The 57,671-nt window shown below is 59.6% G+C and carries 45 protein-coding genes (1 of these 45 running past the window's edge); 32 read left to right on the forward strand and 13 right to left on the reverse strand.

The window, feature by feature from the left end; all coding sequences use genetic code 11:
- Positions 1-712: 712 nt before the first annotated feature.
- The 7 genes from ygeW to BN4575_RS13280 all read left to right on the forward strand — a co-directional run bounded on the left by ygeW (position 713) and on the right by BN4575_RS13280 (position 9,602).
- Positions 713-1,900: a knotted carbamoyltransferase YgeW gene (ygeW, locus tag BN4575_RS13250; RefSeq protein WP_068978506.1), complete on the forward strand. Its 1,188-nt coding sequence runs from the start codon at positions 713-715 to the stop codon at positions 1,898-1,900.
- Between the two features lie 137 nt (positions 1,901-2,037).
- Positions 2,038-3,237: a diaminopropionate ammonia-lyase gene (gene dpaL / locus BN4575_RS13255; RefSeq protein WP_042021775.1), complete on the forward strand. Its 1,200-nt coding sequence runs from the start codon at positions 2,038-2,040 to the stop codon at positions 3,235-3,237.
- A gap of 140 nt (positions 3,238-3,377) precedes the next feature.
- Positions 3,378-4,595, forward strand: a complete 1,218-nt coding sequence (locus tag BN4575_RS13260; RefSeq protein WP_068978507.1) for a YgeY family selenium metabolism-linked hydrolase — start codon at positions 3,378-3,380, stop codon at positions 4,593-4,595.
- Positions 4,596-4,714: 119 nt separating this feature from the next.
- Positions 4,715-6,166 carry a dihydropyrimidinase gene (hydA, locus tag BN4575_RS13265; RefSeq protein ID WP_068978508.1) on the forward strand — a complete coding sequence of 484 codons (1,452 nt, stop codon included), beginning with the start codon at positions 4,715-4,717 and terminating at the stop codon, positions 6,164-6,166.
- A 107-nt stretch (positions 6,167-6,273) separates the two neighbouring features.
- The gene (gene arcC / locus BN4575_RS13270; RefSeq protein ID WP_068978509.1) at positions 6,274-7,206 is read left to right on the forward strand and encodes a carbamate kinase; all 933 of its coding nucleotides are present in this window, start codon (positions 6,274-6,276) and stop codon (positions 7,204-7,206) included.
- A 226-nt stretch (positions 7,207-7,432) separates the two neighbouring features.
- Positions 7,433-8,356, forward strand: coding sequence for a DMT family transporter (locus BN4575_RS13275; protein WP_068978510.1), 924 nt, complete (start codon positions 7,433-7,435; stop codon positions 8,354-8,356).
- Between the two features lie 160 nt (positions 8,357-8,516).
- The gene (locus BN4575_RS13280; protein ID WP_068978511.1) at positions 8,517-9,602 is read left to right on the forward strand and encodes a calcium/sodium antiporter; all 1,086 of its coding nucleotides are present in this window, start codon (positions 8,517-8,519) and stop codon (positions 9,600-9,602) included.
- 108 nt (positions 9,603-9,710) lie between these two features.
- Here the strand turns inward: BN4575_RS13280 and yqeB are convergent, their stop codons facing one another.
- A complete protein-coding gene (gene yqeB / locus BN4575_RS13285; RefSeq protein WP_068978512.1) occupies positions 9,711-11,303 on the reverse strand; it encodes a selenium-dependent molybdenum cofactor biosynthesis protein YqeB in 1,593 nt (530 codons plus the stop codon).
- A 27-nt stretch (positions 11,304-11,330) separates the two neighbouring features.
- The gene (gene yqeC, locus BN4575_RS13290) at positions 11,331-12,179 is read right to left on the reverse strand and encodes a selenium cofactor biosynthesis protein YqeC (protein ID WP_068978513.1); all 849 of its coding nucleotides are present in this window, start codon (positions 12,177-12,179) and stop codon (positions 11,331-11,333) included.
- Between the two features lies 1 nt (position 12,180).
- Between yqeC and mocA the strand changes: the two genes are divergently transcribed.
- The 11 genes from mocA (at position 12,181) to xdhC (ending at position 30,133) form a co-directional block, all read left to right on the forward strand.
- On the forward strand, positions 12,181-12,828 hold the full coding sequence (gene mocA, locus BN4575_RS13295) for a molybdenum cofactor cytidylyltransferase (RefSeq protein ID WP_083221046.1): 648 nt from the start codon (positions 12,181-12,183) through the stop codon (positions 12,826-12,828).
- Between the two features lie 320 nt (positions 12,829-13,148).
- A complete protein-coding gene (gene ygfK, locus BN4575_RS13300) occupies positions 13,149-16,259 on the forward strand; it encodes a putative selenate reductase subunit YgfK (RefSeq protein ID WP_068978515.1) in 3,111 nt (1,036 codons plus the stop codon).
- A 24-nt stretch (positions 16,260-16,283) separates the two neighbouring features.
- Positions 16,284-17,612: a putative aminohydrolase SsnA gene (gene ssnA / locus BN4575_RS13305; RefSeq protein WP_068978516.1), complete on the forward strand. Its 1,329-nt coding sequence runs from the start codon at positions 16,284-16,286 to the stop codon at positions 17,610-17,612.
- Between the two features lie 80 nt (positions 17,613-17,692).
- A complete protein-coding gene (gene ygfM / locus BN4575_RS13310; protein ID WP_068978517.1) occupies positions 17,693-18,469 on the forward strand; it encodes a molybdopterin-dependent oxidoreductase FAD-binding subunit in 777 nt (258 codons plus the stop codon).
- Positions 18,466-21,345: a molybdopterin-dependent oxidoreductase Mo/Fe-S-binding subunit gene (locus tag BN4575_RS13315; RefSeq protein WP_218060774.1), complete on the forward strand. Its 2,880-nt coding sequence runs from the start codon at positions 18,466-18,468 to the stop codon at positions 21,343-21,345. The genes ygfM and BN4575_RS13315 overlap by 4 nt, the downstream gene beginning before the upstream one ends.
- Positions 21,346-21,468: 123 nt before the next feature.
- Complete coding sequence (locus tag BN4575_RS13320; protein ID WP_068978518.1) at positions 21,469-22,998, forward strand: nucleobase:cation symporter-2 family protein; 1,530 nt, start codon at positions 21,469-21,471, stop codon at positions 22,996-22,998.
- A 52-nt stretch (positions 22,999-23,050) separates the two neighbouring features.
- Positions 23,051-24,367, forward strand: a complete 1,317-nt coding sequence (gene guaD / locus BN4575_RS13325; RefSeq protein WP_068978519.1) for a guanine deaminase — start codon at positions 23,051-23,053, stop codon at positions 24,365-24,367.
- Positions 24,368-24,766: 399 nt separating this feature from the next.
- A complete protein-coding gene (locus tag BN4575_RS13330; RefSeq protein WP_223290139.1) occupies positions 24,767-26,068 on the forward strand; it encodes an NCS2 family permease in 1,302 nt (433 codons plus the stop codon).
- A 393-nt stretch (positions 26,069-26,461) separates the two neighbouring features.
- Entirely contained in the window at positions 26,462-28,780 is a 2,319-nt protein-coding gene (xdhA, locus tag BN4575_RS13335) for a xanthine dehydrogenase molybdenum-binding subunit XdhA (RefSeq protein WP_068978520.1), read from the forward strand.
- A complete protein-coding gene (gene xdhB, locus BN4575_RS13340; RefSeq protein ID WP_068978521.1) occupies positions 28,773-29,651 on the forward strand; it encodes a xanthine dehydrogenase FAD-binding subunit XdhB in 879 nt (292 codons plus the stop codon). Before xdhA ends, xdhB begins: the two co-directional genes overlap by 8 nt.
- On the forward strand, positions 29,648-30,133 hold the full coding sequence (gene xdhC / locus BN4575_RS13345) for a xanthine dehydrogenase iron sulfur-binding subunit XdhC (RefSeq protein WP_068978522.1): 486 nt from the start codon (positions 29,648-29,650) through the stop codon (positions 30,131-30,133). The genes xdhB and xdhC overlap by 4 nt, the downstream gene beginning before the upstream one ends.
- A gap of 125 nt (positions 30,134-30,258) precedes the next feature.
- On the opposite strand, the gene BN4575_RS13350 is transcribed toward xdhC, so the two are convergent.
- On the reverse strand, positions 30,259-30,798 hold the full coding sequence (locus BN4575_RS13350; protein WP_042062616.1) for a glycine zipper 2TM domain-containing protein: 540 nt from the start codon (positions 30,796-30,798) through the stop codon (positions 30,259-30,261).
- A 503-nt stretch (positions 30,799-31,301) separates the two neighbouring features.
- Between BN4575_RS13350 and BN4575_RS13355 the strand changes: the two genes are divergently transcribed.
- Positions 31,302-31,490, forward strand: coding sequence for a hypothetical protein (locus BN4575_RS13355; protein WP_068978523.1), 189 nt, complete (start codon positions 31,302-31,304; stop codon positions 31,488-31,490).
- A 163-nt stretch (positions 31,491-31,653) separates the two neighbouring features.
- Here the strand turns inward: BN4575_RS13355 and BN4575_RS13360 are convergent, their stop codons facing one another.
- The 3 genes from BN4575_RS13360 to BN4575_RS13370 form a co-directional block, all read right to left on the reverse strand.
- On the reverse strand, positions 31,654-32,955 hold the full coding sequence (locus tag BN4575_RS13360; RefSeq protein WP_256028969.1) for a sensor domain-containing diguanylate cyclase: 1,302 nt from the start codon (positions 32,953-32,955) through the stop codon (positions 31,654-31,656).
- A gap of 234 nt (positions 32,956-33,189) precedes the next feature.
- Positions 33,190-33,393, reverse strand: a complete 204-nt coding sequence (locus BN4575_RS13365) for a hypothetical protein (RefSeq protein WP_042021824.1) — start codon at positions 33,391-33,393, stop codon at positions 33,190-33,192.
- 665 nt (positions 33,394-34,058) lie between these two features.
- Positions 34,059-35,300 (reverse strand): lipase family alpha/beta hydrolase, encoded by a 1,242-nt coding sequence (locus BN4575_RS13370; protein WP_068978525.1) that lies wholly within the window; start codon positions 35,298-35,300, stop codon positions 34,059-34,061.
- Positions 35,301-35,516: 216 nt separating this feature from the next.
- Between BN4575_RS13370 and BN4575_RS13375 the strand changes: the two genes are divergently transcribed.
- From BN4575_RS13375 to BN4575_RS13430, 12 genes are all read left to right on the forward strand, one after another.
- Positions 35,517-36,503 (forward strand): Wadjet anti-phage system protein JetD domain-containing protein, encoded by a 987-nt coding sequence (locus BN4575_RS13375; protein WP_068978526.1) that lies wholly within the window; start codon positions 35,517-35,519, stop codon positions 36,501-36,503.
- 909 nt (positions 36,504-37,412) lie between these two features.
- Positions 37,413-38,546 carry a hydrogenase 2 small subunit gene (hybO, locus tag BN4575_RS13380; protein WP_068978527.1) on the forward strand — a complete coding sequence of 378 codons (1,134 nt, stop codon included), beginning with the start codon at positions 37,413-37,415 and terminating at the stop codon, positions 38,544-38,546.
- Positions 38,547-38,548: 2 nt separating this feature from the next.
- Entirely contained in the window at positions 38,549-39,592 is a 1,044-nt protein-coding gene (gene hybA, locus BN4575_RS13385) for a hydrogenase 2 operon protein HybA (RefSeq protein WP_068978528.1), read from the forward strand.
- Positions 39,585-40,772, forward strand: coding sequence for a Ni/Fe-hydrogenase cytochrome b subunit (gene hybB, locus BN4575_RS13390; RefSeq protein WP_068978529.1), 1,188 nt, complete (start codon positions 39,585-39,587; stop codon positions 40,770-40,772). Before hybA ends, hybB begins: the two co-directional genes overlap by 8 nt.
- Positions 40,769-42,472: a hydrogenase 2 large subunit gene (gene hybC, locus BN4575_RS13395; RefSeq protein ID WP_068978530.1), complete on the forward strand. Its 1,704-nt coding sequence runs from the start codon at positions 40,769-40,771 to the stop codon at positions 42,470-42,472. The genes hybB and hybC overlap by 4 nt, the downstream gene beginning before the upstream one ends.
- Positions 42,472-43,002 (forward strand): HyaD/HybD family hydrogenase maturation endopeptidase, encoded by a 531-nt coding sequence (locus BN4575_RS13400; RefSeq protein ID WP_068978531.1) that lies wholly within the window; start codon positions 42,472-42,474, stop codon positions 43,000-43,002. The genes hybC and BN4575_RS13400 overlap by 1 nt, the downstream gene beginning before the upstream one ends.
- Positions 42,984-43,511 carry a hydrogenase-2 assembly chaperone gene (hybE, locus tag BN4575_RS13405; RefSeq protein WP_068978532.1) on the forward strand — a complete coding sequence of 176 codons (528 nt, stop codon included), beginning with the start codon at positions 42,984-42,986 and terminating at the stop codon, positions 43,509-43,511. Before BN4575_RS13400 ends, hybE begins: the two co-directional genes overlap by 19 nt.
- Positions 43,512-43,640: 129 nt before the next feature.
- Positions 43,641-45,251 carry an ABC transporter substrate-binding protein gene (locus BN4575_RS13410; protein WP_068978533.1) on the forward strand — a complete coding sequence of 537 codons (1,611 nt, stop codon included), beginning with the start codon at positions 43,641-43,643 and terminating at the stop codon, positions 45,249-45,251.
- Entirely contained in the window at positions 45,236-46,246 is a 1,011-nt protein-coding gene (locus BN4575_RS13415) for an ABC transporter permease (protein WP_068978534.1), read from the forward strand. The genes BN4575_RS13410 and BN4575_RS13415 overlap by 16 nt, the downstream gene beginning before the upstream one ends.
- The gene (locus BN4575_RS13420; RefSeq protein ID WP_068978535.1) at positions 46,236-47,051 is read left to right on the forward strand and encodes an ABC transporter permease; all 816 of its coding nucleotides are present in this window, start codon (positions 46,236-46,238) and stop codon (positions 47,049-47,051) included. Before BN4575_RS13415 ends, BN4575_RS13420 begins: the two co-directional genes overlap by 11 nt.
- On the forward strand, positions 47,045-47,833 hold the full coding sequence (locus tag BN4575_RS13425; protein WP_068978536.1) for an ATP-binding cassette domain-containing protein: 789 nt from the start codon (positions 47,045-47,047) through the stop codon (positions 47,831-47,833). Before BN4575_RS13420 ends, BN4575_RS13425 begins: the two co-directional genes overlap by 7 nt.
- Positions 47,833-48,477: an ATP-binding cassette domain-containing protein gene (locus tag BN4575_RS13430; RefSeq protein WP_068978537.1), complete on the forward strand. Its 645-nt coding sequence runs from the start codon at positions 47,833-47,835 to the stop codon at positions 48,475-48,477. Before BN4575_RS13425 ends, BN4575_RS13430 begins: the two co-directional genes overlap by 1 nt.
- A 21-nt stretch (positions 48,478-48,498) precedes the next feature.
- On the opposite strand, the gene BN4575_RS13435 is transcribed toward BN4575_RS13430, so the two are convergent.
- From BN4575_RS13435 to BN4575_RS13455, 5 genes are all read right to left on the reverse strand, one after another.
- The gene (locus BN4575_RS13435) at positions 48,499-49,329 is read right to left on the reverse strand and encodes a DUF2927 domain-containing protein (protein WP_068978538.1); all 831 of its coding nucleotides are present in this window, start codon (positions 49,327-49,329) and stop codon (positions 48,499-48,501) included.
- A gap of 26 nt (positions 49,330-49,355) precedes the next feature.
- Entirely contained in the window at positions 49,356-49,859 is a 504-nt protein-coding gene (locus BN4575_RS13440; RefSeq protein ID WP_042021847.1) for a M48 family metallopeptidase, read from the reverse strand.
- A gap of 222 nt (positions 49,860-50,081) precedes the next feature.
- The gene (locus tag BN4575_RS13445; RefSeq protein ID WP_042021848.1) at positions 50,082-51,452 is read right to left on the reverse strand and encodes an L-serine ammonia-lyase; all 1,371 of its coding nucleotides are present in this window, start codon (positions 51,450-51,452) and stop codon (positions 50,082-50,084) included.
- A 275-nt stretch (positions 51,453-51,727) separates the two neighbouring features.
- Complete coding sequence (locus BN4575_RS13450) at positions 51,728-53,113, reverse strand: L-serine ammonia-lyase (protein WP_042021850.1); 1,386 nt, start codon at positions 53,111-53,113, stop codon at positions 51,728-51,730.
- A gap of 154 nt (positions 53,114-53,267) precedes the next feature.
- Positions 53,268-53,552, reverse strand: a complete 285-nt coding sequence (locus tag BN4575_RS13455) for a pyrimidine/purine nucleoside phosphorylase (RefSeq protein ID WP_068978539.1) — start codon at positions 53,550-53,552, stop codon at positions 53,268-53,270.
- Positions 53,553-53,822: 270 nt separating this feature from the next.
- On the opposite strand from BN4575_RS13455, the gene BN4575_RS13460 reads away from it, so the two are divergent.
- The gene (locus tag BN4575_RS13460; RefSeq protein WP_083221041.1) at positions 53,823-55,064 is read left to right on the forward strand and encodes a dicarboxylate/amino acid:cation symporter; all 1,242 of its coding nucleotides are present in this window, start codon (positions 53,823-53,825) and stop codon (positions 55,062-55,064) included.
- A 1,309-nt stretch (positions 55,065-56,373) separates the two neighbouring features.
- On the opposite strand, the gene pfkA is transcribed toward BN4575_RS13460, so the two are convergent.
- Together pfkA and tpiA are read right to left on the reverse strand one after the other, a co-directional pair.
- On the reverse strand, positions 56,374-57,345 hold the full coding sequence (gene pfkA / locus BN4575_RS13465; RefSeq protein ID WP_042021853.1) for a 6-phosphofructokinase: 972 nt from the start codon (positions 57,343-57,345) through the stop codon (positions 56,374-56,376).
- A gap of 147 nt (positions 57,346-57,492) precedes the next feature.
- Positions 57,493-57,671, reverse strand: the 3' portion of a protein-coding gene (tpiA, locus tag BN4575_RS13470) for a triose-phosphate isomerase (RefSeq protein ID WP_042021855.1). It continues 577 nt past the right edge of the window; the window shows 179 of its 756 coding nt (coding positions 578-756); its start codon lies off the right edge, out of view — the gene reads right to left on this strand; it ends in the stop codon at positions 57,493-57,495.

Raw genomic sequence — 57,671 nt, forward strand, 5'->3', positions numbered from 1 at the left:
TGATGGCGTATGTGAGCGCGATAAACAAACTGAACACCCTTGGTCTGCCTGTAAGAAAGCCCCGAGTGTAGCGGTCACCTGGGGCTGGGGACGTTGTGACCTGATGGCTGATTTAGGAAACAACGCCTGGTTTCAATCAACCTGGTAGCCTGGTGTAGCTGCGGGCCTATGGCAGTGAACAACCGCTGCAACCCCCAGGCAAACACGGGGAACTGCGCTATTGCGTCATGCCTCGCCCCAACGTGATGAGTGCAGTTGCTGAAGATGAAAGGTTGCGGCAGGACGGCGTTGCCCTTGGGGCTGTCTCCCGAGGCCCGGGATATATAGCGCAGATATCCACGCACTCTGTTGAATTATCATAATGATAATGGCCAGCCAGATTATATCATTTCAACCCCTGTAGAACGGGCTGAATGATAATTCTCACCCCCATCGGGCGAGACAATTTATTTATGATTATCTGGGGGGTAATGCGTTGGTCAGATGTATCTGGCGTTTCATGGAATAAATCACTGAAATAGCTGCTGTTTTTGTGGGTGGCATCACATACTTTCGCCATTTATTAATATCTGCCTGCATTTTATTAGCTTGGCATGGTTATTGATTGCCTTACATCGACGCTAACCGATGAGCTCACCCACAACCGGGATGCTGGTGACATCGTGAGTGAAAGGGGAGCTATCCATATCTCATCCAATGATTGGGGCGAACGATGAAAGCAGTTAACGAATTAATCAAAGAGATCAGAGCACTCAAGTCCAACCTGCATGAAAAAGATTTTCTGCTGACCTGGGAGCAAACCCCTCAGGAGCTGGAGCTGGTATTGAAACTGGCCGAATCCCTCAAGACCCTGCGCGCCGAAAATATCTGCACCAAACTGTTTAATAGCGGGCTCGGTATCTCGGTTTTCCGCGATAACTCCACCCGAACCCGCTTCTCTTACGCCTCCGCCCTGAACCTGCTCGGTCTGGCCCAGCAGGATTTGGATGAGGGCAAATCCCAGATCGCCCACGGCGAGACTGTCCGTGAAACTGCCAACATGATCTCGTTTTGCGCCGATGCCATCGGGATCCGTGACGACATGTTCCTCGGTGCCGGTAACGCCTATATGCGTGAGGTGGGTGCGGCTCTGGATGAAGGGTTCGAGAAGGGGGTGCTGCCCCAGCGTCCGGCACTGGTCAACCTGCAGTGCGACATAGATCACCCGACCCAGTCGATGGCTGATCTTGCCTGGTTGCAGGAGCACTTCGGCAGCCTGGAGAGCCTCAAGGGCAAGAAGATTGCCATGACCTGGGCCTACTCCCCGAGCTACGGCAAGCCGCTCTCTGTGCCGCAGGGCATCATAGGTCTGATGACCCGTTTCGGCATGGATGTGACCCTGGCCCACCCGGAAGGGTATGACCTGATCCCGGACGTGATCGAAGTGGCCAAAGAGAATGCCAAGGCCTCCGGCGGCAGCTTTCGTCAGGTCACCTCCATGGAAGAGGCGTTCAAGGACGCCGATATCGTCTATCCCAAGTCCTGGGCCCCCTACAAGGTGATGGAGCAGCGCACCGAGCTGCTGCGTGCCAATGACCACGCTGGCCTCAAGGAGCTGGAGAAACATTGTCTAGAGCAGAACGCCAAGCACAAGGATTGGCACTGCACCGAGGAGATGATGAAGCTCACCAAGAGGGGCGAGGCGCTCTATATGCACTGCCTGCCCGCCGATATTTCCGGTGTCTCCTGCAAAGAGGGTGAAGTGACCGAAGGGGTATTCGAAAAATATCGTATCGCCACTTACAAAGAGGCGAGCTGGAAGCCCTATATTATCGCCGCCATGATCATGGCCCGTAAATTCTCCGCTCCGGCCGAAACCCTGGAAAATCTGATTAAAGAGGCGCAAAAGCGGGTTAAATAAATAACAGCAGGGCAGGGTGAATATTCATCCTGCCTAGACTGTATAACCCATTATTTCGAGTTTTCTCCCCGTGGCATCTGAATAACGGATCTCCCGGCGAGGCAGCTCTTTGTCAGGTAACGCCTAGTGAGGTAAGCATGTCCCAATTTTCTTTGAAGATGGATATTGCCGATAACCGCTTTTTTACCGCCGAGCCATCACCGCTGTTTTCCCGTGTTGAAGCACAAAAGGCTCGTGCCTTTCATAAAAAACTGGCCGGTTATGAGCCGACTCCCCTGTGCGACCTTATCGATCTGGCCGCCTATATCGGGGTGAAAAATATATTGGTCAAGGATGAGTCAAAGCGCTTTGGCCTCAATGCCTTCAAGATGCTGGGTGGCGTTTATGCCATCGCCAACCTGCTCTGTGAAAAATATGGGGTGGCTATCGAGGATTTCTCCTTTGATCTCATCAAACGCACAATCAAGGAGCCGATGACCTTCGCCACCACCACAGATGGCAACCATGGTCGCGGCGTTGCCTGGGCTGCCAAGCAGGTGGGTCAGCATGCGGTGGTCTACATGCCCAAGGGCTCCGCCCAGGAGCGGGTGGATCACATCCTCAACCTCGGTGCCGAGTGCATTGTCACCGACATGAACTATGACGACACCGTGCGCCTGACCATGAAGATGGCCGAAGAGCGCGGTTGGCACATAGTGCAGGACACCGCCTGGGAGGGCTACACCAAGATCCCGACCTGGATCATGCAGGGTTACTCCACCCTGGCCGACGAAGCGGTCGAGCAGATGCAGGATATGGGCATCAAGCAGCCCACTCACGTGCTGCTGCAGGCCGGGGTAGGGGCGCTGGCGGGCGGGGTGCTCGGTTATCTGGTTGACTGCTTCGGGGCAAAAAACCTGCACAGCATAGTGGTCGAGCCGGATCAGGCCGACTGCATCTACCGCTCCGGCGTGGCGGGGGAGATGGTCAACGTGGGGGGCGATATGCGCACCATCATGGCCGGTCTCGCCTGTGGCGAACCCAACCCCCTCGGCTGGCCACTGCTCAGAAGCTGCACCACCCAGTTCATCTCCTGTGACGACAAGGTGTCGGCGCTGGGCATGCGGGTGCTGGGCAACCCCCTTGGCAATGACCCCCGCATTATCTCCGGCGAATCCGGCTCGGTCGGCACCGGTGTGTTGGCGGCAGTACGTCACCATCCGGATCGCGCGGCGCTGATGGTGCGTCTCGGGCTGGATAGCAACTCGGTGGTGCTGATCATCAACACCGAAGGGGATACCGATGTGACCCACTACCGGGAAGTGGTGTGGGAAGGCAAGCATCCAGCCTGCGAGTAATTCCGGCTGCGAGTCACTCCCTGCAAGAGCAGAGACACGAATTAAAGAACAGATCGCGCCTCGCCAACGGGGCGCGGTAACGGGCACAGGGCGCTGCCGACGAACAGGCCGCGCACTCTCAGTTGTTATGGAGAATCACAATGAGCAAGCAAATTCCGTTTGAAATGGTGTTGGAGAAGGCCTACCAGTACAAGGCCGAGATGAGTCAGTTCCTGCGCGACATGATCGCTATCCCGAGCGAAAGCTGCGATGAAGAGCGGGTGGTACTGCGCATCAAGCAGGAGATGGAGAAGGTTGGTTTCGACAAGGTCGAGATCGACCCCATGGGCAACGTGCTGGGCTATATCGGCCACGGCCCGCACCTGATCGCCATGGATGCCCACATCGATACCGTCGGCGTCGGCAACCGCGCCAACTGGACCTTCGACCCCTATGAGGGGATGGAAGATCACGAGATCATCGGCGGCCGTGGCGCCTCCGATCAGGAAGGGGGCATGGCCTCCATGGTCTATGCGGGCAAGATCATCAAGGATTTGGGGCTGGAAGATAAATACACCCTGCTGGTGACCGGTACCGTGCAGGAGGAGGATTGCGATGGTCTGTGCTGGCAGTACATCATCGAGCAGAGCAAGATCCGCCCCGAGTTCGTGGTCAGTACCGAACCGACCGACTGCCAGATCTACCGTGGCCAGCGTGGCCGCATGGAGATCCGCGTCGAGGTGCAGGGTGTCAGTTGCCACGGCTCCGCGCCGGAGCGCGGTGACAACGCCATCTTCAAGATGGGTCCGATCCTCGGTGAGCTGCAGGAGCTGAGCCACAACCTTGGCAATGATGACTTCCTCGGCAAGGGCACCCTGACCGTCTCCGAGATCTTCTTCACTTCACCAAGCCGCTGCGCCGTGGCGGACAGCTGCGCCGTCTCCATCGACCGCCGTCTCACCTGGGGCGAGAGCTGGCAAGGTGCGCTGGACGAGATCCGCGCCCTGCCTGCGGTACAAGCCGCCGGTGCCGAAGTCTCCATGTACCAGTACGACCGTCCGGCCTACACCGGCCTGGTCTACCCGACCGAGTGCTACTTCCCGACCTGGAAGGTGGAAGAGGATCACATCACAGTCCGGACTCTCTCCAAGGCTTACACCCAGCTGTTCCGCAAAGAGCCGGTGGTGGACAAGTGGACCTTCTCGACCAACGGGGTCTCCATCATGGGTCGCCACGGTATTCCGGTCATCGGTTTTGGCCCGGGTAAAGAGCCGGAAGCCCATGCGCCGAACGAGAAGACCTGGAAAGAGCATCTGGTCAAGTGCGCCGCCATGTACGCAGTGATCCCCATGCTCTATCTGGCCGAGCTGGACAAGTAAGGGGGCTGCCGGGGGGTGACCGCTATCGCCGCCCGGCTGTTGCAAGTGTGGCAAGTGCCCCGTCTGTGTTGAGGCGGGGCCTTGGTGTTTGAAGCTATGGAAGGTTCGAGGTGGTGGGGATGAAACGGCTGATAAAAAACGGTGTGCTGGTCGATCCACAAGGGGAATATCGTCAGGATCTGCTGATCGATAACGGGGTGATCCGCGCCCGTGCTGCCGATATCCAGCCCGATGGCGAGACCGAGGTGATCGATGCCAGCGGCTGCTATGTGATGCCGGGCGGCATCGATGTCCACACCCACTTCAACATCGATGTGGGCATCGCCCGCAGTTGCGATGATTTTTTCAGCGGTACCCGTGCCGCCGCTTGTGGTGGTACGACTTCCATCATCGACCACATGGGATTTGGCCCGGCGGGATGCAATCTGCATCACCAGCTGGCCCGTTATCACGACTACGCCGCCGATCAGGCGGTGATCGACTACAGCTTTCATGGCGTGATCCAGCATGTGGATGACGCCATCCTCCACGAAATGGCCGCCATGGTGCAGGAGGAGGGGATCAGCAGCTTCAAGCTCTATCTCACCTACCAGTACAAGTTGGGGGACCATGACGTGCTGCGCGCGCTGGCTCGCCTCAAAGAGGTGGGGGCGCTCGCCACCGTCCATCCCGAGAACGATGCCGCCATCGCGGCGCGCCGTGCGGCCCTGTTGGCCGCGGGCCACCATGAGCCCTGGTATCACCCGCAAAGCCGTCCGCTGGAGTGCGAGGCGGAGGCAATCGCCCGGATGATCAATCTGGCGGGGCTGGCGGGCAATGCGCCGCTCTATATCGTCCACCTCTCCAACGGACTGGGGCTGGAGTACCTCAAGCTGGCTCGCCGTCAGGGTCAGCCGGTCTGGGTCGAGACCTGCCCGCAATATCTGCTGCTCGATGACAGCTGTTACTACCGCGAAGACGGGGTCGACTTCCTGTTGAGCCCGCCGCTGCGCGGGCGCAGCGAGCAGGACAAGCTGTGGGTCGGCGTCGCTGCTGGCGACATCGATACAGTGGCGACCGATCACTGCAACTTTTCCCACGCCCAGCGCATGACCCTCTCGGGCGGCGATTTCAGCCGCTGCCCCAACGGCTTGCCCGGGGTCGAGAACCGGATGCTGCTGCTGTTTGCCCACGGGGTGCTCGGCGGGCGCATCTCGCCGTCGCGCTTCGTGGCGCTCACCAGCGTCAATTCGGCACGCCTGTTTGGCCTCTGGCCGCGCAAGGGCAACTTGCAACCGGGCGCCGACGCCGATCTGGTGCTGATGGATCCCCGTGGCGAGACGCTTATCCGCCATGCCGCGCTGCACGACAACGGTGATTACAGTCCCTACGAGGGGATGCGCTGTCCTGGTCAGATCAGAATGACCCTCAGTCGCGGCGAGATCGTGGCCCGCGACGGCGAATTTACCGGACAACGGGGTCATGGCCGCTTTCTGGCGCGGGCACCGTTTGATCCGCAGCTGGTTGATCCGCTGCTGGGCAAAGCGGTCAGTGCGCCATCCCCTTGCGCCACGCAGTTGGCAACCGGCTAGGGCGGGGCCGTTTTTTCCCGCTGCAAGAACGGTATAAACAGCACAGCGATAGACAGAACAACCGAGCCGGTATGGCGCCGGTTTGTCCCATTATTGGAGATAACAAGATGAAACAGCGTATCGTACTGGCCCTGGGGGGCAACGCTCTGGGCAACAACCTGCCCGAGCAGATGAAGGCGGTGCAGAGTACAGCGGGCACTATCGCCGACCTGATCGCCCAGGGGCACGAAGTGGTGGTCACCCACGGCAACGGCCCGCAGGTGGGGATGATCCAGCAGGCATTCGAGGTGGCGGCCCGCTATGAGCTGAAATCCCCCCATCTGCCGATGTCGGTCTGTGTGGCCCTGAGTCAGGGTTATATCGGTTATGACCTGCAAAACGCCCTGCGCGAAGCCCTGCTGGAGCGTGGCATCCACAAGCCGGTCGCTACTCTGGTGACGCAAGTGGAGGTAGATAAAAACGATCCCGCCTTCCTCGATCCCAGCAAACCCATCGGCGGTTTCTTCAGCAAGGAGGAGGCTGAGGCGCTGATGGCGCAGGGTGAGCACCTCAAGGAGGACGCCGGTCGCGGCTATCGCCGGGTGGTGGCATCCCCCAAACCCATTAACATCATCGAAAAAGAGACAGTCACTGCCATGCTGGCCGCCGGTCAGGTGGTGATCACCGTCGGTGGGGGCGGTATTCCGGTGCTGCGGGAGGGCAACCACCTGCGCGGTGCCAGTGCGGTGATCGATAAGGATTGGGCCAGTGCCAAACTGGCGGAACTGATCGACGCCGACATGCTGATCATCCTCACTGCGGTGGAGAAAGTCGCCATCAACTTCGGCAAGCCCGATGTGCAGTGGCTCGATACCCTGAGCGTGGCTGATGCCAACAGCTTTATTGCCCAGGGGCAGTTTGCCAAGGGATCCATGTTGCCCAAGGTGGAGGCGGCGCTCTCGTTCGCCACCTCCCTGCCGGGACGCAAATCCCTGATCACCTTGCTGGAGAAAGCCGCCGAGGGGATCGCGGGCAAGACCGGCACCCTGATCAGCCAGTAACAGGCGTCTCTACGGTTGATATATGCGCAGGGGGCCTTGGCCCCCTGCTGTTTTTGGCACGAGCGCTGCCGTGGCTGAGCTCGATTTGCCCACGGGCAATTTGTCCGTAGGCTATTTGCCCGTAGATCGTGGGCAGCACGGCAGCACAGGGGTAAGATGGCCACCCCGATAAGGGATTGACCAACCAGCAGAAAAAGACGAAAGGCAGAGCAATGCGTGGTACGAAATGAGTGGAAAGATCAATATGGCGGCGCTGGTGGGGTTAATCCTGCTCACCGCCATCTGGAGTTACAGCTGGATCGTGATGAAGCAGGTGATGCTCTATGCGGGGGCCTTCGAGTTCACCGCCCTGCGCTGCCTGTGTGGTTCCCTGGTGTTATTGCTGGTGCAGGCCCTGCGCGGGCGCCGTTATCTCAAACCCACCCCGTTTCGCTATACCCTCGCCATCGCCCTGTTCCAGACCTGTGGCATGGTGGGGTTAGCCCAGTGGGCCCTGATCAGCGGCGGGGCGGGCAAGGTGGCCATTTTGAGTTACACCATGCCGTTCTGGGTAGTGATCTTCGCGGCGCTCTTTTTGGGGGAGCGGTTGCGCAAGTTGCACTATCTGGCAGTCGGGGTGGCGGCCTGCGGCCTGCTGTTGGTGATCCAGCCCTGGCTACTGCACCTTGAATCCCTCAAGAGCGCGCTGCTGGGGATTGCCTCCGGCATCTGCTGGGGGATCAGCGCCATCATCGCCAAGCGGATGTATGCCCGCCACCCCGGAGTGGATCTGATGTCCCTCACCACCTGGCAGATGATCTACGCCACTATCGTGATGACGCTGGTCGCGGCGCTGGTGCCAGAGCGGCCCATCGACTGGCAGCCCTATGTGATGGGGGCGCTGGCCTATAGCGCCATCTTCGCCACCGCCATTGCCTGGAGTCTCTGGCTGTTTGTGCTGAAAAAACTGCCGGCAGGGGTAGCCAGCCTCAGCACCCTGGCGGTGCCGGTGACTGGCGTGCTGCTCTCCTGGTGGCTGCTTGGGGAAAATCCGGGGCCGGTAGAGGGGAGCGGCATCGCCCTTATCGTGCTGGCGCTGTTGGTGATCAGCCGCAAGGGCAAGCGCTCCGTGGTGTCGGTCGCAGGGGAGACCCGTATCAAGCACGGTTGAGTGGCGACAGGCTGGCCAGTGGCACGATAAATGGCACTCAAAAGAGCCCGCGACAGGGGGCCAGCCTCTCGTTACAATGGCGCTACATAGCTGCGTTGGAACGCAGGTATATGATTCAATGTAATTATTTCAACGAACTTAACGGCAAGGATGAAACCGTATGATGACGCTGATGTGGTTGGCCATAGGCCTTGTGTGTCTGGTGGTGGGGGCTGAATATCTGGTGCGGGGCGCATCGCGCCTCGCCACCATGATGGGTATCTCCCCGCTGGTGGTGGGATTGACCATAGTCGCTTTTGGGACCAGTGCCCCTGAACTGGCGGTGAGCATTCAGTCTGGCCTTGAGGGACAGGCGGGTATCGCGGTGGGTAACGTGGTCGGCAGCAATATCTTCAACGTGCTGTTTATTCTCGGCGTCTCGGCCTTGATCGTGCCGTTGGTAGTTTCGCAGCAGCTGGTGCGTTTCGATGTGCCGTTGATGATCGCCATTTCAGTGCTGGTGCTGCTGTTTGGTTGGGATGGCCGGATCTCTTTCTTCGAAGGTGCCTTGCTGTTTGCCGGTATCGTTGCTTACACCGTCTTTCTGTTTGTGCAGAGCCGCCGTGAAACCAAGGCAGTGCAGGCCGAGTATGAGCAGGAGTTTGGCCAAAAAGAGCCGGTGACCCCGGCAAGCTTGCCCCGTAACCTGTGTTTTATCGTGGCAGGATTGGGACTGTTGATCCTGGGTTCCCGGCTGCTGGTCGGCAGCGCGGTAGAGATTGCCCACTACTTCGGGGTGAGCGATCTGGTGATTGGCCTGACCATAGTGGCAGCCGGTACCTCGTTGCCGGAAGTGGTGACCTCCATCGTCGCCGCCCTGCGCGGGGAGCGGGATATCGCTGTGGGCAACGTGGTAGGCAGCAACATTTTCAATATTCTCTGCGTACTGGGGCTCACCTCCATGGTGACGCCGGGGGGACTTGAGGTGTCGGCCACCGCCCTGCAGTTCGATATTCCGGTGATGATTGCGGTGGCGATCGCCTGCCTGCCCATCTTCTTTACCGGTTACACCATCGCCCGCTGGGAAGGGGCGCTGTTTCTGGCCTTTTACATCGGCTACACCACCTGGCTGATCCTGCACGCCACGTCCAGTCCGCTGCAAAGCCAGTTCAGTGCGGCGCTGATCGGCTTTGTGCTACCCCTGACGGCGATTACCCTGGCGGTGCTGGCGCTTCGTGCCTGGCACCTGCAGCGAACCCAGCCGTGACGCAGGTTTCCCTGAGGTAAAGGGAGCGGCATCAACCGACAGGCCGAAAAAAGCCCCACCATCACGGTGGGGCTTTTGCTTGGCGCTGAGAGTGTACGCGCAGTGTCCTTATCTACGTTTGGCCAGATGCATCATGGCTTCCAATACGGCGCCGCCGATAGCGCGGGCCTTGTCAGAGACGGTGGTGGCATCGGCGCGCTCGCCTCTGGGGTCGATATCGCCAATCTTGAAGCCGACTGGCACCTCGATGCCATCGCTGAGCTGCCCCCGCACCATGCCGGAGAGCGGCGCGATAATGGGGGTATCCCCCACGTGGGCAATCACATCCCCCTCCTGCACCAGATCCCCCAGTTTGATAATGCTCTTCATCACCCCGGGGGCGGGGGCGCGCACCACCCGGCGGGCGGAGTGCCCCTCGATCACCCCAGGAATGCCGGTATTGGGCTGGGCGGGGCCCTGATAGATGACCCGACCCAGATGATGGCCGCGGTTGGTTTCGATCACCGCATCGCAGTCGCGTCCCGCCTCAAAGCCCGGGCCAAGGGCCACAGTGATGGGGGCCATCTCCTTGTGGGTGCCAAGGTTCTGCTTGGCCAGGATGGCATCCACCAGATAGCGGGGCTTGAGCTCGGTGAGGGTGGTGCAGTCGGGGTCAACCAGTAGCGGGATAATGCCCCGATCCAGCTGCTCGAACGCCTGTTCGACGCTCTCGACCCGCTTGGCACGCACCCCCTCGACGCTGGTTTCGCCGTCAAACATCCCCTGGGCGAAGGCGACGGTGCGGCGGATCACCGTGGGTTTGTCGAGATCCAGCATCACCACTTTGAAACCCGCATTGTGCAGGCGCAGCGCGACGCCGGTAGCGATATCGCCGGAGCCGCGCATCACCACCAGCTGATCCCGCTTGAGGCGTACATCGTCCTGCATCAGCCCACCCGATTTGCCGTTTTTCACCTGCAGCAGCTCGGCGAGAATGCTGATGGCGATCTCCTCGGGGGTTTCGGCCCCTATGTTGTAGCCGATGGGGGCGTGCAGCCGCTGCAATTGCTCCTGACTCACCCCTTGCTGGTGCAGGGCCTGGGTGAAGGTCTGCACCTTGCGCTTGCTGGCGAGCAGCCCCAGATAGGCGAGGGGACGGCTGATCAGCCGATCCAGCGCCTCCTTGTCCTGATGGTTGGTGGCGATGATGACGAAGTTGGCAGGGTCGATGGCCAGCGCCTCGATCACCGCGCTGATGCTGTCGGCCTGCTTGAGATGGGTGCCAGCGGGGAAGTGATCGGGGTTGAGGCTCCCTTCAAAACAGTCGCCCACATGGATATCAAAACCCAGCGGCGCGGCGGCATGGGCCAATGCCCGGTTGACGTGACCGGCGCCGATCAGCACCAGACGGGGGCGCAGGCCGTAGACATCGATATAGACCGACATGGCGCCGCCGCAATCCGACCCCACCGCATGCTCACCGTTGCGGGCCATCCGGCCGTGGAAGATGCGCGGCTTGCGCTCAACAATGGCCGCCACCGCCTCTTCGATCACCAGCCGTTCAATCATGCCGCCGCCGATGGTGCCGAGGATCTGGCCATCGGCCATCACCAGCATCTGGGCCTGATGGCGGGGAGTGGAGCCGCGGCTCTCGATGATCTGGGCAATGGCGAATGGAGTGTTCTCCTGTTCCAGTCGAGCTGCGTGTGAAAAAAGATTCATAAGGTACCTCTTCTTATCCTTAAACCATCATGGGCGAGGCGGCTGTGCCTCATCCTGAGCGAAGTAGCCGAGTGCGTGGCGAATGGGTTGTGGCTCGCGTACTGCCCCCTGCCAGATGGCGTGGAGCTCGGGGTGCCGGGCCAGCAGGTTTATCAATGGCAGCTGCCATGACGCCTCATTTTGATAATCGCCATTGATAAACCAGATCCGGCGTGCCCTGGCCGGGGTGCCCTTGAACATCCCTTGAGGGTGGCAGAGCAGCTGGTGAAACAGCATCCAGTCGAGGGGGTCACCGGCCTCTATCCCGCACAGGGCCTGGAACTCGGCCCAGCGGTGGATCTGCTGCGGGTCCGCCTTGGCCCCCACCATGGCGCCGCCCGTCAGGGCGATCACCCAATCACTGCTCTGGGGAATGCAAGGTTCGTGCAAAGCGGGCACTTTCAATAACTTGTGATTGGCGCCATCCGCTTCGACCAGGATGAGATCGAAGCGCTGCTGCCCCTTGATGAGATCAACCTGCTGGGGCGTGGGGCCCGCCACCTTGCCGCTGGCCTGATCGATATGGCTGAACAGGGCGACCAGGGTCGGTTCATCGGGCAGTTGTTGGCAGCGGGTCAGCTGGCGGACGGGATCCGTTTCCAGGATCAATTTCCGATAGTGTGACGGGGCAGGCAGAAACATCCGGGTGGTGGTGGTAATTAGCACCCTTTTACCCTGTTTATAAAAATATTCCGCCAGCCAAAACAGGGTGCTGGTTTTTCCACCGGCCCCACAGAGGCTAATTAAGGTGGTATGGCTATCAATATTTTTGGTGAGCGGGTTTAATAGCAGTTCTATATCTGGAAATGCGACAGCAACAGCGTGTGGTAGCGACATGATGACGACCAAAATAAATATCGAAGGGAGTGGAAAACAACGTTGCCAGCAACAAGTGCAGTGTGACTGTATAATAACGGCGGCGGGTTTATCTTCCCGAATGGGTACCTGGAAAATGATGCTACCTTATTGCCAGGGGACAATGCTTGATGCAAGTCTCAAAAATGCCCTGGCCTTTTGTCAGCGGGTTATTCTGGTGGTGGGCCATCGTGGCGAGGAGCTTGAAGCGCGCTACGGAGCACGGCCGGATATTGTTGTCGTCCACAACCCCGACTATCAGCAGGGGCTGGGCAGTTCGATCCGCTGCGCCCTGGCGGCCAGTGACGCAGATTACCTCTTTATCAGCCACGGGGATCTCCCCTGTATCCCGCGCGATATCTATCAACAGCTATGGTTGGAACGGGGCCGGGAGGCGCTCTTTCCCACTTGGCAGGGGGAGGCGGGCCATCCGGTGTTGCTGCCAAAATCCCTTGCCCGCGAGCTGGCCGCCGCCCCGATGCAGCCGTCGGTACGGCGCTGGTTGCAAGGGCATTCCCACCGTCTGGTACCGGTCGACAGCCCCGCCATCCTGTTTGATGTGGATACCCCGGAGCGTTATCAGGCGCTGCTGGGCGGTGCGCTGGAAAATGAGCGTGAGCGCGCGAAATAACCCCGTTTTAAAAAGATAACGGGGAGATAAATGGCGTATCAAAGTGATATTTCTCTCGCTTTAGTTGATAGGGCGAGCTCTTTTTAAGCCGCTGGCTGAATAAATTCTTGAGTGATTGATAACTACTCGCAATACCCATAATGGTGGCATCATAAATCCCCCTCATTAATTGGAGCTGCCTCACGCTTTTACCCTAAAAAATAGGTTTGTAACTGGTGTGGCCTGATAGTTGCTCCTCTCCTTGCCAAGGGGTAAAGCCCGTGCGGGATACCCCATTTATTCATGCTGCCAATGGGCAGAACAGCTGCAAGGAGATAGCCATGGGCGATATTATGCGACCCGTTCCGTTCAAGAACCTGCTGACCCGTATTTTCGCGGAATATAAAGAGAGTCAGAGCATTTTCGGTATTCCCGCCGCGCAATTTTATCGCAAGCAGGACGAGCGCAAGATCACGGTGTTCGGTGAAACCTGCGAAACCCCCATCGGCCCGGCGGCTGGCCCCCATACCCAGCTGGCCCAGAACATCGTCACCTCCTGGCTGACCGGCGGGCGCTTTATCGAGCTCAAGACGGTGCAGATCCTGGACCGTCTCGAACTGGCAAAGCCCTGCATCGATGCCGAGGATGAGTGCTTCAACACCGAGTGGTCCACCGAGTTCACCCTGCCCAAGGCGTTCGACGAGTACCTGAAAGCCTGGTTTGCCCTCTATCTGCTGGAGGAGGTGTTTGACCCCCGTCTGGAGGGGGAGGCCAAGTCTTTCATCTTCAATATGAGCGTCGGGTACAACCTCGATGGCATCAAACAGCCGCCGATGCAGCAGTTCATCCACAGCCTGAAGGATGCAAGCACCAGTCCGAACTTTGCCGAGTACCAGCAGGTGGTGCGCGAACTGGTGGCCGACGAGCAGTTTATCGCCGAGCTGGGACTGGCTGGCCGCCGCGATCGTTTGCAACAACTGGCGGATCGCATTCCAGCCGATATGGTGCACGGCCTCACCCTCTCCACCATGCACGGCTGCCCGCCCAACGAGATCGAGGCCATCTGCCGCTACATGCTGGAAGAGAAGGGGCTCAACACCTTCGTTAAACTCAACCCGACCCTGCTGGGCTACCCGCGGGTGCGCGAGATCCTCGACACCTGCGGCTTTGATTACATTGGTCTCAGCGAAGAGTCGTTCGATCACGACCTCAAGCTGGATCAGGCCAAGGCTATGCTGGCCCGCCTGATGGCGCTGGGGGTCGAGAAGGGGCTCACCTTCGGGGTCAAGCTCACCAACACCCTCGGCACCATCAACCGTAAAGGGGCGCTGCCCGGCGATGAGATGTATATGTCCGGCCGTGCGCTGTTCCCGCTCTCCATTAACGTAGCGGCCGTACTCTCCCGCGCCTTCGATGGCAAGCTGCCCATCTCCTACTCCGGTGGCGCCAGCAAGTTCAATATCGCGGAGATCTTCGAGACCGGCATTCGCCCCATCACCATGGCCACCGACCTGCTCAAGCCGGGTGGCTACCTGCGCCAGATTGAGTGCCTCAAAGAGATCGACTCGTCGGGCAGCTGGGGCATGAGTCAGGTGGATGTGGCCAAGCTGGAGGCGCTGGCCGCCAAGGCCCTCACCATGGATTACACCCAGAAGGAGTGGAAGTCCGACGATCGTATCGAAGTGGGCGGCGGTCTGCCGCTGACCGACTGCTACGTCGCGCCGTGTGTGACCGCGTGCGCCGTGCATCAGGATATCCCCGAGTACATTCGCCTGATGGGCGAGGGTGAATACGTGGCTGCCCTTGAGCTGATTTATCAGCGCAACGCCTTGCCCGCCATCACTGGCCATATCTGTGATCACCAGTGCCAGTACAACTGTACTCGTCTGGATTACGACAGTCCGCTCAATATCCGCGAGCTGAAAAAAGTGGCGCTGGAGCGCGGCTGGGAAGGGTACAAGGCCCGCTGGCACAAACCGGCAGGCAGTGGTGACAAGCACCCGGTTGCGGTGATTGGCGCAGGCCCTGCCGGTCTCTCCGCCGGTTACTTCCTGGCCCGTGCCGGTCACCCGGTCACCGTGTTCGAGCGCGAAGCGGATGCCGGTGGCGTGGTCAAGCACATCATCCCCGAGTTCCGCATTCCGGCCGAGCTCATCCAGCATGACATCGACTTTGTCGCCGCCCACGGGGTCAAGTTCGAGTTTGGCTGCGATCCGGCGCTCACCGTCGACAAGCTGCACGCCCAGGGCTTTACCTATGTCTTCGTTGGCATCGGTGCCGACAAGAATGGCGGCATGCGTCTCGATGGGGGTCATGATCGGGTCTACAAGTCCTTCAACTTCCTGCGCAGCTTCAATCAGGGCAAACCGCTGCCGCTGGGCCGCCATGTGGCGGTGATCGGCGCTGGCAACACCGCCATGGATTGCGCCCGCGCCGCCCTCAAGGTGCCGGGAGTGAGCGATGTCACCGTGATCTACCGTCGCAGCGAAAAAGAGATGCCCGCCTATCGCGAGGAGGTTCTGGAAGCGGTGGAGGATGGGGTGCGTTTCTGCTTCCTCACCAATCCGGAGCGCTTTGACAAAGATGGCAAGCTTGTCGTGCGGATGATGGCGCTGGGGGATCCTGACGAGCAGGGGCGCCGCCGTCCGGTACCCACCGAGCAGACCGAAGTGATGCAGATGGATGCGCTGATCACCGCCATCGGCGAGCAGCCAGACTGTGAAGTATTGAAAGCCATGGGCATTCCCTTGGGCAGCGATGGCTGGCCCGAGGTGGATAGCCAGACCGGCGAGACCAGCCGTCGCAACGTCTTCCTGATTGGTGATGTGCAAAGCGGCCCGTCCTCTATCGTCGGTGCCATCGGGGGTGCCCGCCGCGCCGCGGATCTGGTGCTCTCCCGCGAACATATTGCTGACAGTCAGGCTGAGGTTTCAATCCAGCCGTCGGGCAAGGATGAGATCTACCGCCGCAAGGGGAGCATCGCCGTCACCATGGTCGACAAGAGCGAGCGGGAGGCCTTTGTGGCGCAAGAGGCGCACCGCTGCCTCGAGTGCAACTACCTCTGCAGCAAGTGCGTGGATGTCTGCCCCAACCGGGCCAACGTCGCCATTGCGGTACCGGGCTTCAAGGATCAGTTCCAGACCCTGCACCTGGATGCCTACTGCAACGAGTGCGGCAACTGCGCCCAGTTCTGCCCATGGCAGGGTAAGCCCTATCAGGACAAGGTCACCATCTTTAGCCTCTCCGAGGACTTCGACAACAGCCGCAACCCCGGTTTCTATCTGGCGGATGGCGGTGAGCTGCGGGTGCGTCAGGGTGGCGAGACCTACCGTCTCACTATCGATGCGCAGAGCCGGATCAAGGATGCCCCCGAGGCCCTTGGCGACATGTGCCGCATCATCAGCCATGTCCACGCCCATCACCACTACCTGCTGGGGGCCGTCGAGGTCTGAGCGAAAGGATAGAAGGAGCAAACCATGTTTATTCTGAAAAACGTCACCGCCGTCCAGCTGGAGCCGACCCGGGTGCTGGAAGGGGTGGATATCGCCATCGAAGGGACGCTTATCAAAGCGGTGGGGCCCAATCTGCGGGCCCTCTACCCGGAGGCCAACTATCGGGAGATGGGGGGCAAGCTGGTGATGCCGGGCATCGTCTGTGCCCATAACCACTTCTACTCCGGCCTGTCGCGGGGGATCATGGCCAATATCGCCCCCTGCCCGGATTTTATCTCCACCTTGAAAAACCTCTGGTGGCGGCTCGATCGGGCCCTCGATGAGGAGTCCCTCTACTACAGCGGCCTTATCTGCTCGCTGGAAGCGATCAAGAGCGGTTGCAGCGCGGTGATCGACCACCACGCCTCGCCCAACTTCATCAAGGGCTCCCTCAACGTGCTGCGCAAAGGGTTTATGGAGGCGGGTCTGCGCGGCATGACCTGCTTCGAGACCACGGATCGCAACGGCGGCCTCGCCGAGCTGCAGGCCGGGGTAGAGGAGAACATCCTGTTCGCCCAGCAGATCGATGCCGCCAAGGCCAAGGGGAGTGAACCTTATCTGGTGGAGGCCCATATCGGCGCCCACGCCCCCTTTACCGTGCCCGACGAGGGGCTGGCCATGCTGCGCGAAGCGGTGCAGGTGACCGGTCGTGGTCTGCATATCCATGTGGCGGAAGACCGCTACGACATGGCTCACGGCCACCACCACTATGGCAAGGAGCCCATCGCCCGGTTGGACGAGTTTGGCCTTATCGACAGCAAGAGCCTGATCGCCCACGGCATCTTCCTGAGCCCGGCCGACATCGAGCTGCTCAACAGCCGCGATGCCTTCCTGGTGCACAACGCCCGCTCCAACATGAACAACCACGTGGGCTACAACATGCATCTACCGGAGTACCGCAATCTGGCGCTCGGCACCGACGGCATCGGCTCCGACATGCTCGAAGAGCTCAAGTTCGCCTATTTCAAGCACAAGGATGCTGGCGGGGCGCTGTGGCCCGACAGCTTTGCCCGCTTCCTGTGGAACGGCAACACCTTGCTGGAGCGCAACTTCGGCGCCAAGTTTGGCCGCCTGGAGCCGGGCTACAAGGCCGACCTCACCATCTGCGACTACGACGCGCCGACCCCGCTGGCGCCGCGCAACCTCGGTGGCCATCTCGCCTTCGGCATGGGATCTGCCAGCGTCAACAGCGTGATGGTGGAGGGGCGCATGGTCTATCAGGACCGCGAGTTCCCGTTCGATGTTGCGCCTATTTATGAGCAGGCCCGCAAGGTGGCGAGCCGCCTGTGGCAACGGATGGATCAGCTGGCCTAAGGCCACCTTCCACAGTTTTAGACCGGATTGCCCGCCCTGTGGATCTCCCCGGCGGCGGGCAGCAAGAGTAAGGACGACACATGATTGAGCAATTCTTCCGACCCGAGCAACTGGGTCAGGCTTTGGAACTCAAGGCCAGCTTCGGCAACGACGCTGTCTACATGGGGGGCGGCAGCAAGCTTAACGCCGCCCCGACCCGCACCGACAAGAAGGTCGCCATCTCGCTGGACAAGTTGGGGCTTGGCCAGATTGAGCAGCAGCACGGTCAGCTCCATATCGGCGCCACCGTCACCCTGCAGACCTTGAAAGATGATCCCCGCACCCCGGCCGCCCTGTGCGAGGCGCTGGGGTTTGTCTACTCCCGCCATCTGCGCAATCAGGCCACCATCGGCGGCGAACTTGCCTGCCAGCAGCAGGACTCCCCCTTGCTGCCGGTGCTGCTGGTACTCGAAGCCGTGGTAGTGCTGGAAAACAACCTGCTGCAACCCATCGACGCCTATCTGGCGGGGCAGCGCAATGCCCTGGTGCTGGGGATTGTGTTGCCGGAGCCTGAACTGCGCTGCGCCACTCGCCGCATCAGCCGCAACGCCGATGGCTTGGCGGTGATGACCGCCGCTGTGGCCCTCGACAGCATTGGCGAGATGCGGGTAGCCGTCGCTGGCGTTACTCCGCAGCCGATGCGTCTGCGGGATCTGGAGCGCCGCGAACTGCACGGTGCCGCGCTGGAAGCCGCCGTGAGCGAGCTGATTGCGCCCCGTGAAGATCTGGCGGGCAGCATAAGTTACAAGCGGTATATCACCGGCGTGGTAGTGGCGGATCTGCTGGTGGATTGCCAGCAGCAGGAGGTGCAAGCATGATGGAACTCAACTTTACCCTGAACGGTGCCCTGCGCACCGTCATCTGCAAGGCCGGTGACAATGCCCAGCGGGTGCTGTTCAACCAGTGCCGGATGCACTCGGTGCGCAACAGTGACGACGGCTTCGGTTTTGCCGGCTCCGACGCCATTCTCTTCAATGGCAAGGTGATCAACGCCTCCCTGCTGATCGCCGCGCAGCTGGATGGATCAGAGGTGCGCACCGCCGAGTCGCTGGGCAGCTGGAACCAGCTCAGTCTGGTGCAGCAGGCGATGGTGGATGTGGGGGTGGTGCAGTCCGGCTACAACGATCCGGCCGCCGCGCTCATCGTCACTGAGCTGCTTGATCGCCATCCCGAGCCTACCCGTGATCAAATCGACGATGCCCTCTCGGGCCTCTTTCACCGCGATGGCGGTTATCAGCAGTTCTATCAGGCCATCGAGCTCGCTTGCTCACGGATGAAGGATCCCGATTACCTGTGCCAGATCGCCCCGGAGTTTCGCGACGATCTGCGCCATATCGGCAAGAGCTGCCCGAAAGTGGACGCCGCCAAGATGGTGCAGGCCAAGCCCTGCTATGTGGAGGATCGGGTTACCGAGGATGCACTGATCATCAAGATGCTGCGCAGTCCCCATCCCCATGCGGTGATCACCAAACTCGATGTGAGTCGCGCCGAAGCGCTGCCGGGCGTCGTGCATGTCATCACCCACCTCAACTGCCCGGATGTGTTTTACACCCCGGGTGGACAGAGTGCTCCCGAGCCATCACCGCTCGATCGCCGTATGTTCAGCCGCAAGGTGCGTCACGTCGGTGATCGGGTGGCCGCCGTGGTGGCCGAGAGCGAAGCGGTCGCGCTGGCGGCCCTCAAACTCATCGAGGTCGAGTATCAGGTATTGCCTGCGGTCATGAACATCGACGAGGCGATGGCCCCCAATGCACCGCTGGTGCATGACGAGCCCATCATCTACATGGCCGGTGCGCCTGCAGATCTTGAGCAGCAGAACGTCTGCTCGGTGCGTCGCGGCGACGAGCACATGATCATCAACTTCCCCATCGGCTCACGCCCGCACGAGAACCTGGCGGCCAGCGTCCATGGCCAGATTGGTGACGTAGTAACAGGCTTTGCCGAGGCGGACGAGATTGTCGAGCGTACCTACGAATCGACCCAGGCCCAGCAGTGCCCAACCGAGCCGCACATCTGCTTCACCTACATGGATGGGGATCGTCTGGTCATTCACGCCTCCACTCAGGTGCCCTGGCACGTGCGCCGTCAGGTGGCGCGCATTGTCGGCATGAAACAGCATCAGGTGCATGTGATCAAGGAGCGGGTAGGGGGCGGCTTTGGTTCCAAGCAGGATATCCTGCTGGAAGAGGTGTGCGCCTGGGCGACCAAGGTCACCGGCCGTCCGGTCACCTTCCGCTACACCCGTGAAGAGGAGTTCATCAGCAACACCTCCCGCCATGTGGCCAAGGTGAAGGTGAAAGTGGGGGCCAAAAAAGATGGCACCATCACCGCCATCGAGATGGATTTTCGCGCCAACACCGGCCCTTACGGCAACCACTCATTGACTGTGCCGAGTAACGGCCCGGCGCTCTCTTTGCCGCTCTATCCGTGCGACAACGTGCGCTTTACCGTCAACACCTACTACAGCAACATCTGTCCAACTGGCGCCTATCAGGGCTACGGCGCGCCCAAGGGTAACTTCGCGCTGACCATGGCCATTGCCGAACTGGCGGAGAAACTGGGTATCGATCAGCTCGACATGGTGGAGCACAACCGGGTGCACGAAGGGGACATCCTCAAGGTGCTGGGTGCCATCGGCGAGGGCAAGATGCCAACTTCTGTGCCCCACGCAGCCAGTTGCGCTCTTGAGCCAATCCTCAAACAGGGGCGCGAGTTGATTGCCTGGGATAGCCCGAAACCCGCCGACGGGGATTGGCGCATCGGTCGTGGCGTCGCCATCATCATGCAAAAATCGGGGATCCCTGATATCGATCAGGCCAACTGCATGGTCAAACTGGAATCGGACGGCACCTTTATCGTCCACTCCGGTGGCGCCGATATCGGTACCGGCCTCGATACCGTGGTGGCCAAGCTGACCGCCGAAGTGCTCGGTTGCCCGCTCAGCGATGTGCATGTGATCTCTGGTGACACCGATCACGCCCTGTTCGACAAGGGGGCCTACGCCTCGTCCGGTACCTGCTTCTCCGGCAACGCGGCCAAGATGGCGGCTGAAAACCTCAAGGCGAAGATCTTGTTCCACGGCGCCGCCATGCTGGGCGAACCGGTGGAGGATGTGGAGCTGGTTCACCCGGGCATAGTGCGCGGCAAGCTGGGGGAGGTCTCTCTTGCCAAGATTGCTCACAAGTCAGAGACCGGCACCGGTTTTGGCATTCTGGTGGGCACCGCCAGCTACATCACCTCGGAGCTCGCCTTCCCGTATGGGGCCAACTTCGCCGAGGTGGCGGTCAACGTCAGAACCGGCCAGATCCGCCTCGACAAGTTCTATGCCCTGCTCGACTGCGGCACCCCCATCAACCCGGAACTGGCCCTCGGCCAGATCTACGGGGCGACCATGCGGGCCATCGGCCACACCATGACCGAGGAGATCTGCTACGACAGCAAGGGCATCCCGCTCACCCGGGACCTGAAGAGCTATGGCGCGCCCAAGATTGGCGACATTCCCCGCGACTTCCGGGCCTTCCTGGTACCGAGTGACGATAAGGTCGGCCCTTACGGCGCCAAGTCCATCTCGGAGATCGGGGTGAACGGCGCCGCGCCCGCCATCGCCACCGCCATCCACGACGCCTGCGGTGTCTGGCTGCGCAAGTGGCACTTCACGCCGGAGCAGATCCTGCGCGAACTGGGCAAGCTGTAGTCACAACAGAGGCAGAGACCGGCAGGGAGAGCAAGCTCCCCCTGCCGGATCAACCCGGGTCACTGTGGGGTGTGATGCGCCGGGGTTATTGGATCGTTTTCGATACGCCGGGAGTAATGAAGGATGTCTAAGAAATCGCGCAAGGACTCTGATCTTATCTACGCCTTGGAAGATAAGCCCCCCTTTGGCCAGTCGCTGGTCGGGGCTGTGACCCATCTACTGGCCATACTGGTTCCCATGGTTGCTCCGGCCCTGATCGTCGGGGCCGCCCTTAATCTTTCCCAAGAGATCACCACCTATCTGGTCTCTATGTCGATGATCGCCTCTGGCATCGGCACCTGGTTGCAAGTTCATCGTTACGGGCCAATTGGCTCGGGCCTCCTTTCCATTCAGTCGGTCAACTTCTCGTTCGTCACCGTGATGATCTCGATCGGGACCGCCATGGGAAAGGAGGGGATCGACGAAGCCCAGATCATCTCCTCGTTGATGGGGATCTCCTTCGTCGGAGCCTTTCTGGTAATGGGGGCATCGTTCGTGCTGCCCTATCTGACCCGGGTCATCACCCCCACAGTGAGCGGTATTGTGGTGCTGATGATCGGTCTGTGTCTCATCAAGGTCGGCATCATCGATTTTGCTGGCGGGATGGCGGCCAAGAGCAGCGGTACCTTCGGTAACTATGAAAATCTCGGTGTCGGTTTACTGGTGTTGGCAGTCGTCATCGGTTTTAACTGCTGCAAGAGCCCCCTGCTGCGTATGGGGGGGATCGCCATCGGCTTGCTGGTGGGCTATCTGGTCTCCATGATGCTGGGGATGGTGGACTTTTCTGTCTTGCAGGGGTTGCCCCTGATCACCGTGCCCATGTTGTTCAAATATGGTTTCTCCTTTGATTTCGGTGCCTTTCTGGTGGCGGGCACCATCTATCTGCTGAGCGTGCTGGAAGCGGTCGGGGCGCTGACCGCTACCGCCATGGTCTCTCATCGTCCGGTGGAGGGGGAGGAGTACACTCGCCGCCTCTCCGGTGGGGTGCTGGCCGATGGTTTGGTATCGGTGATCGCCTCGGCGCTGGGTTCCCTGCCGCTCACTACCTTCTCCCAGAATAACGGGGTGATCCAGATGACCGGGGTCGCCTCCCGTCATGTGGGCAAATTTATCGCCATGATCCTGGTGATCATGGGCATCTTCCCGGTGGTGGGGCGCTTTTTTACCACCATTCCATCACCCGTCCTCGGCGGGGCCATGACGCTGATGTTCTCGATGATCGCCATCGCGGGGTGCCGGATCATCATGACCCACGGCATGGATCGGCGGGAGACCCTGATTGTCGCCACCTCGCTGGGGCTTGGGCTTGGTGTCTCCTATGACCCGAGTGTTTTCAGGGTGCTGCCCGATGCCCTCTATGTCTTGGTGGAAAACCCCATCTGCGCCGGCGGCATCACCGCCATCATCATGAACCTGGTGCTGCCCCAGAGCCGCAGGCGCAAGGCGGCTGCCAAGGATGCCGAGGCGGTGGAGGTTATCCAGCTGAGCGACAAACCGGATGTGATCTTTACCGCCCGCAGCGCGAGCCAGCCATCGGCAAGCAAGGGTGAGCCACAGGGTTCACCAGAGCACGTGCCCGGGCAAGCGGTGGCGCCACAAGTGGAACGGATCTGACGGTTAAACCGGCAAAAAACGTCAACAGAACAAGAAAAACAGGGAAACGGTTATGAAAAACGACAACTCTGTCAAAGCGGTGCGCGGCAGCTTCTTCGATATCACCCGGGTGGTGGATCAGCCCGAGGAGATTGAGGCCAATGCCCGTCTTATCGAGGATGGTCTGCTGATCATTCGCAACGGCTGCATCGACTGGTTCGGTCAGTGGGAGGAGGGCAAGGATCGCATTCCGGCCGAGGTGCGGGTGCGGGATTATCGCGGCAAGATGATAGTGCCCGGCTTTGTCGATACCCACATTCACTATCCCCAGAGCGAGATGGTAGGGGCCTATGGCGAGCAACTGCTGGAGTGGCTCAACCGCCACACCTTCCCGGCCGAGCGGCGCTACAACGATCTCGAATATGCCCGCGAGATGTCCACCTTCTTTATCAAACAGCTGCTGCGAAACGGCACCACCACGGCGCTGGTGTTCGGCACCGTTCACCCCGAGTCGGTGGATGCGCTGTTCGAGGCGGCCAGTCGCATCAATATGCGGATGATCGCGGGCAAGGTGATGATGGATCGCAATGCCCCCGATTATCTGCTCGATACCGCCGAGAGCAGCTATGTGCAGAGCAAGCAGCTTATCGAGCGCTGGCACGGCAACGGTCGACTACTCTATGCCATCACACCACGATTTGCACCCACCTCGACACCCGAGCAGCTGGCGATGGCGCGGCGACTGCGTGAAGAGTTTCCCACCACCTATCTGCACACCCATCTGTGCGAGAACAAGGACGAGATCGCCTGGGTCAAATCCCTGTTCCCGGCGCACAAGGGCTATCTCGATGTCTATCACCAGCATGGCCTTACCGGCCACAACTGCGTCTTTGCCCACTGCGTCCATCTGGAAGAGCAGGAGTGGGATTGCCTGAAGGAGACCGGCTCCACCATCGCCTTTTGCCCCACTTCCAACCTCTATCTCGGCAGTGGCCTGTTCAAGCTGCACAAGGCGTGGCGCAAGCAGATAAAGGTGGGGATGGGCACCGACATCGGCGCCGGCACCACCTTCAACATGCTGCAGACCCTCAACGAGGCCTACAAGGTGATGCAGTTGCAGGGGGAGCGGCTCTCGGCCTATCAGGCCTTCTATCTGGCCACTCTGGGCGGCGCCCATTCGCTGGGGCTGGACGAGAAGATCGGCAGCTTTGCGGTGGGCAAGGAGGCGGATTTCGTGGTGCTCGACCCGGTTGCCACCCCGCTGCAGCAGCTGCGTTATGACAACTCCACCACCCTGCGGGACAAGCTCTTTGTGTTGCTGACCCTGGGGGATGACAGATCCATCTACCGCACCTATGTGGATGGCCAACTGGTACACGAACGGGGGTAGGGGCTGGAGGGGGCTGCCGCGGCGCAGCCCCAAAGCATACGGCGGCTGGCGTACCCCACGGGGCGCCAGTTATGCCGCACGACAGGGGATCTCCCCGCAATAGAACGTGAAATGGCCCGGTTTTTTTGACCAGCAAGGCAAACGTTTGAGTCAAGGCTGCCTGCCCTGGTCTGTCTGTCGCACTCTCTGCCGCCCTCGCCTGTTTTTCACACCAGACTGGCGCTCGGCAGACCCGCAGATCCTGTCGCCATTTCGTCATGGAACATTCAGGCGCGTGTGAAGGAGTTGGGTATGACCCAAGCAAACAGCAGGACAAACAGCGTGGAACAGCTGGCCAATGATGACGCCAGCAACAGCGCACCAAAGCAACAACCGCTCACGGCTCTTGATCGCTACTTTATGATCAGCGAGCGGGGCAGCAATATCAGGCAGGAGGTACTGGCAGGCCTCACCACCTTCCTTGCCATGGTCTACTCGGTGATCGTGGTGCCGAGCATGCTCGGCAAGGCGGGCTTTCCTCCCGCTGCCGTGTTTGTCGCCACCTGTCTGGTGGCAGGTTTTGGTTCGCTCTTGATGGGGCTCTGGGCCAAGTTGCCGATGGCCATCGGCTGCGCCATCTCGCTGACCGCCTTTACCGCCTTCAGTCTGGTGCTGGGGCAGCAGATCCCCATTCCAGTGGCCCTCGGCGCCGTCTTCCTGATGGGGGTAATCTTTACCGCCATCTCGGTGACCGGGGTGCGTAGCTGGATCCTCGACAACCTGCCGATGGGGATTGCCCACGGCACCGGCATCGGGATCGGTCTCTTCTTGCTGCTCATCGCTGCCAACGGGGTGGGGCTGGTGATCAAGAACCCGCTGGAGGGGCTGCCGGTAGCGCTGGGGGCCTTTACCTCCATGCCGGTCATCATGTCCCTGATCGGTCTTGCGGTGATCTTCGGGCTGGAGAAGCTGAAAGTACCGGGGGGGATCCTGCTGGTGATCATCGCCATCTCCATCTTCGGTCTTATCTTCGATCCGGCGGTGAAGTACCAGGGGCTGTTCGCCCTGCCGAGCCTCTCGGACGAGCAGGGCAAGTCCCTCATCTTCACTCTGGATATCATGGGGGCTCTCTCGCCGCTGGTGCTGCCAAGTGTGCTGGCGCTGGTGATGACGGCGGTGTTTGATGCCACCGGCACCATCCGTGCAGTAGCGGGGCAGGCCAACCTGCTCGATAAAGATGGTCACATCATCAACAGCGGCAAGGCCCTCAGTGCCGACTCGGTCAGCAGCATCTTCTCCAGTCTGGTGGGGGCGGCGCCTGCTGCCGTCTATATCGAATCGGCGGCGGGCACGGCGGCGGGGGGCAAAACCGGCCTGACCGCGACTGTGGTCGGCGGCCTGTTCCTGCTGATGCTGTTCCTCTCGCCGCTCTCCTATCTGGTGCCGGCCTATGCCACCGCACCGGCCCTGATGTATGTGGGGCTGTTGATGCTGAGCAACGTCACCAAGCTCGACTTCGATGACTTTGTCGGGGCCATGTCCGGGCTGGTGTGCGCGGTCTTTATTGTGCTCACCTGCAATATCGTCACCGGCATCATGCTCGGCTTCAGCTCGCTGGTGATCGGCCGCATCTGCTCGAAGGAGTGGCACAAGCTTAATCTGGGCACCGTCATCATCGCCCTGGCGCTGGTGCTATTTTATGCCGGGGGCTGGGCTATTTAGGGATAACCCGCCCGCTTGGGGCCGCGCTGGCGGCCCCATTTTTTATGCTTGTTGTTTTTTTATGTCTGCGGCGCTCAGCCCGCCCACGCTGGCTATCACGTCTCGGCCGCCTGTAGTTGAGTGGTGCCATGGCTATACCATTTTGATAAATCCCCCTACCAGATTGATAGGCTCTCGCCCTCGCAGCTCCCATTCTGCCGCTTTTTTCACCGTCGATGTGTCCCGTTTGCTCAGGGGCGGGTCTGCTTTTGTCGCTGCGGGTTGGCAAAGGGGAGCTAGACGGGATCCCCTTCACACTTCTCCCTATTGTCCTGGCGCGGGTGGGAAACAGGCGCATATCTTGCTGTTTTTTATGTCGGTTCCAGATTTTTCCCTTCGAAAAAGGACTTGCATATGTCCATAGGATTACCGCTCAAGCGGGTGGATGCCGAGGCCAAGGTGACCGGCAGCGCCCGCTATACCGATGACAACATCATGCTCGGGATGCGCCACGCCAAGTACGTGCGAAGCCATATCGCCCACGGCAAGGTGCTCGCCATCGATGCGACCGAGGCGCTGGCCCTGCACGGGGTCGAAGCCGTGTTTACCCATGCAGATGTGCCCACCACCTGTTTTCGTACCGCCGGTCACGCCTGGTCCCTCGATGAGACCAAACGGGATGTCAAAGATCGGCGCCTGCTCACCGACCATGTGCGCCATTTCGGTGATGGGGTCGCCATCGTGGTGGCGCGCGATCCGCTGGTGGCTGAAAAAGCGGCCGCGCTGGTCAAGGTGACCTACGAGCCGTTGCCGGTGATGACAGATGCCGGGAGTGCGCTGGCTGAAGATGCCTATCCCATTCACCCGAGCGGCAATCTGCTGCGCCAAAGCCAACTCAGAGCCAATGAACCGGAGCAGGCCATTGCGGCGGCAGACCTGCAGTTTCAGGCACACTACCGGACCCCTGTGGTGCAGCACTGCCATCTGGAGACGGTGACCTGCTACGCCTACATGGATCAACCGGATCACATCATAGTGGTCACCAGTACCCAGATCCCCCAGATTGTGCGCAGCCGGGTGGCCAAATCCCTCGGCCTGCCATGGTCCAGCGTGCGGGTGATCAAGCCCTATATGGGGGGTGGTTTTGGCAACAAGCAGGATGTGCTGGAAGAGCCGATGGCCGCGTTTTTGAGCTACAAGCTTGGCGGCGTGCCGGTCAAGGTGACTCTGAGCCGGGAGGAGTGCTTTTTTGCCTCCCGCACCCGCCACGGCTTTGCCATCGACGGCAAGATGGGCCTCAACCGCGACGGCACCCTCAAGGGCTATCAGCTCGACGTGCTCTCCAACACCGGCGGGTATGCCTCTCACGGCCACTCCATCGCCAGCGCCGGTGGCAACAAGATCAGCTACCTCTATCCGCGCAGCGCTTTTGGTTATGACGCCACGACCTTCTACAGCAACCTGCCCACCGCCGGTGCCATGCGCGGTTACGGCGCGCCGCAGGTGATTTTTGCCCTCGAATGCATGCTGGATGACGCCTGCGTCGAGTTGGGGTTAGACCCGCTCGATGTGCGTATCGCCAACGTGGCACGGGAAGGGGATGTCAATCAGGTCAACCAGAAGACCATCTACAGCGCCGGTCTGCCCGACTGCCTGCTGCGTGGTCGCGAGATGTTTGAGTGGGATCGGCTCAAGGCCGAGTGTCTGGGGCAGGATCCCGCGAGCCGGGTGCGGCGCGGCATCGGGGTGGCCTGTTTTAGCTACGGCTCCAACACCTATCCGGTGGGGGTCGAAATTGCGGGCGCCCGCATGCTGCTCAATCAGGATGGCACCGTCAATCTGCAGATCGGCGCCACCGAGATAGGGCAGGGGTCGGATACCGTCTTTGCCCAGATGGCGGCCCAGACCCTTGGGATCCCGTTTGAGCAGATCCGGGTCATCTCGACTCAGGATACCGACATCACCGCCTACGATCCGGGCTCGTTCGCCTCGCGCCAGAGTTATGTGGCGGCCCCCGCCATCCATCAGGCGGCGCTGCAACTGCGGGCCCGCATTCTGTCGCTGGCGGCCCAGCTCTGTCATCAGGATGTGGGGTCGCTGACCCTGATAGATGGTTACGTGGTGCTGGCCGGTGCGCCGGACAAGGTGCTGATCAGCGTGGCCGAGGTGTCGGTCAATGCCTACTACCACCTCACCATCGGCGGTCAGATCACCGCCGAGGTCTCCCACAAGACCACCACCAACCCGCCCAGTTTCGGCTGTACCTTTGTCGATCTCAGCGTCGATATCGATCTCTGCAAGGTGACCATCAATCGCATCATCAACCTGCACGATGCCGGCAAGATCCTCAATCCACAGCTGGCGGAGGGACAGGTGCATGGCGGCATGGGAATGGGGATCGGCTGGTCGCTGTTCGAGGAGATGATCATCGATGCCAAAACCGGCGTGGTGCGCAACCCCAACCTGCTCGACTACAAGTTCCCCACCATGCTGGATTTGCCAGAGCTTGAGTGCGACTTCGTGCAGACCTATGAGCCCCAGTCGGTCTATGGCCACAAATCACTGGGGGAACCGCCCATCATCTCGCCGGGCCCCGCCATCCGTAACGCCATTCGCATGGCGACCGGGGTGGCCATCAACGAGCTGCCCATCACCCCCAAGACCCTGTTCCGGGAGTTTGTCGCGGCGGGTTTGATTGGCGAGGGAGCAGGGGAGGAGCAACACCATGTTTGATATTGCCCGTTACTACAAGGCGCACAGCGTGGCCGAGGCGGTCGCCCTGCGTCAGGCTGACCCCGAGGCGCGCCTCTTGGCCGGTGGCACCGATGTGATGATCCAGCTTCATCACCTCAACGCCGCCTATCGCCATATCGTTGATATTCACGACTTGCCCGAGCTTAAAGGGGTAAGCGAGTTGCCGGACGGATCGATACGTATCGGCTCCGGCACCACCTTTACCGAGATCATCGAAAACGAACTGGTGCAGCGCCGCCTGCCGATGCTGGCCGAAGCGGCCGCCACCATCGCCGGTCCGCAGATCCGCAACGTCGCCACCTATGGCGGCAACATCTGCAACGGTGCCACCAGTGCCGACTCGGCAGCGCCTACCGTCGCGCTGGAAGCCGAGCTGGAGATCGCCGGGCCAGACGGCACACGCCGCATTCCCATCGCCGGTTTTCACACCGGCCCTGGCAAGGTTGCGCTGCAACCGGCAGACATTCTGGTGGCATTCCACTTTGCCCCGGACTCACACCCCCATGTGGGCTCCCACTACTTCAAGTACGCCATGCGCGATGCCATGGATATCGCCACCATCGGCTGCGCCGCCTACTGCCAGATTGAGGATGGCCACTTCAAGAGTCTGCGGCTGGCCTATGGGGTAGCGGCCCCGACGCCGGTGCGCACGCCTCACGCGGAAGCCGCGGCCGAGGGGCAACCCCTGACCCGGGCAACCCTTGCCGCGATTGCCGAGGCGGTGGTGGCCGATGTGGCGCCGCGCTCCTCCTGGCGGGCAGAAAAGGAATTTCGCCTGCACCTTATCAAAACCCTGGCGCAGCGGGTGGTCGCCTGCGCAGTCGAACGTGCCGGAGGCAAGATCCTATGATGCAACCGCAAACCTGTCCCGCCGTAGAGATCCAGTGCGAGATCAACGGCAAACCCTACTCCTATGCGGTGTCGCCCACCATGTCGCTGCTCCACTTCCTGCGCGGGCAGGGGCTGATCAGCGTGAAAGAGGGGTGCAGTGTCGGCGAGTGTGGCGCCTGTACCGTGCGGGTGAATGGCACAGCCATCGACAGCTGCCTCTATCTGGCGGTGTGGGCCGATGGCAAATCCATTCGCACCGTGGAGGGGGAGCGCAAAGGCAATGAGCTCTCCGACGTGCAGCAGGCCTTTATCGACGAGGGGGCGGTGCAGTGCGGGTTTTGCACGCCCGGGCTGGTGATGGCGAGCGCGGCATTGCTCGACAAGACAGATCGCCGTCCGCTGACCGATGCAGAGATCCGCCGCGGCCTTTCAGGCAACCTCTGCCGCTGCACCGGCTATCAGAACGTGGTGCGGGCGGTGAAAAAGTGCTGCAAGGAGTGACAGTTCGGGGGCCGTGACCGTTAGTGATGCGCGCCGTTTTTTGAAAAAAGGAAATCAAGCCGCCCCAAAAACCACAGGCCCGCCTCGAAAGAGGCGGGCCTGCTGCTGACTGGCGCCAGGAGACATCACACTTTTGGCTGGTCGATCACCAGTTTGCCATCCTTGACCGGAATGGTGGCGCCGGGGGCTTGCTTCATGCGGATCACCCCCTCCTGACCTGCGAGGCGATAGGTCACGTCATAACCGATGGTGTTGACGCTGCTATCCTGCACGGTTTTGCAACGTTGCTCGGTGGTGGTGTAGGTATCCCCCGCCTGCATATTGCCCTGCACCTGATTGCCGGCATAACCTCCCGCGACCGCCCCGGCGGCGGTAGCCACCTTCTTGCCGCTGCCGCCGCCAAACTGGTGGCCGACCACGCCACCCAGTGCTGCGCCGACCACGGTGCCGAGGATTTTGTGCTCATCCTGCACCGGCTTGCGGTGGGTCACGGTGACGTTGCGACACTCCTGTCTGGGGGTCTTGATGGTCTCGGTGATCGGCTTGCTGGCGATCACCTCGGCAAAGGTGGGCTGCGGCGTAAAGAGGGAGCCGCTGGCCGCGGCCGAGAGCGCCAGGGCCGAGGCGATGCCAATACCGATACCTGCCATCATGGATCTGTTCATTTTATGGTTCTCCTGCATACCCATACGGGCTGTTCCAATCTGGCGCCATCTTGTCATAACCGGTTGGCCGGACAAGGCGAGGGGGGCGGCTCTGCGACAACTGCTGGCAAGGTCGAAAAATAGCCACCCAGAAAAAGTGTCTGGCTTTGGCGACAACGCACTGAAAGTGACCAATTTCCGGCGCATGGCGGGCTCTGTCGGTGCGACAAGGAGCAATTCGAGTCGCATTTTGCAATGACATTCGCGGGCAGAAGGCAAGAGCGGCAAAATGCTGACGACTGTTGGTCAGGTATTTGCCATGAAAGCGGATATCTGTGGTCCGGGATCTGCGCCAACTGGTTGATAAATGGCTATAGCCCCCTTGAGCAGATGCCGATAAGAGATTACGGCAAGCATTTTGCTTTGATTAAGTGGCAGGCAAGGGTGAACGGGTTGGCAGACAGCCGCGTAAGACCTGATATGAAGATGTTCACCCGAGGTCACCGGATCAACGAGGGGGAGATATGTCAATGTTACCCAGCTGGATCACCCCGGCCATCCAGGCCAACATCATCACGGCGCAGCAGGCCGAACGTCTGCTCTCATCCCTCTACCGGCCCCTGGCCGAGCAGGGAGAGGAGCTTCCCGCCGATATCGCAGACATCAGCCTCAAACTCTACTGCTTCCGCCAGCAGAGCCAGGTGCATCACTAAGGCTGAATAACAACACCCCGCGCCAGGGCGCTGGGTGTTGTTACCAACGCATCAAGCGTCAGCCAATCAGGCCAGCATCACTTGCGCAACTCGCATCCATTGGTAACACAGGGCGCCATGGCCCAGTGATGGGGTTAATCGACGGGATAAGATAAATGCTGGTTTAGCTTGGTGCGCACACCACGCAATTGCGGCCAGCCTGTTTGGCTTGATAGAGCATCTGGTCGGCGCGGGCGTAGAGGCTTTCCATCAATTCGCCCTCACTATTTTCCACCAACCCGGCGCTGATGGTGATGATGAGTTCATCGCCATCGTGCAGGGCTAACGGACTTTGCATCACCTGTTGGCACAGCCGTTCGGCCAGCGACGAAGCCGCCGACACCCTGGTGTTGGGCAGTAAAATGGCAAATTCGTCGCCGCCGATGCGGGCTAGCACATCTTCGCTGCGCAGCACCGATTGCATCACCCTGCCCAGATGAATCAGCGCCCTGTCCCCCAAGGGGTGACCATAGCGATCGTTGATGCACTTGAACTGATCCACGTCCAGTACCATCAGTACCGAATTGACGTGGTGGCGGGCATTCAAACTCAGGTTCTTTTCGCATACCTCAAAGAAGAAACGGCGATTATAGAGGCCCGTGAGGCCATCTTGCACCGACTGCTTATGCAGTTGTTCCTTGAGTTGATGCAGCTCGGTGATATCGGAGGAGATGCCGATCAGGGTCGGGGTGCCATCGGCCAGTAAAAAGGGCACCTTGACGGACCAGTAGTATTGCTGATTGCCTTCAATATCGGTCAATGACTCTTCCCCGGCTTGCAGCTCGCCCGTTTCGAATACCCGGTTGTCCAGCCGCCACAGCTGGCAGGCGCTGGCCGCAGGAATCACCTCGTCATCGCGCCGATTGATGATCTGCTCGGCAGGAAGGCCAAGTAGATCAGAGACCTTTTGATTGACGTAGAGAAAGCGGTGCTGGCTGTCCTTCATATAGATATGGGCATCCACGTTGGCGAGGATGATTTCCAGCAATTGATGCTGTTCTGCCAGATGGGCCTCGATCTGCTTCTTCTCGGTGATATCGGTAGAGATGCCGCATAGGCCAATCAGTGCACCATCCCTGCCATACATGGGCTTTTTTACGCTCCAGTAGATGCGTTTCTCACCGGTCTCTTTGAGGTAGTTGATCTCCTCCTGACAAATCTCGATCTGCTGTGTCAGTACCTGACGATCATGACGTTGCAGGGTATCCGAGTGGTCGAGGTCAAAAAAAGCACTGTCATCCTGGCCCTGCAGCTCGGCCAGGGTGCAACCAAAGAGATCCAGCACTGCCTGATTGGCATAGACGTAGCGGCCATCCAGATCTTTGGTAAAGAGATAGGCACCGATCTCGTTGAAGATCGATTTGAGGTGATCCAGCTCATATTCTAATCGGGTGGATAAGGGGGCATCCTTCATGGGGTTGGCCATCCTTGGTCATTACAATGCGAGCGTTGTATACCGATGCAATGGGTATCAACTGTTTTAAATTAAGCACGGATCCCGAGATCATTCACGATTATTCCCGCAAGATCAGCGCCATATCACAAAGCATCTGTTGTGGGTGACGTGGCGGGATTTATAAGAGCCCTTTGCGAAGGCAGCCAGCACCTGTGGCGCCGGGGTGAGCGGCCATTATTGACGAGATCGACCGGATCGATGTAGTTACCCCTGCGGTATTCTGACCCCTTTATCAAGATAGAGGCTGCTGTAGTGGGAGCGATGGGTGACGAACATCACCTGATGACGGCTACCGTCGGAGAGGATAATAAAGTCGCCCGTCATGGCGGGGCTCTGCAGGGTGATCTCCTGCTCCGGGGTGGTCAGGCGATCGACATCTTCTTTGAAGGTGAGGGTGTAAGAGTACATATGGCGCTCCACTGCTGGCTCATATCAAACTCTCTGTTGAAGGTAGCTGCTGGCAAGGCCATACGCGGCGCCCGAATGGCGCCGTTAGAGCAAAAAGCAGGATAATCGGGTTGAACCGGGTTTTGGGGGGGAGCCGTAACCTGGTTAACCCAGGCCACTGATGTGCAAAACCGCCAGCTTAAGGTGGCCAACATATCGGGCTCACTTCACGCTGGCGGTTTTTGTTATTGAGGTATGTTCAGCTGCTATTTCAGGGCTTTTTTCAGTTTCTTGATCTTGCCTTCATGTTTGGCAATTTTCTCAAGACGTGCGGCGATCTTCTTCTTGATCTCTTTTTTGTTCACTTTGGCCATCGGTGGCGCTCCTTTGCTATGGGGACACACAAGGTGTCATGGTGGTCTGTCCTTCGACAACCCAGCCTGCCACAGGCGCCCGCTCTGGGCCAGCACTCTGTTGCATTAATAGACAGTTTTCGCTGGGGGCGACGATATACAAGGTCGTCGAGAATTCAGACAGATCAGTGACACAGCGGTAGGCAGATCTGCAGGCCGGCATAGTACTTTTCGGTGTTTCGTCCACCGGTTGCCACATTCACGATGCCATTAGCATCGTCCCCTGGCGGACGAATAAGAGGTGTCGCCGACCCCTTGTTGGTAGGCCGACCCTTATGCCTTATGCGGGGCAAGCCACTGCAGCAGTTGTTGGCCCACTTGCGGGCTGGCGAGCAGGGCCATATGGCTGGTGCGATAGGCAATCATGGTATGAGAGGGGGGGAAGGCCAGCTGGTGGCGCGCCTCGTTGTGTTGGCCGAGGGCGCTACGCAAGGGGACCAGCCCATCGCCAATCAATCTGTCTGCCAGCAGACTGCGTTTGGCGGCGGTGGTGGCCGCGATGGCAAAGCAGTTCACCCCGGCAGGCAGGGGTAGTGGCGTGCGCGGATCCCGCAAGGGCGTGGAATGGTCGGGCGCTGCGAGCGGCTCGATCACCTTGCCGTGGCGCAGATCCTTGATCCCGATGCTGCGCACCCTTGCCAGCCTGACAAAGGGCTCTGTGTAAGCGGTAGCGGGCAACAGTTGCTCTAGCCAATGGCCTGCATGTTCCAGCGGCGCACCATGGTGGGGGGTGCCGATAAAGAGCAGGTTACCGAGGTGTGCGGGCCAGGTGAGATCGTCGTGGCTGGCATAATGACAAGCGCTGCGGGCAACCAGCCCCCCCATGCTGTAGCCCAGCACGTTGATCTCCTTGAGTTGCCCCGGCCAGTGGCTGGTCAACTGTTCCAGCAACAGGGCCAGCTGTTGGCCATTTTGGGCAATGGGCAGCCCCGAGTTGTAGCGCAGATAGAGGGGGACATAACCAAGGGTATTAGCCAGATTTTCCCCATGATTGACGGGCTGGTCCTGATAGCGGGTTTGCCACTGCAGATCATTCATGCACAGGCCATGGACCATCAACAGTACCCGGCCTTCGGGGGGAAGATCTGCGGGCATCGCCTGCCAATCAAGAGGCTTGCCTTGATAGCGTAGGGTCATGGGGGTGGCGAGGGCGTTGTCGCTCTCGACCAGTTTGTCCCCCATTATTCCGTTGAGGGTGGCGATCAGGGCGGCGCGTTTGGGGGTCTCGGGAATGTGGTGCTGCGGCGGGGTCGGTGGCAGGTGCGTCAGCAGCCCATTAATGCCATGGCTCAAGGTGTTGGCCGCCCCATGCACCCCCTTGTAAACCAGCCCGGTGATCCCCGCTGTCTTCCCTTTGTCCCGCCCCTTAAACCCCATGCCGCTCAATATCGCTTGATGCACAGCTTCGGTCATCTGTACTGCGGCGGGCAGGGCCAAGGTGAGCAACTGCGCCAGCTCGCGGAGATCCGAAAAATGCCATGAGGAGGGTTGTGGTTTGTCTGTCGACTGGGTCATGGGAAGCCCTTGTGAAAGCGGGTATCGCGTTGTCGGCCCGTGCCGTACATTGGCGGCGTATCTCTCTATCAAACCAGCTTGCGCCGTTTGTGGCGGGTTTACCAGTAACGGGGCGGGCATGGAGGCTCTGATGAGAACCGCTTGCGAAGCCGGTCACAGTAATGACAGGGAAAATCACCTCTACTTCGTCATATGAAGCCATGTGGGGAGGTGAGGATGTCGCTGTTTGATGAAATCCGGGTACAGGAGTTGTGTGTCCGGCTGCTCGATAGCCAGAACGAGAAGGGCTGCTCCCTTGAGAGCAGGCATGGTAGGGAGTTGAAAGATCTGTTGCAGGCGGTTGACGGAGTAAAGCCTGTTAGGCTTGGTGCCCGTTGTGTGCTGACCGAGGCGGGACGGGCGTATCTGTTCGGGCAGTTGGCGCAGGTGCCGCCCCCCGAACCGGACAAGGGAGAGCAGTTGCAAAGCCTGGGGATAGCGTTGCCGTCACGGCTCAATCAGGCCAGCTTTCATGCGCTCTGGCACGGGGATAGCAAACATCCGCGCGTCGGGGACAACGCCAGCCCACAGTGTGCGAACATGACCTTGACTCAGGATGAGGTGATCCGCCTGCGCACGCTGGATCCGCTCTCATTGGTCGATAAGCATGGTCAACCTCAGGATATGACGGCGGTGATAACGCTACTGGGTGAGCTGGCCTTGCCTGAGCGGGCGCTGGCCACCCTGGCGGCCATCTGGTGGCAAGGGCATCAGGTCATCACGGTGGAGAACAAGGGCGCCTTTGTTGACTACCCGCTCCAGCCCGGGCAACTGCTGCTGTTTGCCCCCGGGCGCAATACCACCCTTGCCAAACGGTTTATCCCGCTATTGCCGCAGGGGGTGCAGTGGGCTCACTTTGGCGATCTCGATCAACGGGGTATTGATATCGCCATCGAGCTGGCGCGCGACCTTGATCGTCCAGCGCGGCTCTGGCTACCTTGCGATCTGCGGCCCTATCTGGGTCATTACGCCCGGCCTGTGGGCTCCTTCACCGCTGGCAGTGGCAAGATCCCCTGGCGTGCGCTGCCCTTGACTGAGGATGAAGGGGGAACGGAAGCGCTCCCTTGGCTGGATGTGCTGAAGAGTCAGGCCCAGTGGCTAGAGCAGGAGGTATTGATTACCGCCCCAGCTTGGCGGTGCTGGCCATTGGCAAGGTCGAGTTGAACTAATCATGGCATCACTCATCTGCAGAATAGTGGTGATGCTATCGTGATGTCAGAGCGAACCTTCGGGTGGCTACTATTTTCATCTTGCCATGTTGAGGGCGGTATAAATATTCCAGTATGGCTATTGAATAAGAGCTTTTATCATTATCGTGGTGTGTTCATGTCCATTTACGTGTTGGTTAATTACGTGAGGTGACGTTAAGGTAAATATTGTGCTGTTTAACAATGTAACTTGTATATTAACGAACAACTCATCAACAATAACGACATTGCTAATATGTTAATGATGCGGTGCTGGCGTTTTTGGCAGCACCATTAAATGTGAATCACCATTCATTTTTGTGCGTAAGTTTCGCCGTTTTAGAAAATTTTTCCCATTGGATAAGCAGGGCGGTTGTAGGGGCTGTTTTTCCATTGATAGCGTGGTGGGTGCCAGCAAGAGGAACGCAATGGGCCTGACGCAAGCTTGACCCGTGCTGCCAGTGCTGCCGGTGAAGGCGCATCAGGCAAGGGAGCCAAGCATCCAGTCTGATAGGGGGCAGCAAAGGGGATGACAAAAATATGCGGCTGGGTGCATGAAGATATATCCAGCTGAGCATTTATGGTGGCGTATCCGGTTTGTGAAATTAAGAATGTGCCCAAATCGCCGCCCATATTAATTTAACCCTTTGGTAAAGATTGGTCTGTTGTGCGATTAATTATTTGGCATCCAATTAAATTCATTAAATTTACGCGGTAGCTGGTATCTCTTTAGGGGTAAATAATTTGATTTGTGATGTAGCTCGCCTCGAAAATAGGGGTAAGCCTGTCGAAATTGATAGAGATCAATACTGCAGGGTGGGTGAGTCCTTAGCATTTCCGCTATTAAGCATTTACCAAACAAGTGCTCACTACGGGAATAAGAAGAATGGTCGAGGATAATTTTTTATCGGCTCATGGGATTAATCGCCGTGATTTTATGAAATTGTGTGCCGGGATGGCCGCAACCCTGGGATTAAGTCAGAATGCCGTCGCCAAGATGGCCACCGCGCTCACCAGCCCCGAGCGGCCGCCGGTGATCTGGATTGGGGCGCAGGAGTGTACCGGTTGTACCGAGTCACTGCTGCGGGCAACTCACCCCACCATCGAGAACCTGATCCTCAATACCATTTCGCTGGAGTACCACGAGGTACTCTCGGCGGCGTTTGGTCATCAGGCGGAAGAGAACAAGCACAACGCCATCAAGCGCTATAAAGGCAAGTATCTGCTGGTGGTGGATGGCTCCATTCCGCTGAAAGATGGTGGTGTCTACTGCATGGTGGCCGGTGAGCCTATCGTCGACCATATTCGCCGTGCCGCCGTCGATGCGGCTGCGGTCATTGCCATCGGCTCCTGCTCCGCCTGGGGCGGCGTGCCTGCCAGCGGTAGCAACCCGACCGGCGCCGTCAGTCTGGAAGAGGCGCTGGGCAATATCGGCACCCCGATCATCAATATCCCGGGTTGCCCGCCCAATCCCCACAACTTCCTCACCACGGTCGCTTACTACATCACTTACGGCAAGTTGCCGGCGCTGGATAGCAAGAAGCGCCCGTTGTTTGCCTATGAGCGCCTGATCCATGAGAACTGCGAGCGTCGTCCGCACTTCGACGCAGGGCGTTTTGCCAAGGAGTTTGGCGATGAGGGCCACCGTCAGGGCTGGTGCCTCTACCATCTGGGCTGCAAGGGGCCGGAGACCTACGGCAACTGCTCGACACTGGAGTTCTGCGATGTGGGCGGCGGCATCTGGCCGGTCGGCATCGGCCACCCCTGCTATGGCTGCAACGAGCAGGGGGTCGGTTTTAGCAAGGGGATCTTCCAGCTGGCCAAGGTCGAGAACCCGACCCCGCGGGTGGATAAACCCGATGTGAAGATCCAGGAGGGGGGCTATACCTCGCCCACCGCGACTGGCCTGATCGGTGGCGCCCTCGGGGTGCTGGTAGGGGTGAGTCTGATGACGGTGCGTGAACTCGGTCGCCAGCAGAAGCGCCACGAAGCCGGGCAGCACCCATCACGGGAGGAGTAACCGTGAACAGACGCAATTTCCTCAAATTCGCCTCTGCCAGTGCACTGGCGGCAGGTGCCGCCGTGCCCGGCAGCGCACTGGCGGCGGCCAAGAACAAGCCGCCCATTCCCGGGTCGCTCGGCATGTTGTATGACTCCACCCTCTGCGTCGGCTGTCAGGCCTGTGTGGCGGAGTGTCAGCGTTTGAATGGCAACCCGTCCAATCCGGAGGGAGCACAGACCTGGTCCACTAACGACAAGCTGACCCCCTACACCAACAACATCATTCAGGTGTGGAAGAGCGGCACGGGTGAGCATAAGGATCAGCTGGTGGATGGCTACGCCTACATCAAAAAGCAGTGCATGCACTGCGTCGATCCCAACTGCGTCTCGGTCTGTCCGGTGCAGGCGCTGACCAAGGATCCCAAGACCGGCATCGTTCACTACGATCCGGACGTCTGCACCGGCTGCCGCTACTGCATGGTGGGCTGCCCGTTCGATGTGCCCAAATATGACTACGACAACCCGCTTGGAGCGATCCACAAGTGCGAGCTCTGCAACCAGAAAGGGCTTGAGCGGATTGATCAGGGCAAATTGCCCGGTTGTGTCGAGGTGTGCCCCACCGGCGCCGTGATTTTCGGCACCCGCGAGGAGCTGATGGCCGAGGCCAAGCGCCGCCTGCTGGCGAGCCCTGGCAGTGAATATGCCTATCCGCGCCAAACCTTCAGCGCCAACGATCCTTACCTGCACGAGGTGCCCAACTACCAGCCTTACGTCTATGGCGAGAAGGAGGGGGGCGGCACTCAGGTGCTGGTGCTGGCCGGGGTGCCCTATACCAAGCTCGACATGCCCGACCTGCCGGAGCTCTCCTCCGGTGCCCGCTCCGAGCATATCCAGCACACCCTCTACAAGGGGATGGTGCTGCCCATGGTGGTGCTGACCGGCCTTTCGGTGCTCATTCGCCGCAATACCAAGAAGAACGGTCACGATCATGACGATGATCATGATCAGGGGAGTGCGCAGAGCAAGGATCAGGACGCAACAAAGGGAGGCAAGGATCATGAGTAACCATAAAGCTCATCCCCTCGGCGGCAAGCTGGTCAGCTGGCCGGTGCTGGTGCTGGCACCTTTTGCCGTGCTGTGCGGCATGCTGATCCTCAAACGTCTCGTCTTCGGTCTGGGCTCGGTCACCGATCTCAACGGCGGCTATCCCTGGGGGCTGTGGATCTCCTTTGACCTGCTGATCGGCACCGGTTTCGCCTGTGGCGGCTGGGCGCTGGCCTGGGCGGTCTATGTGTTCAACCGCGGCGAGTATCACCCGCTGGTGCGACCGGCCCTGTTGGCGAGCCTGTTTGGCTATTCGCTGGGGGGGCTTTCCATCACCATCGACGTGGGGCGTTACTGGAACCTGCCGTACTTCTACCTGCCCGGCCACTTCAACACCTCCTCGGTGCTGTTCGAGACGGCGGTCTGCATGACCATCTATATCGGGGTGATGGCGCTGGAGTTCGCGCCGGTATTGCTGGAGAAGTTTGGCTGGAAGGCGTCACTCATTCGCCTCAACAAGATCATGTTCTTCGTCCTGGCGCTGGGGGCACTGCTGCCCACTATGCACCAATCCTCCATGGGCTCCCTGATGATAGTGGCGGGGGAGAAGATCCATCCGCTCTGGCAAAGCTACGAGCTGCTGCCGGTCTTCTCGCTGTTGACCGCCTTTATCATGGGCTTTTCCATCGTGGTGTTTGAGGGCTCTTTGGTGCAGGCGGGACTGGCGGGACGTGGCCCCAACGAGAAGTCGCTGTTCTACAAGCTGACCCAGGTGATCGATATCTTCCTGATCCTGTTTGTGGCGCTGCGCTTTGCCGAGATCGTCATCAATGACAAGTCGGAGTACCTCTCCGATCTCAACCGCTTCTCCATCATGTTCTGGAGCGAGATTGCGCTGATGATCTTCCCGCTGCTGGTGTTCCACTGGGACAAGAGCCGCCGCGATTCGCGTATGTTGTTTCTGGGGGCCCTCAGCATGCTGCTGGGCGCAGCCCTCTGGCGACTGGATTACTCGCTGCTCGCCTTCAACCCCGGCAATGGCTACCACTACTTCCCCTCTGCGGAGGAGGTGCTGATCTCCGTTGGCTTCGTGGCCATCGAGGTGTGTGCCTATTTACTGCTGATCCGGCTGTTGCCGGTACTGCCATCACTTGAACGTGTTCACCAAGATTATCAGGCCCGAGGGAAAGTCAACGTATGAGCCAACGAATCACCATAGACCCCATCACCCGCATTGAGGGGCACCTGCGTATCGACTGCGAAATCGAAGGCGGAAAAGTGACCAAAGCCTGGTCGTCCGGCACCATGTGGCGCGGGATGGAGGAGATCGTCAAGGGCAACGACCCGCGCGATGCCTGGATGATAGTGCAGCGCATCTGCGGGGTATGTACCTCCATTCACGCCATCGCTTCGGTGCGGGCCGTGGAGAACGCCATCGGCGCCAAGGTGCCGGTCAACGCCCAGTACATCCGCAACCTCATCATCGCGGCCCACAACATCCACGACCACATCGTCCACTTCTATCAGCTCTCCGCGCTGGACTGGGTGGACATCACCGCGGCCCTTGAGGCCAATCCGCAAAAAGCGGCGGACATGCTCAAGGGGGTATCAACCTGGTCCCTCAACAGTGCCGATGAACTGACCAAGGTGCAGGACAAGATCCGCGCGCTGGTGGCGAGCGGCCAGCTCGGCATCTTTGCCAACGGTTACTGGGGTCACAAGGAGATGAAGCTGAGCCCGGAGGTAAACCTCATCGCCGTGGCCCACTACCTGCAGGCGCTGGAGTGCCAGCGCGATGCCAACCGCATCGTCGCTATCCTCGGTGGCAAGAGCCCACACATCCAGAATCTGGCGGTGGGCGGCGTGGCCAACCCCATCAATCTGGATGCGCCGAGCGTGCTCAACCTAGAGCGGCTGCTCTACGTGAAGAGCTTTATCGACCGGCTCGGCGAGTTTATCGAGCAGGTCTACAAGGTGGATGCCGCCATCATCGCCGCGCACTACCCCGAGTGGCTGAATCTGGGGCAGGGGGCCAAGCACTACCTGAGCGTGCCGGAGCTCCCCACCGACGGTGACGGCGGCAGCTTCCTGATGCCGGGCGGCTACATCGAGAATGGCAATCTGGCCAGCTATCGCCCCATCGAGAGCCATCAGGATGGCTGGCTGATGGACGGTATCGCCGAGAGCAACAAGCACGCCTGGTACAAGGATGACGAGCCTCTCAAACCCTGGGAGGGCAAGACCGAGCCCGATTACACCGGCTGGCAGGATGACGGCAAATACTCCTGGGTCAAATCCCCCACCTTCTACGGCAAGGTGGTGGAGGTGGGGCCGCTTGCCGACTTGCTGGTGAAACTGGCCGCCAAACACCCGGAGACGGTGGCGCATTTCGACCAGTTGAATGGCATCTACAAGGCGCTCACCGGCTCGGCCATCAAGACCGAACAGCTGCACTCCACCATGGGCCGCATCATCGGCCGGGCGGTGCGCTGCTGCGTGCTCAAAGATACCCTGTCAAATCAGTGGAAGGCGCTGGTGGACAACATCGGCAAGGGGGACACCACCGCCTATATCAAGGCGGAGATCCCGGCGGACAAGGAGTTTCGCGGGGTGGGCTTTGAAGAGGCACCGCGCGGCATGCTCTCCCACTGGATCGTCATCAAGGGCGGCAAGATCGAGAACTATCAGGCGGTGGTGCCATCGACCTGGAACTCGGGCCCGCGCAACTTCAATGACGAGCCCGGTCCCTACGAGCAGGCGCTGGTGGGCACCCCGGTGGCGGATCCCGCCAAACCGCTGGAAGTGGTGCGCACCATCCACTCGTTCGATCCCTGCATGTCTTGCGCGGTCCACGTGGTGGATACCCAAAATGGCGAAACGACTCAGGTGAAGGTGCTGTGATGAACACCCTGATCCTGGGCGTCGGCAACTTGCTGTTGAGCGACGAAGCCGTCGGCGTGCGCATCGTCGAGGCGCTGGGGCGCGAATACCGTTTCGCCCCCGGCATCGAGCTGCTCGACGGCGGTACCGCTGGTATGGAGCTGCTCGAAGCGATGGCCAGTCGCGATCACATCATTCTGGCGGATGCGGTGCGCAGCGGTAATCCGCCGGGCATAGTGGTGACCCTGAAGGATGAGGAGATCCCGACCCTGTTTGGTCGCAAGATATCCCCCCATCAGCTGGGGCTGGCGGACGTGCTCTCGGCGCTGCACATGACGGGGGAGTCGCCAAAGCGGCTCACCCTGATCGGCATAGAACCCGAATCCCTCGAACCGCGCATCGGGCTCACCCCTGTGGTGGCGGCCGCAATGGGGGAGGCGACGGATCGGATTTTGACCCTGCTGGCCAGTGTCGGTGCCCCTGCCATCCCGCTCTCTGAGCAGGAAAAAGCTGAACAAGCGCGGGAGGGCCTATGGCGCAGTCCCATTTAAGCGAGGCAGATGCCATGCAGGAACGCGTGCAGGAGTTTTCGGGTTTTGCCACCAATCCTGCGCCGTTACTGGTAGCCCAGTATGAGCGGATCGCCCGGGAGGAGATGCAAGGGTTGCCCTTCTATCACGCCACCATGCCAATAGTTGCGGAGTGCGTGCTGTTTGAAGAGCAGTGGCTCGGCTGCGTGCTCACCCCCTGGATGCTGAGTGTGGTGGTGCTGCCGGGGCCAGATCAACTGTGGCCGGTGCGCAGCAGCAGCGATCGGCTAGCCCTGCAGCTCCCCTGCGGCAACCTGACCTTTATGGTGGGTGAACTGCCCGAAAGTGGTCAGCTGCTGGCCTGCTCCCTGATGTCGCCGCTCGAACCCCATCTCGGGGCCGAGCAGGGGCGCTCACTGGTGAGCAGCACCCTCAAGATGCTGCTCTCCTTGCCGGTGCAGCAAGGGGCTGGCGGTGTGGATCTGGGGCGCAGACGGCTATTTGGTGCCCGGCGTGGCCAACCGGCATAGTCGCTAGGTTTCACGCGAAATCAAGTTTAGAATAGGGGGCCACTTTGGCCCCTCACTCGCATTTACCAGCACGCATTCAACCTCTTCTTTCAGAGATAAAGAGTGAGTGGAACCATAAAAAGGATCCCCATGACGATTCCACGCAATTGCCTTCGCCATTACGTCGGCCCCAGTGCTGCCGCCCTGTTGACTCTGCTGCTGGGCACCGCCTCTCATACTGCGCTGGCCGCCGCCCAACCTGTGCCTGCCGAGCTCAAGCTTGCCATCGGTAGCGAACCCACCGAAGGGTTTGACCCTTTGCTGGGTTGGAGCCACGGCAGCTACCTGCTGCTGCACAGCCCGCTGCTCAAGCAGAACGCTGATCTCAGCTGGCAGGATCTGCTCACCCAAGCGGTGACTCCGAACAAGGATGGCAAGGGGTGGCTCATTACCCTCAAGGCTGATCTGAAATTCTCCAACGGCGCACCGCTCACCGCCGAGGATGTGGCCTTTACCTACAACAGCGCGGCCCAGGGCGGCGGCAAGATCGACATGGGCAACTTTGTCTCGGCCAGGGTGGTCTCACCCACCGAGGTGGCCATCACCCTGAGTGCCCCCCAGAGCACCTTCGTCAACGTGCTGGGCTCGCTCGGTATCGTGTCGAAGAAGGATTACGATCCCAAGGTATATGCCCAAAAGCCTGTCGGCGCAGGCCCTTACCGGTTGGTGAGCTTCCTGCCCGGTCAGCAACTGGTGGTGGAGGCGAACCCCTATTACGCCGGTGGCAACAATGATTTCAAACGGCTGGTGTTTGTCTTTATCGATGAAGAGAGCGCCTATGCCGCTGCCCAGAGCAGCCAGCTCGATCTGGTGCGCATCCCCCCGTCGCTGGCGCCCACCGTGCCTGCCTCCCTCAAGCTGTGGGTGCGGCCGAGCGTGGAGAACCGTGGCATCGTCTTCCCCATTCCTGCTGCGGGCAGTAAGGATGCCAAGGGTTATCCCATCGGCAACGACGTGACCTCGGATGTTGCGGTGCGTCGCGCCATCAACTACGCCATCGACCGCAAGCTGCTGGCCGATCAACTGCTGGAAGGGCACGCCATCCCTGCCGATAGCGCGGTGGAAGGCTTGCCCTGGCTAAACAAAGCCACCGCCTTCAAGGACGGCGATGCCGCCCATGCCAACGCCCTGCTCGACGAGGCAGGCTGGAAGATGGGCAGTGACGGCATTCGCCACAAGGGCGACCTGCGCGCCGCCATTACCCTCTGGTACACCAGCGGTGACAGCACCCGCCGGGATCTGGCGGAAGCGGTGCGCGCCATGCTCAAACCCATTGGCCTTGAGGTGAGCCTCAAATCCGGCAGCTGGGAGCAGGTGGAGCGGGAGATGCACGCCAACCCGGTGCTGATGGGGTGGGGGAGTCTGGATCCCATGGAGCTCTATCACCACTACCAGAGCGGCTCCGGTGGCGTGGAGTTCTACAACCCGGGCTACTACAGCAACCCTGTGGTGGATGGCCACCTCAAGCAGGCGCTGGATGCCCCGAACTGGCAGGCTGCCGTGCCGTTCTGGCAGCAGGTGGAGTGGGATGGCAAGACCGGCGCCGGGGTACAGGGGGATGCCGCCTGGGCCTGGCTGCTCAATGTGCAGCATACCTATCTCGCCAACCGCTGCATCGATCTTGGCAAGGGGGCGCCGGAAATCCACGGTAGCTGGTCCCTGCTCAACAACCTGCAGGATTGGCGGTGGACGTGCCGTTAAGTTCGCCTTTGAGTCATTCAGGTTATCTGTTGTTAAAAGCCCTGCTGCGTCTGGCAGGGCTGTTATGTCTGGTCTCGGTCGCCACCTTTGTGCTGCTGAGTTACTCCCCCATCGACCCCATCAAGGCCTATATCGGCAACGATCTGCTCCATGTGCCGCCGGAGCAGTACGCCCGCATTGCCGCTCGCTGGGGGCTGGATCAACCGCTCTGGCTGCGCTACTGGCACTGGTTTAGCCAGGTGCTGCAGGGGGATCTCGGTTACTCCATGCTCTACAACGCACCTGTGGGTGAGGTAATTGGCCAGCGCTTTGCCGCCTCCTTCCTGCTGCTGGCTGGCGCTTGGCTGCTCTCCGGCTTTTTCGGGATTTTGCTGGGCCTCAGCGCCGGTCGCTATCTCAACCGCTGGCCCGATCGCTTTATTTGCCGCTTTGCTTACCTGCTAGCCTCCCTGCCCACCTTCTGGGTCGGCCTGTTGCTGCTCGCCCTGTTTGCGGTGCACTGGCCGCTACTGCCGGTCTGCTGCGCCTGGACGCCGGGGCTCGCTGCCGATGAGGCGGATTGGGTCATGCGGTTGCGTCATCTGCTGCTGCCGGTGACCACGCTCGCCCTGCTCGGGCTGGGCAATATTGCCCTGCATACCCGGGCGCGAGTGGCCGAGGTGCTGGAGAGTGACTTTATCCGCTACGCCCGCGCTCAGGGGGATGGCGGCTGGCCCATGCTGCGTTTTCATGTGCTGCGCCACGCCCTGACCCCGGCGCTCTGCCTGCAGTTTGCCTCCCTCGGCGAGCTGATTGGCGGCTCGCTGTTGGCGGAGAAGGTCTTCTCCTATCCGGGGCTCGGCCAGGCCACCGTGGATGCGGGGCTGCGGGGGGATATCCCCTTGCTGATGGGCATAGTGCTCTTCTGCACCCTGCTGGTCTTTATTGGCAACACGGTGGCCAGTTTGCTGCTGGCCAGCATCAATCGAGGCTGGGAGGGTGAGCATGCTGTTTAATCCGTTTCCCTCCATACTGCGGCTGGTTTTTGCCCTGCTCGGATTGGCGCTGCTGGCCACTTACGGCTGGAGCCTCTCTCATCAGGATGTGCCGATGGATCTGCTGGCGCGTCAGCAGCCCCCCTCGCTGGCCCACTGGTTCGGCACCGATCAGATGGGGCGGGATCTCTGGTTGCGGGCTTTTCAGGGCACCCTCACCAGTCTGGAGCTGGGGATCAGCACGGCGCTCTGTAGCGGGTTGCTGGCCATGGTGGCGGCCAGCGTGTCGCTCATTCACCCCAGATGTGATGCGGCGGTACGAATGGTGATCGACGCCATGCTGGCGCTGCCCCATATGCTGCTGCTGATCCTCATCTGCTTTACCGTGGGGGGCGGCATGCGCGGGGTGATCCTGGCGGTGGCACTGACCCACTGGCCCAAGCTGGCGCTCATTCTCTGCGCCGAGGCGCGGCGGATCGCCTGCAGCGACTATGTGGTGCTGGCCCGCTGTCAGGGGATGGGGGCGCTGCGTCGCTGGCGCATCCACCTGCTGCCGGGGCTGTTGCCCCAGTGGTTTATCGGCACCTTGCTGATGTTTCCCCATGCGGTGCTGCACAGTGCGGCCTTGAGCTTTCTCGGCTTTGGGCTGGCGGCCCACGAGGCCTCCCTTGGCCTGCTGCTGGCCGATGCCCTGCGTTATCTGGCTGGTGGCGGCTGGTGGCTGGCCCTCTTCCCAGGGCTGATGTTGTTGCTGCTGGTTCTGCTGTTTGATCAGGCTACCCGCGCCTTGCAACAGCTGTTGTGGCACAGGAGTGAACCATGCTGAGTTTTGATCAGGTGACCATAGAGGCGGCCCACTACTCCTGGCTGGGGCGGCGCAGCTGGCAGCCTTTGCTGACCGATATCAGCCTGCAACTGGCACCGGGGGAGATAGTGGCACTGGTGGGAGGGAGCGGCGAGGGCAAGAGCCTGCTGCTGCAAAGCGCTCTGACATTGCTGCCGGACAATCTGCGAATGCGCGGCAGCATCTCTCTCGATGGCACGCCTCTGTGCGATGCCGGTAGGGCCCGTCTGCGCGGCCACACCCTCTGCTATGTGCCACAGGGGGTAAGCGCCCTCAATCCGCTGCTGACGGTGGAGCGCCAGCTAGGCCGGGCGGCACGCCTCTGCGGCCAGAATGGTTCTCGCGAGCGGCTCGGCGAGCAACTGCTGCGCTACCAGCTGCCCGCGACCACCCTAGACAGATTCCCACGCCAGCTCTCCGGCGGCATGGCCAAGCGCATTCTGGCCTGCACTGCGGCGCTTGGCGGCGCCCGCTACATTCTGGCGGACGAGATCACCGCCTGGCTCGACGACGAGCTGGCCTGCCTGTTGCTCAGCCAGTTGCGCGAATTGGCCAATCAGGGCAGCGGTATCCTCTGGGTCACTCACGATCTGGCGCTGGCGGCCCGTTTTGCCGATCGCATCGTGGCGCTGCATCAGGGGCAGGTGAGCGATACCTTGAGCAGCCACCATCTGCGCCAGGGGCAGGGGAGCGAGATGCTCCGTGCCCACTGGCAGGCGCTGCCCGAGTTCAATTCGCTCTTTGCTGTGTCGGAGGTTTCCTGATGTTTGAAGTACGAGATCTCACCATCGCCCAAGGGGAACGCCCCCTCTGGCAGGGGCTATCGTTGGCAGTCAAAGCGGGCGAGCGGCTCGGCATCTCCGCCCCGAGCGGTTATGGCAAGACCACGCTGGGGCGGGTATTAGCCGGTTGGCAACCGGTTCGGGGAAGCGGGGAAATACTGCTGGATGGGCAGCCGGTGCCTGAGCCAGTGAAGGGGTATAACCCCATCCAGCTGGTGCCCCAGCACCCGGAACTCACTTTCAATCCCTATCGCACTACCGGCCAGGCGCTGTGGGATGTGTGGCGTCCCGATGAGACCATGCTGGCCCGTTTTATGGTCAAGCCCGAGTGGCTCAGTCGCAAACCCGGTCAGCTATCTGGCGGCGAGTTGGCCCGCATCGCGCTGCTGCGAGCCCTTGATCCCCGCACTCGTCTGCTTATTGCAGATGAGGTGACCGCTCAGCTGGACCCGCAAATCCAGCGCCATATTTGGTTGGAGTTGATGCGCGAGTGCGAACAGCGCGGGCTTGGTATCCTGATTTTTAGCCACCAACAGGCGCTGCTGCGCCAGATCTGCCATCGGGTGTTGCGCTTCGAACCTCACTGCGAACCAGTGGTTGGGGAGATGGCAGCCACTGCTGCCTGATAGCACCGGCAGGCGAGGTATTCACAGTCCCGCCCAGTTTTTCAAACTCTGCTGCTGCACCCGGCGATTGGCTTCGCGGATCTCCCCCTTGGCGCGCAGATCCGCCAGCGCAATGGGCAGTGCCGCGCGGATCTCGTCACTGTTCATCCCTGCCTTGAGGGCCGGGTGATAGGCCATCTTGAGTAGCACATAGTCGAGGCCGGTCAGAAAACTGTCGATGCTGTTGTCATTGAAGATGGAGGGGAACACCTTGTCCGAGTCGTTGGGTAGCCCCATCACCTGGGTGAACTCCTCCACCACGCAGTCGAGAAAACGCCCCTTGGCCCGGCTGTAGTCCACCGGAATGATGATGGTCGCACGGCTGATCTCGTGCTGCGGATTGGTGGCGAAGTTGGCAAGGCAGAGCCCCTCCTTGAGGGCGATGTTGACAGACGGGTCGTTCCCCATGGTGCGGTTGGCCCAGCTCTTCATCTTGCTGTAGTCGGTCATGATCAGGGTCAGATTGGGCTTTGTGGTCACCATGCTGATGGGGTGGCCGGTGATGCGGGCCAGATGGGCCGCCTGCACCTTCACCACCTCCGCTTGCAGCGGCTTGTCCCCCGACTCGTTGATGAGCTGCAACCGGATCGGTTGCTGCCAGCGGGCAAAACGGGTCTGCTTGGCTTCGCCATACTCCCGCTCCATGGCGATGGCCATAAAGCTTTCGACCAGATAGCTGTCGCTCTGCCAGCGCTCATCGGCCCGGGCGCTGTGGCCCGCGAGCAGAAGCAGCAGGGCCAGCAGCCCGCGTGATGCGCGCCCCACATTGGCAATAAATAGCCTGGTGCTAAAGGGGATAGCGGCAAATGACATGTTTCCTCCTTGAAACGGTTGTCAGCCTAGCGGCTGGCCTTGTCGATATCGCGCCAGGTGAGCCAGAGTCTGAGATCAAACTCCAGTTGATGATAGTCCGGCTCCATGTGCTGGCAGAGCTGATAGAAGCTCTTGTTGTGATCCTTCTCTTTGATGTGGGCCAGCTCGTGTACCACGATCATCTTCAGAAAAGGGGGCGGTGCCTCTTTGAACAGAGCGGCGATGCGGATCTCGTTCTTGGCCTTGAGCTTGTTGCCCTGGATCCGGCTGATATAGGTGTGCAGGCCGAGGGCATCCTTGATGACATTGATCTTGCCATCGAAGACCACCTTGGATAACGGCGCCGAACTCTTGAGGTAGCGGTTCTTCAGCTCCATGGTGTAGGCCAGCAGCGCCTTGTCACTCTGGACCTGATGGCTATCGGGATAGCGTTTGGCCAGCATATCTCCCAGCTTGCCTGCACTGATCAGTTGTTGTACCTGGGCTTTGAGGGGATCTGGATAGCCACCCAGATAAGTCAGTTCCGCCATGTCTATTACTCGTTACATCCAAAAGAGCGCCATTGTAGTGATCGCCGGCCCGCTTGCCTACTGCTGGCCGCCTGTGGCTAGCTTCCTGACCCTGTTCGACAGGCATAAAAAAATCCGAAACCCTGCAACAGGTTTCGGATTTTTCATTGTTGGGGATCGGTCAATGGCGCCTTAACTGGCCGCCATCATCGACGATCCCGCTTTGAACAAGAGGGTGAACCCTTATTCGCAAGAGACCTGCATCACCTTGATGGCCAGACCACCACGGGATGTTTCACGGTACTTGGAGTCCATGTCCTTGCCGGTGATGTACATGGTTTCGATGACCTTGTCCAGTGATACACGTGGCTTGGAGGTACGACGCAGGGCCATGCGGGAGGCGTTGACCGCCTTCATGGCTGCAATGGCGTTACGCTCGATGCAAGGCACCTGTACCTGACCGGCAACCGGATCACACGTCAGACCCAAGTTATGCTCCATGCCGATCTCGGCGGCTTCACAGACGTGCTCAGGGCTACCGCCCATCAGCTCGGTCAGACCGGCAGCGGCCATTGAGCAGGATACGCCCACTTCACCCTGGCAACCCACTTCGGCACCGGAGATGGAAGCATTCATCTTGTAGAGAATACCGACGGCACCGGCAGCCAGATAGAAACGGGTGTACTCATCACGGCCAACCGGCTGGATAAACTTGTCGTAGTAGGCCAGTACGGCCGGGATGATGCCGGCGGCACCGTTGGTCGGTGCAGTGACCACACGGCCACCGGCCGCGTTCTCTTCACTCACGGCCAGCGCGAACATGTTGACCCAGTCAATGATGTTCATCGGATCGTTGGAGAGATTCTCGTTGGTGCTGAGCTGACGGAACAGCGGGGCAGCACGGCGGGGAACCCGCAGCGGGCCGGCCAGTACACCTTCGGTGCGGCAGCCGCGCTCGATCCCTTCACGCATGGTGTTCCAGATCTTGCCGAACTTCTTGTAGATCTCTTCCGGGGTATTGAAGCACTTCTCGTTCTCCAGCATCAGGGCGGAGATGGAGAGACCGGTCTGGCTGCTGTGGGCAATCAGTTCGGCTGCGCTCTTGAACGGATAGCGGACCGACATGTCGCCGCTGTCTGCTTTGCCAAAGTTCTCTTCGTCAACGATGAAACCACCGCCGATGGAGTAATAGGTCTTGCTGTAAACCGCTTCATCTTCAATGAAAGCAGTCAGCTTCATGCCATTTTCGTGCAGCGGCAGGGCTTCGTCATGGAACACCATGGCATTGCGCGGAAAGCTGACGGTGTGGCAGTGCAGACCGATCGGCAGACGCTCGGTCTGCTCGACGCGAGAGATAAACTCGGGGATCGCATCGATATCGACGTTTTCCGGCAAGTTGCCTGCCAGACCCATGATGATAGCGGTGTCGGTGTGGTGGCCTTTACCGGTCCAGGAGAGGGAGCCGTAAACATCCACTTTGATGCGGGTGATCTCGCGGATTTTGCCGCCTGCGCGCAGCTCGTCAACAAACTGCTTGGCCGCTTTCATCGGGCCAACTGTGTGGGAAGAAGAGGGGCCTACACCGATTTTGAAGATATCAAAAACGCTGATCATGTCACAATTACCTCAGGGTAGAAGGGGGCGGCATGCCCACTCACAGAAATTTGGAAGATCCATGGGACGCGCTTGTCAGCGCAGGTCACAGAACCAGATAACCGTAGTGTAACGGCTCAAGACCTAAAAAAAGTTGAAATAGATCTATTTTTGTTGAATCTGAGGCGGGATTATAAAATTAATTTTGTTGCTTATCCATTTTGTTAAGCGTTTACCCATAAAAATACCCGGCGATGCCGGGCATTTAGGAACCAAATGGAGTCAGTTTCTGTTTTTTAACATTCAGTAATGTTAACTGCCAGGCCACCGCGGGCGGTCTCCTTGTATTTGGTCTTCATGTCGTTGCCGGTCTCCCACATGGTTTTGATCACCTTATCCAGCGATACCTTGTGCTCGCCGGTGCCGCGCAGGGCGAGGCGGGCGGCATTGATCGCCTTGACTGCCCCCATGGCGTTACGCTCGATGCAGGGCACCTGTACCAGCCCGCCGATGGGATCGCAGGTGAGGCCAAGATTGTGCTCCATGCCGATCTCGGCGGCGTTCTCGACCATCGCCGGACTGCCGCCAAACAGCTCGGTGAGTGCCCCGGCGGCCATGGAGCAGGCGACCCCGACCTCACCCTGACAGCCCACTTCCGCCCCCGATAGCGAGGCGTTCTTCTTATATAAGATGCCGATGGCGGCTGCGGTGAGGAAGTAGCGTACCAGCATCTCGTCATCCACCTTGTGGACGAAACGATCGTAGTAGTGCAGTACCGCAGGAATGATCCCGGCCGCCCCATTGGTGGGGGCGGTGACCACCCGGCCACCGGCGGCGTTCTCTTCATTGACCGCGAGGGCAAACAGATCGACCCACTCCATCACCATCAGCGGATCCTTGTTGAAGTTGGTCTCGCAGCTGAGCTGGCGGAACAACCCCGGCGCGCGGCGTAGCACTTTGAGGCCGCCCGGCAGCACCCCTTCGCTTTTGCAGCCCCGCTCGACGCAGCCTTGCATCGCTTGCCAGATCTTGCGCAACCCTGTTTTTATCTGTTCATCACTGCGAAATACCCGTTCGTTAGCCAGGATCAGACCAGAAATAGAGAGGCCGCTCTCCTGGCAGTGGGCGAGCAGTTGGGCCCCGCTGTCAAACGGGTAGGGGACCGGGTGCTCGGCATCTGTTTTGATGGCTTCTTCCTTGGCGGTGGCGAAGTGGCTCTCTTCAATGATGAAGCCGCCCCCGATGGAGTAGTAGGTCTGGCTAAACAGCAGGACGTTGTCGGCGGCAAAGGCGCGCAGGGTCATGCCGTTGGTGTGCGCCGCCAGCGTCTTGCGGCGGTTGAAGATGATGGCCCCGCTGCGGGGGAAGTGGCTCGGCTGTTCACCGGCCAGTAGCAGGCTTTGTTCTTTATCCACCTTGGCCAGCAGATCCGGAATAGCATCGATATCGACCGATTCCGGTTCAAAACCGGCCAGTCCCAGAATGATTGCCTTGCCGGTCGCATGCCCTTTTCCGGTCTGGCCCAACGAGCCGTAGCACTCCACTTCGACCCGCGCAGTGTGTGGCAGCTGACCTTGCTGGCGGAGCAGTTGGACGAAGGCATAAGAGGCCCGCATAGGACCGACGGTATGGGAAGAGGAGGGGCCAATGCCGATGGAAAACAGGTCAAATACGCTGATCATGACATCAATCCGGTGATGGTTTATGTCTGTTTATTCTAGGATTTTTGCCGTAGATAGAAAGAGGGGAGATGCAGTGCTGTGACATGGGCACAGATAAAGTGGTGACGGCATGTTCATCCAGGTTGAAGGGGACTTGCCCCTTCAACCTGCGGGATCAGTCGAGAAATTCGCACAGATAGGCGGTGGGGGTTTTCACTTCCAGTTTGAAGGAGGAGTGGCCCGCTACCAGGAAGGATTCACCCTGGTGATAGGTGTGCCACTTATCTTCATCAGCCAGCTGAATGGTGAGTGCGCCTTTGATCACTGTCATCCGCTCGGGGGCGGCGGTGTTGAACAGGTAGTCACCGGCGTTCATCACCCCAACGGTAGATTTTTCGCCTTTTTGTTCGAAACCGATGGATTTTACATTTCCGTCAAAATATTCGTTAACTTTCAGCATCTTTACATCCCTGTGTGTACGTTTGTGCAGCCAAGCTAGCACAATCTTTTGCCAGTTGTCATGGGGGGATGGGCTAAAAATCACCGTGGCCGCGTTGAATCTTTACTTTTTAGCAAACTTATTAATAGTTAAGGTTAACGACTTGCTGATTTAAAACAGCTATTAAATGTGAGATAACACGTGCAAATAGGGGAATGAGCCGATGCTCATTCCCCTATTTGGTTTATTGCACTGGGAAAGTGTGAATTTTGCTACATAAAGGAACATATTGTGTTAACTAAAGGACTCATTAAAAACATCGGCTTCCAGGTTGTGGTGGCCATGGTCTTGGGCGCAGTGGTCGGCGCCTTCATGGGTGAGCAGGCCACTGTGTTTGCACCGCTCGGTACCCTGTTTATCCAGCTGATCAAGATGCTGGTGATCCCGCTGGTGGCGGTTGCCATCCTCTCCGGCGCAGCCAATCTGGGTGCTAGCCCGGCTGCTGGCAAGATCGGTGCAGCCACCCTGGCCTTCTTCCTCGGCACGTCAGCACTGGCTGTGCTGCTGGCGCTGGTGATGGGGCAGATCTTCAAACCCGGTGTCGGGGTCGATTTCGGTTCAGCCTCCGCCATGTTTAGCGGTGACTACGCCGATAAAGGGGCGTTGCCGGATGCGGTTGCCACCCTGCTTGGCATGATCCCCACCAACGTGTTCCAGTCGCTCAACGAGGCAAACATCCTGCAGATCCTGGTGTTCTGCATGTTCCTCGGCATTGCGCTGGCCAAACAGCCGCGCGAACGCGCCAAGCCGCTGGTCGATGGGCTCAATACCCTGGTGGATGCCTTCGTCTGGATGATCAACAAGGTGATGATCATCGCGCCGCTCGGGGTGTTTGGTCTGATGGCCGAAGCCATCGGTACCTATGGCTTCGACGTGCTGACGCTGGTGCTCAAGCTGTTCGTGGTTTATGTGGCTGCGATCCTCATCTTCGGCTTTGTGGTCTATCCGCTGCTGGTGATGGCGTTTTCCAATACGCCGGTGATGAAGTACCTCTCTGCCATGAAGAAGCCGCAGATCGTGGCCTTCTCCACCGCCTCTTCCATGGCGACCCTGCCGGTCAACATGGAGACCTGCGAGCATGATCTGAAAGTGACCAACGCGACCGCCTCCTTCGTGCTGCCGCTGGGGGCCACCATCAACATGAGCGGTAACGCCATCTATTACGGTCTGGTCGCCATCTTCTTTGCGCAGGTTTACAACATCGACCTGAGTGTCGGTGCCTGGGCTGCCATCATAGTGACCTCCACCCTGGGGGCGATCGGTCAGGCCGGTGTACCGGGCCCAAGCTTCCTGGTGGTTGCCGTGCTGCTGGCGGCCGGGATCCCCATTGAAGGGCTGCCGCTGCTGTTTGCGCTGGATCGTCTGTTTGACATGATCCGCACCTCCCTCAATATCACCGGTGATGCGGCATGTGCTGTCATTGTTGACCGCTTTAGCCCGGAATATGACCCACAGCGTTGGAACAAGGCATAACAGCGTTGAGTTGAACTAAAACAGCGCTGAGATAAACAGCTTTGAGCTGAAACTGTGTGACGCGAGCCCCTGCCATGATGGTGGGGGCTTTTTTATATCTGCCGGACAGGTATCAGGGGGCAAGCGTGAGCAAGGTGCGGCTGGGGGGGCTGAATGGCAGGCAACAAAAAGGGGAGCTTGGCTCCCCTCGGATATGATCTGCTGCTGGTTAAACCATCCTGGTTACACCCTTGTGGCGAAAGAAGCAGCGTCAACGTACAGAAATCATATCTATGTTGGCTATCACGACAGTGCTGTTGAAAAGCGCCAGTTAGTGGCGATAAAACAGGCATGTCTGACAGGGATGTTCCGGATTGATGTCTCTCTATCCGGCTCAGAACTGTGACAGTGAGGGCAGAGAGACAGCAACCAGGGTAAAAAACACCGTAAAGACGGCAGTAACAACAAATTCTTTCATTTTCTTCTACCCAGATTGTTGGTTGATGCAGTCAAGATACCATAACCAGCCCTTAAAACAAGCGTATTGTTGTTTAAATGGGTGTTTTGGTGGTCGCCGGAGGCGAACGGTCTGTTTTTGTCATCTTGTGCTGTTTTTATCTACCATTTGGCTTAGTGGCGTTTTTTCAATCAACTGGTTTGTATAAATGCATTATAAATCAGTATGTTGTGTTTTTGGTGAGGATGCTTTCAATGGGGTTTATGTGGCTCCATCTTTATTTTTGGTAAATTAACACAGCTATTATGGCGCTGGATGGGTGATGAAAACTGTCGCAATCATGCTGTTGACCATTTCTGGCTAAGATAACCCCGCCAAAAAAAGTAACCACTGGTAATGATGACCGCAAATCGGGGGCGGCTTGCACGACATGCCTCTGGTTGAGCCGCCAAGTCACTGTAATCCCGCTGTCATATGGACAATGGGTGGTGGACAGTCTGCTATCGGGCATTGAGAGGTCTATGTGATCGTCAACCATCAAGAGGGGCCGCCGGAGCCCGTCGTCATTGATATGGGTTGGATGCAGGGGGATAGTTGCGGCGGATGTGTGTGTTGTAACTGCAGCGGCATGCCCATATTCCCTGATTGGGCCAAGGGGGAGAGCAGAGACAATGCAGGGGAGGATGAGCGCGCTTCCCGTGCGCAGGGTTGCGAAATAGGAGCAGGATGATGGCGGCACGTTGCCAGAGAGGCCGTTAGCCGTTCCGGGCGATGGATGAGCAGCCATGCTGGCGCTATGGCTGGTTGCTTCAAATAGAAAAAACCCTCCAGCGGAGGGTTTTTGCATTACCAAGCTATCTAAACGGCAGTCGCTTAGAACAGGGTGGTAGAGAGATCGTAGAGTTCCTGATTGAACGGACGCTTCAGATTCTCGATGCAGTCGATGATGTCGTGATGCACCATGACGTTACCCTGAATACCGACGCAGCGACCACCCTGGCCAGCCAGCAGTTGCTCAACAGCGAAGGCGCCCATACGGCTGGACATGATGCGGTCACGAGCAGTCGGGGCCCCGCCACGCTGGATATGGCCCAAAATGGTGGCGCGGGTTTCACGACCGGTCAGCGCTTCAATGTCCTTGGCCAGCACATTGACGTCGGTGACGTGCTCACAGATGGTGATGATGGCGTGACGCTTGCCTTTGGCTTCGCCTTCCTTGATCTGTTGCAGCAGCTTCTCTTTGTCGAAGGCCACTTCCGGCACGATCACGTACTCGGCACCGCCAGCAACGGCTGCAGACATGGCCAGATCGCCACAGTGGCGGCCCATGATCTCGACCACGGAGATGCGGTGGTGGGAGCTGCAGGTGTCGCGCAGACGGTCGATGGCGTCAACAACCACGTTCAGTGCAGTATCAAAGCCGATGGTGAAGTCGGTACCGGCGATGTCGTTGTCGATGGTGCCCGGCAGGCCGATGCAGGGGAAACCCTCTTCAGTCAGCTTCTTGGCACCCATGTAGGAGCCGTCACCGCCAATCACCACCAGCGCATCGATGCCATGCTTTTTCAGGTTCTGGATAGCTTCGGCACGTACCGCCGGATCTTTAAAGGCAGGGAAACGGGCAGAACCGAGGAAAGTACCACCACGGTTTACCACGTCGGAGACGCTGTGGCGCTCCAGCTTGACGATGCGATCCTGGTGCAGGCCGAGGTAGCCATCATAAATACCGTAAACTTCCAGGCCATGATGCAAACCGGCGCGAACCACGGCGCGAATAGCTGCGTTCATACCCGGTGCGTCGCCACCACTGGTCAAAACACCAATACGTTTGATTTGTTTGGTCATGAGTGCCTCTGGATCTGAGTTGTCAAATACGAATGTTGAAATAGACAAGCCACTTTTACTATATCGGCTTTCCTATGGAATGCGGGGTGACCATAGGAAAAGCGATATAGAGAGGGGACGAGCCCCTCTCTTATTAGTAATCGAGGATTACTGGGCTGCGCCCGCGATGATCTGGGAGAAGTCGTCCACTTTCAGGGACGCACCACCGACCAGGCCACCGTCGATGTCCGGCTGACCGAACAGGTCTGCAGCAGTAGCGCCAGTGACGGAACCGCCGTACAGAACCTGTACTTTGGCAGCGATAGCAGCGTCAAAACCGGCCAGAT

Source organism: Aeromonas sp. EERV15 (assembly GCF_900079845.1).
Lineage (GTDB): Bacteria > Pseudomonadota > Gammaproteobacteria > Enterobacterales > Aeromonadaceae > Aeromonas > Aeromonas sobria.

Bases quoted from the DNA above. Each gene is read 5' to 3' on its own strand.
- BN4575_RS13455 (WP_068978539.1), bottom strand. From the start codon at position 53,552: ATGCTGAAAGTTAACGAATATTTTGACGGAAATGTAAAATCCATCGGT.
- yqeB (WP_068978512.1), bottom strand. From the start codon at position 11,303: ATGAATCTTTTTTCACACGCAGCTCGACTGGAACAGGAGAACACTCCA.
- BN4575_RS13260 (WP_068978507.1), top strand. From the start codon at position 3,378: ATGAGCAAGCAAATTCCGTTTGAAATGGTGTTGGAGAAGGCCTACCAG.
- xdhA (WP_068978520.1), top strand. From the start codon at position 26,462: ATGTCCATAGGATTACCGCTCAAGCGGGTGGATGCCGAGGCCAAGGTG.
- BN4575_RS13425 (WP_068978536.1), top strand. From the start codon at position 47,045: ATGCTGAGTTTTGATCAGGTGACCATAGAGGCGGCCCACTACTCCTGG.
- hybE (WP_068978532.1), top strand. From the start codon at position 42,984: ATGGCGCAGTCCCATTTAAGCGAGGCAGATGCCATGCAGGAACGCGTG.
- BN4575_RS13440 (WP_042021847.1), bottom strand. From the start codon at position 49,859: ATGGCGGAACTGACTTATCTGGGTGGCTATCCAGATCCCCTCAAAGCC.
- mocA (WP_083221046.1), top strand. From the start codon at position 12,181: ATGACGACCAAAATAAATATCGAAGGGAGTGGAAAACAACGTTGCCAG.
- BN4575_RS13445 (WP_042021848.1), bottom strand. From the start codon at position 51,452: ATGATCAGCGTTTTTGATATCTTCAAAATCGGTGTAGGCCCCTCTTCT.
- BN4575_RS13275 (WP_068978510.1), top strand. From the start codon at position 7,433: ATGAGTGGAAAGATCAATATGGCGGCGCTGGTGGGGTTAATCCTGCTC.
- hybC (WP_068978530.1), top strand. From the start codon at position 40,769: ATGAGCCAACGAATCACCATAGACCCCATCACCCGCATTGAGGGGCAC.
- BN4575_RS13365 (WP_042021824.1), bottom strand. From the start codon at position 33,393: ATGTACTCTTACACCCTCACCTTCAAAGAAGATGTCGATCGCCTGACC.
- BN4575_RS13350 (WP_042062616.1), bottom strand. From the start codon at position 30,798: ATGAACAGATCCATGATGGCAGGTATCGGTATTGGCATCGCCTCGGCC.
- dpaL (WP_042021775.1), top strand. From the start codon at position 2,038: ATGTCCCAATTTTCTTTGAAGATGGATATTGCCGATAACCGCTTTTTT.
- BN4575_RS13450 (WP_042021850.1), bottom strand. From the start codon at position 53,113: ATGATCAGCGTATTTGACCTGTTTTCCATCGGCATTGGCCCCTCCTCT.
- ygfK (WP_068978515.1), top strand. From the start codon at position 13,149: ATGGGCGATATTATGCGACCCGTTCCGTTCAAGAACCTGCTGACCCGT.
- xdhC (WP_068978522.1), top strand. From the start codon at position 29,648: ATGATGCAACCGCAAACCTGTCCCGCCGTAGAGATCCAGTGCGAGATC.
- BN4575_RS13435 (WP_068978538.1), bottom strand. From the start codon at position 49,329: ATGTCATTTGCCGCTATCCCCTTTAGCACCAGGCTATTTATTGCCAAT.
- arcC (WP_068978509.1), top strand. From the start codon at position 6,274: ATGAAACAGCGTATCGTACTGGCCCTGGGGGGCAACGCTCTGGGCAAC.
- ygeW (WP_068978506.1), top strand. From the start codon at position 713: ATGAAAGCAGTTAACGAATTAATCAAAGAGATCAGAGCACTCAAGTCC.
- hydA (WP_068978508.1), top strand. From the start codon at position 4,715: ATGAAACGGCTGATAAAAAACGGTGTGCTGGTCGATCCACAAGGGGAA.
- BN4575_RS13370 (WP_068978525.1), bottom strand. From the start codon at position 35,300: ATGACCCAGTCGACAGACAAACCACAACCCTCCTCATGGCATTTTTCG.
- BN4575_RS13420 (WP_068978535.1), top strand. From the start codon at position 46,236: ATGCTGTTTAATCCGTTTCCCTCCATACTGCGGCTGGTTTTTGCCCTG.
- BN4575_RS13430 (WP_068978537.1), top strand. From the start codon at position 47,833: ATGTTTGAAGTACGAGATCTCACCATCGCCCAAGGGGAACGCCCCCTC.
- yqeC (WP_068978513.1), bottom strand. From the start codon at position 12,179: ATGTCGCTACCACACGCTGTTGCTGTCGCATTTCCAGATATAGAACTG.
- BN4575_RS13410 (WP_068978533.1), top strand. From the start codon at position 43,641: ATGACGATTCCACGCAATTGCCTTCGCCATTACGTCGGCCCCAGTGCT.
- hybB (WP_068978529.1), top strand. From the start codon at position 39,585: ATGAGTAACCATAAAGCTCATCCCCTCGGCGGCAAGCTGGTCAGCTGG.
- BN4575_RS13375 (WP_068978526.1), top strand. From the start codon at position 35,517: ATGTCGCTGTTTGATGAAATCCGGGTACAGGAGTTGTGTGTCCGGCTG.
- pfkA (WP_042021853.1), bottom strand. From the start codon at position 57,345: ATGACCAAACAAATCAAACGTATTGGTGTTTTGACCAGTGGTGGCGAC.
- guaD (WP_068978519.1), top strand. From the start codon at position 23,051: ATGAAAAACGACAACTCTGTCAAAGCGGTGCGCGGCAGCTTCTTCGAT.
- BN4575_RS13315 (WP_218060774.1), top strand. From the start codon at position 18,466: ATGATGGAACTCAACTTTACCCTGAACGGTGCCCTGCGCACCGTCATC.
- ygfM (WP_068978517.1), top strand. From the start codon at position 17,693: ATGATTGAGCAATTCTTCCGACCCGAGCAACTGGGTCAGGCTTTGGAA.
- hybO (WP_068978527.1), top strand. From the start codon at position 37,413: ATGGTCGAGGATAATTTTTTATCGGCTCATGGGATTAATCGCCGTGAT.
- xdhB (WP_068978521.1), top strand. From the start codon at position 28,773: ATGTTTGATATTGCCCGTTACTACAAGGCGCACAGCGTGGCCGAGGCG.
- ssnA (WP_068978516.1), top strand. From the start codon at position 16,284: ATGTTTATTCTGAAAAACGTCACCGCCGTCCAGCTGGAGCCGACCCGG.
- BN4575_RS13355 (WP_068978523.1), top strand. From the start codon at position 31,302: ATGTCAATGTTACCCAGCTGGATCACCCCGGCCATCCAGGCCAACATC.
- BN4575_RS13400 (WP_068978531.1), top strand. From the start codon at position 42,472: ATGAACACCCTGATCCTGGGCGTCGGCAACTTGCTGTTGAGCGACGAA.
- BN4575_RS13280 (WP_068978511.1), top strand. From the start codon at position 8,517: ATGATGACGCTGATGTGGTTGGCCATAGGCCTTGTGTGTCTGGTGGTG.
- BN4575_RS13330 (WP_223290139.1), top strand. From the start codon at position 24,767: ATGATCAGCGAGCGGGGCAGCAATATCAGGCAGGAGGTACTGGCAGGC.
- BN4575_RS13320 (WP_068978518.1), top strand. From the start codon at position 21,469: ATGTCTAAGAAATCGCGCAAGGACTCTGATCTTATCTACGCCTTGGAA.
- BN4575_RS13360 (WP_256028969.1), bottom strand. From the start codon at position 32,955: ATGGCCAACCCCATGAAGGATGCCCCCTTATCCACCCGATTAGAATAT.